Here is a 56728-nt window from a genome sequence, read left to right as displayed (position 1 = left end):
AAGAGCTAATTAGAGACAGTGTTGGCAAAGTTGCTGACGGTAGCGCGCTTGTGAATGAGTCAGGTGTGACGTTACAAGAGATTGTGGTATCGGTGAAACGCGTAACACAAATGATAGCCGATATTACCCAAGCCTCTGAAGAGCAAAGTGCAGGTATTGAGCAAGTAAATAAAGCTGTATCGCAAATGGATGAAATGACCCAGCAAAATGCGGCATTAGTTGAACAAGCATCGGCTGCAGGTGAATCAATGGCGGAACAAGCCAATGAAATGCGCCGTTTACTGCACTTTTTCTCATTAGGCCAGCAAGATATGGCAGTGGTATCGCCTGTTATTCGCACACCTGAAATATCTCATCAGCAACAAAATAGCTTCGTTAGTAATAAAAGCAAAGGTGAAAATTTTGTAGACTCGGCTGAAGAGTGGGAGGAGTTTTAAACTCACTTTAGTTAGGTTCACCTGCAATGTATGCGTGAACCTCGCTTTATTTTTAAATGAGAGCAAATAATGAAAGAGTTTTTATTAACGGATAGTGATTTTAAGGAAGTGGCTCATTTAGTTTATAACGCCTGCGGTATTGTACTAGGAGAGCATAAGCGAGAGATGGTCTATTCACGCTTGGCAAGACGAATTCGTGAGCGAAAATTAACAAACTTTTCAAGCTACCTCGATTACTTAAAAAATCATAAAGATCAGGAGTTTGATGCATTTATCAATGCCATTACCACCAACTTAACCTCTTTTTTTCGTGAAATTCATCACTTTGAGTTTATAAAAGAGCAGTTCATTCCTTCGGTGTTAAAGGCAAATAAACATAATAAACGCGTGCGTATTTGGTCTGCAGGCTGCTCTACCGGTGAAGAACCCTATAGTTTAGCAATGACCTTACAAGGGGCTTTTCCAAGTGATTGGGATGTGAAAATTTTAGCTACTGATCTTGATTCTAATGTACTGGCTAAAGCGCAGAGCGGTATTTATACCGCGGCAAATGTGAATGGCCTTGATGATGCCTTGCTCAAGCGCTGGTTTTTAACTAGCAAAGACGGGCAAAGTTATAAGGTTAAACCTAAACTACAACAGTGTATTTCATTTAAGCGTTTAAACTTACTCCAAGATTGGCCGATGAAAGGCCCATTTGATTTGATCTTGTGTAGAAATGTAGTGATTTACTTTGATAAAGAGACAAAGGATCAGCTTTTTAACCGTTATGCCGATATTTTAAATAACCAAGGTTATTTATTTTTAGGGCATTCAGAAACCATGGGTAAAGAGCATGTTTTATTTAAAAACTTAGGGAAAACCATGTATCAAAAAGTAGCCCATGCACACGCAATTTAAGCCAGTATTAGCGGGTTTTGAGCATATTAAACGCTATTGGGACGCCTCGCGAGATCGTGTGGTCGCTAAGGTATTACCAGGTGAGTTTTATGTTTCTAAAAATGATGAGCTAATCACCACCGTCCTAGGATCGTGTATTGCTGCCTGTGTTTACGACGATAAGCTAGGCATAGGCGGGATTAACCACTTTATGCTACCAATTCAAAAAGGTGAGCGAATTGAGCAAGCGCATAGTTTAAGTTGTCGTTACGGTAATTGGGCTATGGAATATTTAATTAATGAAGTGCTTAAAAATGGCGCATCCCGGGCAAACTTAAAAGTAAAACTGTTTGGGGGAGGCAAAATAATTAGCGCCATGACAGATATTGGTATTGGCAATATCAGTTTTGCCAATGCATATATAGCAGAAGAAGCGCTAAATTTAGTGGCGCATGATATGGGCGGGCCTTGGCCACGAAAAATATTTTTTAATCCTCATAATGGAAAAGTACAAGTTAAAAAGCTACGTAACTTACACAATAATACGATTGAAAAACGTGAAGTGCGTTACTTACATAATCTTGAACAACAAACAAAAGCCACTGATATAGAGCTGTTTTAAGGATGGCTATGATTAAAGTATTAATAATTGATGACTCGGCACTGATCAGACAATTGCTGACAGAGATACTGCAACAGGCAAAAGATATTGTGGTAGTAGGGGGTGCACAAGACCCATACGAAGCCCGAGAGATGATCAAAAAATATAATCCGGATGTACTAACGTTGGATGTTGAAATGCCAAAAATGGACGGCATTAGTTTTTTAAAAAACCTGATGCGCTTACGTCCTATGCCGGTTGTGATGATTTCTACACTCACACAAAAAGGTTCACCCATTACGCTTGAAGCGCTTGAGATTGGTGCAGTTGACTTTATTGCTAAGCCAACAGTTAACGTTAAGGAGCAAATGAGTCAATATGCTGATATTGTTCAGCAAAAAGTCAGAGTGGCAGCCAGTGCACGGGTTCGAGGCTATAAAAAAAATAGTGCTGTAGCAGAACCTATCCCCACTAATGCCGAATTTTTAGTAAATAAAGTGATTGCGATTGGTGCATCAACAGGGGGAACCGAGGCGATAAAAGAAGTGCTTATACGTATGCCCAAAAATTGCCCTCCTATTGTAATAACGCAGCATATCCCTCCCGTATTTAGCACCTCATTTGCAGAGCGAATGCAGCGCACTTGTACCATTAACGTAAAAGAGGCACAACAAGGCGATAAGCTGGTAGCAGGATGCGCTTATATAGCTCCCGGCGGGCTACATTTACGCATTAGCAAACAAGGTAGTGCATTATATTGTCAGCTTGATGATGGTGAACCTGTAAATAGGCATAAGCCCGCAGTAGATGTACTGTTTAACTCATTACTTGAAATTGGTGCTAAGTATATTGTTGCCACACTATTAACCGGTATGGGAAGTGATGGCGCGAAAGGTTTACTGGCGTTAAAACAACAAGGGGCTTATACATTGGCACAAGATGAGTTTTCGTCTGTGGTATGGGGAATGCCCAAGGCTGCTATTGATATCGGGGCTGCAAATGAGGTCGTACCGCTGGATAAAATGACCCAGCGGTTATTAAATCAAGTGATTAAAAAATAGAATTTAATTGATCACCCAAGGCTGTGAAAACCAATAATAACTGCCTGCTTTTTTTATTGATGGGGCGGTGCAGTTAAAGCGAGAGCGTCCTTTATTAAGCCGCTTTGGCGAGGTCACCTCAACCGTATTATCGTTTAACCAATTTAAATTAGCTTGTCCAATGCTTGATACATAACAGGCAAATTGGCTTTTATGAAAGTCATCAGTCTCTAGATTTATAGTTAACGACGGTGGATTTTGTGTGGTTACACTATCTTTATAGGTTAGTTTATTAATAGTAAAAGCAGTTGAATTGAGCTTGGTAATTAACGTATCTAATTTGCTATAAAAACCAGATGCGGGAAAACGTGGTAAACGGCTAAAATTAGAATGTTGATTAACTGCACCAGAGTGCTGACCAATGCCAATAAAGCCTAGTTCAGTAACGAGAGCTTGTAGCTGATTGTTAAACTCTCCGTATGGATAGGCAAGGTATTTATAATCGTGGCCTATTTCTTCTTTAATACGCTGCTGTGAACTAAGAATGTCGTTTTTAGTGCGTTCACGCCATTGACTTTGTGTTTCATTTTCGCGCTTTTTATGCAGATAGTTATGCTCGGCACTATGGTTGGCAATAAGGGCGCCTTTTTTTGCCAGCTCTCTGAGCTTATCCCATCCCATCACATAACCCGCTTGTTCATCAATGAGTTTTGGGTTTATAAAAATAGTGTACGGATAGCCAAATTTCTCAAGAATAGGCGCAGCTTGTTCGTAGTTATTGTTGTATCCATCATCAAAGGTAATCGCGATTGTTTTGTTCTCTAAAGCCTTACCTTGTTGTAATGCACTAATCAGTTCATTTAATGGAATAACGTTAAAGTTATGCTCTTTTAAATAATTTAAGTGTTTTGTAAAAGTGTTGGCACTCACGCTGGTGACAGCGGGAAGGGTTTCACTGACGTGATGATACTGTAGAATAACAGCTGCTTGCGCGCGTAAAGAACCACAAATCAGGAATAATAATACTAAATGAAACAATTTCTTATACATAATAAAGCACACCATAAAAGCTTGTTGTTGTTAGCCGGTCCGATGATATTATCAAATATTACCGTCCCGTTGTTAGGAATTGTTGATACGGCAGTGATCGGTCATTTGGGGAGTGCGCATTATTTAGCGGGAATAGCCTTAGGCTCTACTGTGATCTCCATTTTATTTTGGCTTGCTGGTTTTTTAAGAATGAGCACCACTGGGCTGGTGGCACAGGCTTACGGTAAAAATGATTTAACTCAGCTTGCAGCTTTACTTAAGCGCAGTTTGTTATTGGCCAGCAGCGTAGCTCTAATTCTGATTTTATTATCCCCCCTTATAAAACATGCCATTGCGTATTTATCTGCTGCCAATAGTGATGTGCTCAATGAGGCCTATCGGTATTTTAGTATTCGTATTTTTAGCGCCCCAGCAGCGCTATGTAACTTAGTATTATTAGGCTGGATGCTCGGCGTTCATTATGGGCGAGGGCCATTTTATTTATTGTTAGTCACTAATATTACCAATATTGTACTCGACATTTATTTTGTAGTTTATCTTGATTGGGCGGTTGCAGGGGCGGCTTGGGCATCATTAATAGCGGATTACACGGCTTTAATTTTTGCTTTGCTGTTAGTGGTTCAGCTAGCTAAAAAACAGGGCATAAGTTTAGCGGTTGCAAATTGGTTTAGCATAGAAAAAATGGCAGGATTATTAAGTTTAAATCGCGATATTTTTATTCGCTCTTTAGTATTGCAGTTATGTTTTAGCTTTATGACCTTTTATGCTGCACGTATAGGTGAAACTACATTGGCAGCCAATGCGGTACTACTCAACTTTTTAATGTTGGTCAGCTTTGCGCTTGATGGGATTGCTTATGCGAGCGAGGCCAAAGTAGGCCAAGCGAAAGGTCAACAAAGTGTTGAAAAGATAAGGCTATGGGTAAAAATAAGCGTATTTTGGGGCATGTTGTTTGGCATTTTGTATAGTGTATTTTTTATATTATTTGGCAGCTCTATTATAAAGCTGTTGACTAATGTACCTGAGGTTATTGAAGAAGCTACATATTACTTACCGTGGGTAATTGTGCTGCCAATTTTAGCGATGAGTTGTTTTTTGTTTGATGGTATATTCGTTGGTTTAACACGTGCTAAAGCAATGCGAAATAGTATGCTGTTATCGGCGACAATAGGTTTTTTTGGGGTGTTTTGGCTATTTAAGGAATGGCAAAATAATGGCTTATGGTTGGCAATGAGTTGCTTTATGCTAATGCGGGGTGTAACACTTATAATTAAATATCAGCAGCTAAAAACTAATAATCAATTACTTGATTAAACCGTTATTTCCACAGATCGGGGTCGTTATTTTTGGCAGGGATGTTTTTCAATACTTGCGAAAAACGATTGGCAAAAATACCCGCGTAGCCCCAGAATGCAAAAAACAATGCCGGCGCTAAAATTACTATGCCAATGACTTGTAAACTATAATGACTGTAATAACCCAAAGTGATAAATATCACGGCCAGCACAAACAGTGCTAGGCCGCGAAAAAAGCGCTTTAGACTCAACTTAGGGTCGCTCCCTAAGCGGTAAATGAGTGGCTTTAGCATAGTGGGTTAATACTTAGTAATAAGAGTGCTCGCCAGCTTCGTGATCGGTTATGTCAGCCACACCGGTGATCTCATCAAACTTAGCAATCATTTCTTTTTCAATGCCTTCTTTTAGTGTGACATCAATCATAGAGCAACCATTACAACCACCACCAAATTGAAGCACAGCAATACCAGCAGCGGTGATCTCTACTAAGCTTACTTGGCCGCCATGATTTGCAAGTTGTGGGTTAACTTCTGTTTCTAACATGTGTTGAACGCGTTCATTTAGGCTTGCGTCTTCACCTAGCTTACGTGCTTTAGCATTAGGCGCTTTTAGAGTTAGCTGCGTGCCCATTTTGTCAGTAACAAAATCAATTTCAGCTTCGGCTAAAAAAGGCGCGCTTTCGGCATCAACAACAGCGTCAAAACCGTTAAAGTTTAGGCGAATATCGCTCTCTTCTACCGCGTCTTCTGGACAATAAGAAACACCACATTCAGCTTGTGATGTACCAGGATTAACAACAAACACACGAATATTCGTTTGTTGAGATTGATCTGCTAATAGCTTAGCAAAATGCGCTTGCGCTGTTTCGGAAATTGAAATCATAAAACCGTCTATACTTGACTAAATTACTCGGATACTGCATATCATACTCCGCTCATCGTGTTGCGGCTAGTGTTGAGCGTAAAAAGTTGGCATCTATTTTAAGCAATGGTAGCGTGCAATTAACAAACATTTTTAGAGTTATTTATATGCGGTTTATATTTACAGTAATGGTGATACTAGCCAGTTTTTCAAGTGCGGCAAAGCCCCTGTCGTATTATTTTGAGCAACAGGTTGAATTTGATCCCAGCATTCCAACACCTGAAAAAGTACTTGGTTATCAAGTGGGTGAATGGCATGTAAGGCATGATCAGCTTGTACGCTATATGGAAATTTTAGCTCAAAAAAGCGATCGAGTTAATTTTGAAGTAATAGGTCGTACCCACGAGCAGCGCCCACTAGTTATGCTCACTATTACCGCAGCTAACAAACTAAAAAATATAGAACAAACTCGCCAAGCACACTTAGCTCGTCTAAATAACTCAAACAATAAATTAGCAGAGCAGCCAAGCGTTGTGTGGATGGGTTACAGTGTTCATGGGAACGAATCGTCAGGGAGTAATGCTGCCTTGCTAGTGGCTTATTATTTAGCAGCCGCGCAAGGTGATGAAATAAATGAGCTACTTAACAACACGGTGATTTTACTCGACCCGGCACTTAACCCAGACGGCTTAGCACGTTTTGCTAATTGGGCTAATAGTAATCGTGGAATGAACTTATCGTCAGATCCGCAAACGCGTGAGCATGTAGAGAGCTGGCCAAGTAGCCGTACCAATCATTACTGGTTTGATTTAAATCGTGATTGGCTTTTACTGCAGCACCCTGAGTCGCGAGCGCGTATAGCCAAGTTTCATTATTGGAAACCTAATATTTTAACTGACTTTCATGAAATGGGACCAAACAATAGCTATTTTTTCCAGCCAGGGATCCCTAGTCGTAAACACCCCATTACCCCTGAAGAAAATGTGAGCCTAACCAAAGCAATTGCAAATTATCATGCAAAAACTTTAGATGAAAACAACGCACTGTATTTTACAGAAGAAAGCTTTGATGACTTTTATTATGGCAAAGGTTCAACTTACCCTGATGTAAATGGTGGTGTCGGTATTTTATTTGAACAAGCAAGTTCTCGCGGTCATATTCAAGACACTATTAATGGCCCATTGACGTTTGCATTCACTATTAAGAATCAGTTATTAACCAGCTTATCTACGTTTAAAGCAGCGATTGATAACCGCCAAGCTTTACTTGAGTATCAGGCTAACTTTTATAACAAAGCGGTTGAGCTTGCCAAAGATGAAGACTATCAAGGCTATATTGTTCAAGGTGGTGAAGACAAAACACGTACTAACGACTTTTTAAGCATACTTAAACAGCACCAAATTAATGCTTATCCAGTTAAAGAGGGACTAAAAGCTGAAGGTAAAAACTTTACCGCTAATAGCTATTTTGTGCCGCTTGCGCAACCACAATACCGATTAGTTAAAGCTATTTTTAGTGAACAACAAAACTTTGCCGATAACACTTTTTACGATGTATCAGGTTGGACATTAGCGCATGCGTTTAATTTACCATTTGCTAAAGTAAAAAGCCGCTGGGGATTAGAGGTTGATACTACGGCTTGGCAAAAAGCAAAAAAGCCTGTTTTAACGCCGCTAACTAAAAACTATGCCTACGGATTTGCTTGGGACGACATGCTTGCCCCAAAAATGCTCAATAGTTTATTACAGCAAGGCATTAAAGCGCGTGTTGCATTAAAGCCATTAACCGCAACATCAACGAGTAATGAGATAAATTTTGATGCTGGCAGTATTATTATCCCTGCAGGACTGCAAACAGAGACTGATTGGGTGGCAAAGCTAAATCAAGCACAAAGCCAATTTGATATTGAAATTAAGCCAATTACCACAGGCTTAACCAGTAAAGGTGCCGACTTAGGCTCGCGCTCTATGGCGGTTGTTTCTGCGCCTAAGGTGTTATTAGTTGGCGGTAAAGGGGTTAGCCAATATGAAGCAGGTGAAGTGTGGTATTACCTAGATCGCTTTGTAGGCGTAGCGCCTACCATTGTTGAAATGAACCGTTTAGCGTCTTTAGAGCTCAGTAATTACAGCCATATTGTTTTGGCGCATGGCGATTATTCGACGTTATCTGATACCGACAAAGTGGCAATTAAAAGCTGGGTGAGAAAAGGCGGCGTTATTTGGGGTCATAAAGACGGGGCAAAGTTCTTAGCTGATCAGCAGTTATTAAAAGCAAACTACTTATCACGTAAAGATGTTGCCAGCGCATTTGATACTCAAGGTTTAAAATATGCAGACAAAGACCATCTAGCGGGTCGCCAGCGTATTGCAGGCGCTATATTTAATACTGATGTAGATACTACGCACCCACTGACGTTTTCATTTAAGCGTGACACTCTGCCAGTATTTAAAAACAGTACCTGGTTACTTGAAGCCTCGCAAGCGCCGTTTGTAAATATACTCACCTATACACAACAGCCGTTACTTGCTGGTTTTACTGATGCAGTTAATGTAGAGCAAGTGGCCGGCGGTGCTGCGCTAATGGCTCACTCTTATGGTCGAGGTAGTGTGATTGCGATGACAGACAACCCTGTATTTAGAGGTTACTGGTATGGCACCAGCCGATTATTAAGTAACGCTTTATTTTTCGGGCATACCTTTCGCGTCAGTGGTAACTAAATCTAAAGTGGCGTTAAACAGGTCGTAAATGCCCAGACTTGTTTAGCGCCCGCTTCTTTTAGCGACAAGGTGGCTGCATTGAGTGTTGCACCTGTGGTCATAATATCATCAATAATGACCACCGTTTTACCCTCTAAATTGGCAGTACATGAAAAAGCCTGCTGTAAATTTTTTATCCGCTTTGTTTTGCTCAGTTGTGACTGTGCCGAGGTGTTTTTATTGCGTATTAAAACATTATTCAAGACCTTAAAGGATGACAAACAAGGCTGCCATACTTGGGTAACCTGATTAAATCCTCGACTAAAAAAACGCGACTTGTGCAAAGGTAAAATAATAAATACAGCAGCAGCTAAATGCTGTTTATTAGTAAAAATAGTAAGTTGTTTTTTGATGACTTGCTGCAGTGCTTTTTTGTAATGAATTTGATTATTAAATTTGAGTTGTTTTAGCCATAAATCAAAAGGGGGTTGATAAAAAGCGCAGGCAAATAGTTTCTCAAAGCTGCAGTTAGGAAACATTTCTACAATATCTGGGCGGTAAAATAAATTGTCATACTCAGACAAATCTAGCAAAGGCAGGTCATCTAAACAAAACTGACATAGTCCCAGTGAGCTGTGTATCTGATTCTGGCACAACACGCAATACGAGGGAAAAAGCCAATCAGTTAGGCTAAGTTTCATTCGCTGATTCTCCTCATTACAAACTCCCCCTAAAACGCTATCATAGATTTAAGTTTGGTTAAGGTTAGGCAAATATGCAAAATGAATTTGTGTTGTTGCATGGTTGGGGAATGAACCAAGGCGTGTGGCAGTTAATAAAACCAGAATTAGAATTTTTATATTCTGGTAAGGTACGTAGTTTAGACTTACCTGGTTACGGTGCTCATGATGTCTCTTTGGAACCGTATACTTTACATGATGCAGCTCAGCTGGTGAGTCAGCAATTAAAACCACAATCTGTTTTGATGGGATGGTCTTTAGGCGGTTTGTTTGCCATTTATATTGCCAAACATTGGCCAGAAAAAGTGTCAAAAGTTATTTTAGTTGCCTCCACTCCTTTTTTTGTAGAGCAATTGCCCTGGGAAGGTATTAAACCTAAAGTGCTCACACAGTTTAAAGAACAGCTATTGCAAGAGCGTTCAAAAACGATAGAGCGCTTTTTGGCGATTCAAGCGATGGGCAGTGAGTCGGCGCGAGATGATGTAAAACAGCTAAAACAACTATTGAGTCAGTCACCGCCGCCGAGTAATCAAGCATTAAGTGTGGGGTTAGATATACTGCAAAGTGAAGACTTACGTGAATTATTTTCTCACTGTCCCGTCGCGATTAGTGGAATTTTTGGGCGTTTAGACTCTCTCGTTCCTTATCGAGCAATTGAAAAAATGGTCGCACTTAATTCTGACTTTGAGTACGAAGTAATAGACAAAGCATCACATGCGCCATTTATTTCTCATAAAAACGAATTTTTATCTGCCGTTAAATCAATGCTTTGAAGCAAAGCCATGAATACAGCGGTTTAAAGCTTTATTTTGCGTGATTTTTGAGCGATAATTAAACAATATTTATTTGCTGGAGGTTTATTATTATGCCGATTGGATCTGTATTTAATAGCGGTGTTGAAGGGTTTAATAGAGCCAGCCAAGGTATTGAAAAGGCCAGCGCTGAGATTAACCGTGCCAGCATAGAGCAGCAAGATGATTCTCAATTAGCGCAGCAACGTCAATTAACGGCTGCTCGCCCTGAAGAAGCCGTAACCGCGCCGGTATCCCAACCTGCACGAATTGATGATGCATTAGTAAACTTAAAAGTTGAAGAGTTTAATGCCAAGGCTAACACGCAATCAATTCAAACTGCAGATGATGTACTAGGCACTTTAGTTGATATTAAAGTGTAATTCCTCATGAATATCGTCACGCCGTTTCCGTCTATCAATATAAACACTGCAAATGTTTATACGGAGACTGCTCGGCGTGACAATCAGTTACGTGAAGTCATTCCCCCAGCCGCTGCAAACACCGCCGGTAGTACTGAAAACAAAGCTCAAAGTGATGCAGAAAAAGCCAAACTACCTGGTAACAGCGATAGTTCAACTTATACTGCAAGCGGCAAAATTGCAGACAACAAAATTATTGAACAACGCGAAGGCAATGCTGATAGTGATCAAGATGATGCCGAGCAAGAAAAACAGCAAGCTGCCGAAGAAGTTAGTGAGCAAGAAGAGCTTCAACTTGAGCAAGAACAGCAACAAATTAAAGAGCTCAAAGCTCGCGATACCGAAGTGCGAACCCACGAGCAAGCGCATGCGGCTGTTGGTGGACAATATGCCGGTTCACCCAGTTACGAATACCAAAGAGGCCCCGATGGCACTAATTATGCCGTAGGTGGTGAAGTACCGATTGATGTTGGGGTTATCAATGGCGATCCGCAAGCAACCATCGATAAAATGCAAACGGTACGTGCTGCTGCACTAGCACCAGCAGAACCCTCAGGTGCCGACAGAGCGATTGCGGCAGACGCCACACAGAAAATGGCTGCCGCACAAGCTGAGTTAGCTTCAGCTGATGACGAAGACAGCAGCGAAGATAAAAGTAGAGTCAGTGCGTCGTTTTCTAATAGTGAAAGTTCAGAAGTAAAAACCGCTAAAAGCGAAGAACAATCGCGTGATATTGAAGTTGAAGCGCGTGCAGGACGCATTGCTAGCTTTTATCAACTGGCGACATCACCCGCGATTCAGAGCGAATTTTCAGCGCAAATTTAGCTTATTTAAAATGCATAAAAAAAACCGCCTAGGCGGTTTTTTTTATTTTTAAATATATCGTTTAAATTACTTTTTCACTTTTGCGTTAGCAAAGGCGTCAGCAAAGGCATTCCCCATCATCGCATTGCCTGTATCGCGTTTAGGCTTAGGCGCTCGTGCTTGGTTGGTATTATTGCTGCGAGGCTTTTGCTGTGCCGCAGCAGCTGCTTTATTGCTGGTGTCTATGTCGTCATCTAGGCGCATAGTAAAACTAATGCGTTTACGGGCAGCATCGACTTCAACCACTTTTACTTTAACAATGTCACCTGCTTTAACCACTTCGCGTGGGTCTGAAATAAACTTGTTAGTAATAGCTGAAATATGTACGAGTCCATCTTGATGAACACCCACATCAACAAATGCACCAAAATTAGCAACGTTAGAAACCACACCTTCTAAAATCATACCAGGCTTAAGGTCACTAATTTTTTCAACACCGGCTTTAAACTCCGCGGTTTTGAATTCAGGACGTGGATCGCGACCTGGTTTATCAAGCTCGCTAATAATGTCAGTCACGGTTGGTAAGCCAAATTTATCGTCAATATAGTCGTTTGCAGCGAGTTTACTTAAAAATTCACTGTTACCAATTAAGTTATTTACGTCTACCTGATTATGTTCACAAATACGCTTAACGATTGGGTATGCTTCAGGGTGAACTGATGAGTTATCTAGCGGATCGCTGCCATTATTAATGCGTAAAAACCCGGCCGCTTGTTCGAATGCTTTTGGCCCTAAGCGTTCTACTTTTTTCAATTGACTACGTTTTGTAAATGACCCATTCGTGTCACGGTAGTTTACAATGTTTTGAGCCAACGTTTTGTTTAAGCCAGAAACACGTGCAAGCAAAGGCACTGAGGCCATATTTAAATCAACCCCAACACTGTTTACACAGTCTTCTACTACAGAAATTAGGCTTTGCCCAAGTTGGCTTTGTGATACATCGTGTTGATATTGGCCTACACCGATAGACTTAGGCTCTATTTTAACTAGTTCAGCTAATGGATCTTGGAGGCGACGTGCAATAGATACTGCACCGCGTAAAGATACATCTAAATCTGGGAACTCATTAGCGGCAAATTCAGACGCAGAATACACCGAAGCGCCGGCTTCACTGACCATAATTTTATTCAGTTTAAGCTCGGCATTGGCTTTGATAAGTTCGCCAACCAGTTTATCTGATTCGCGAGAAGCAGTGCCGTTACCAATCGCAATAAGCTCAACTTTATGTTGGCGGCATAATTGCTCGAGCGTACGCAGTGATTTATCCCAATGATTTTGCGGTGCATGTGGGAAGATTGTTTGTGTAGCGAGCAGTTTTCCTGTGCTATCGACTACCGCAATTTTACAACCAGTACGCAAGCCAGGATCTAAACCAAGTGTTGTGCGAGGGCCTGCAGGCGCTGCCATTAATAAATCTTTTAAATTTTTAGCAAATACGTCAATGGCACCGGTTTCGGCTTTTTCACGCATTGCGGCTAAAAACTCGTTTTCTAAGTGTAGCCCAAGCTTAATTTTCCATGCCCACTGCACCACAGTTAATAACCATGCACTAGCAGGTTTGTTTTTAATATCTAGGCGGTAATGATCACTGATCATTTGGGCACATAACTGGGCTGGATTTTCAGCACTTGGCTCAGGGTTAATCGTTAACTGTAAAATGCCTTCATTACGTGCTCTTAGCATGGCTAATGCACGGTGCGAGGGCACTTTTTTTAACGGCTCTTGATGTTCAAAGTAGTCTCTGTATTTAGCACCTGCTTGTTCTTGCCCGTCAATTAACTTACTCTCAATCGCCCCATTTTGACTAATATGGCTTCTAAACTTAGCGAGTAATTTAGCGTCTTCAGCAAAACGCTCCATTAGAATAAATTTGGCACCATCAAGGGCTGATTTTGTATCAATAATGGCTTTATCGGCATTAATATAGTGAGCAGCTTCAGCTTCTGGGTCGAGCATTGGGTCGTTAAATAACGCATTAGCAAGAGGTTCTAAACCGGCCTCAATAGCGATTTGACCTTTAGTGCGACGCTTTGCCTTATAAGGCAAGTATAAATCTTCAAGCTCGGTTTTACTTTGCGCTGCTTTTATATCAGCTGCTAATTCCCCGGTAAGCTTATTTTGAGATTCTATCGTCGATAGAATAAAGCCACGACGCTCTTCAAGTTCACGTAAATAAGATAAACGTTGTTCTAGAAGGCGTAGTTGGGTGTCATCTAATCCACCGGTCACTTCTTTTCTGTAACGGGCAATAAAGGGGACGGTTGCGCCTTCATCAAGTAACTTTGTTGCTGCAACCACTTGTTGCTGCTGTGCATTTAGCTCAGTTGCTAAACGTGCAGAGATATCGCTCATGCAAAAACCTTTTAATACAAAAAATAAGACCAGCTAAGAAGTTAACTGATGCGTCAATGTCTTGAATAATATCACAGGGGAAGGTAATAAAAAGCTCTTAAAGCAAGCTATTTTACTTGCTTTAAGATGCCATTACTGGGGTTGGAACTATACTAATAAAAAGCTGATTTAGTGAGGGTGCTCTATACTTTCGAGTACTTCACTAAATGTGTGCGCTATTGGACTAATATGAACAGGAATTTGCAGCTTACGTGCTATATCGCGTGCTGAAATTAAACCACTTATTTCATTATTAGCCGCAGTGACTAATAAAAACATAGCGCCATGATGTTCCATAGTTTGCAGTGCATCACCAATGCATGAGTAGCTTAAGCTTTTCATACTTACACCCATTAAATTACTTAGCGGTGTCATTAAATAGCGCAAGCTAATTTCACTACGAGGCAAGCCTAAACGCTGTGCTAAAATCATGATTTTTGAGCTTTGTAAATCAGCACTCGCCACTATACCTACTAGCTTTTGCTGCTCATCAGTTACCAAAATAAAATCAGAGCGTTGAGTCGTTAACTGTTTTGACGCTTGTTCAATTGTTGTATCAAACGATGCACGCATCGGGCTTGTATCAGTAAAACTAGTCACCACTTGTGTAGCAGGTGAAGTTAAATCAATGACAGCTTCATTAGTAAATGTATTCGCAATAGTGCCATGCGAAATATCTTGGGTACGGAGTTCTTTAAAGTTAGACATAATATCCACCTAATTAGTTATAAAATTTAATAATGTTTAAAAGCAAGTTATTAAACTAAATAACGGGTGGCGCTCGCGGGTGTGCATGGCTGTAAGGTGTGACTAAAAGGCTGCTTTCATAATGAAAGTAAAACGCTAAAGGAAGTGGTTGAATTTCTCTAAGCGCAATAACACCGACATGAGAATCTATATCGGTGTCGAGGTTTGCTTGGTCAGGAGAGTCGCAAACAATAAATTCTGCAGGTGTAAAACCAGCATCAATTTGCGTATTTTTGGGTGTTGCATGCAATGTCAAACTTACACTCATAAAGAGTGTAAACAATAGGGCATTTTGTAATATGCGCGCTGTAATGTTTGACATAGTGACGACCTTAATTAACTACTCTCAAATTAATACATCATAACTTGAGTTACTTTAGTTATAGCTTACTCAGATAATATAAACAATAAAAAGTTAATATGATCTGAATCAAAACTAAGCCGTTTTATTTTTGGTAGGAAATATTATTTACATACCATTGCTTAGCACCTTGAGGGGTCATGACCTCAAAATCATCGTCTACTTGTTTTTTTAATAATGCTCGCGCCATCGGTGAGTCAATAGAAATGTAATCGTTGCGATCATAAATTTCATCGGGACCGACAATTCTAAACTTCTTACACTCCCCAGCCTCGTTTTCTATTTCAACCCAAGCACCAAAAAAAACTTTGCCGTCTTGCACGGGTGAGTAATCAACAATTTTTAAATCGGGGATGCGCTTACGTAGATAGCGCACTCGGCGGTCTATTTGGCGTAATAGACGCTTGTTATACTGATAGTCTGCATTTTCAGAGCGGTCACCAAGGCTTGCAGCCCAACTCACAATTTTAGTGACTTCTGGGCGTTTTACATTCCAAAGATGGTCATGTTCTTGCTGAAGTTGTAAATAACCTTCGCGAGTAATTAAGTTTGTTTTCACGCCGTGTTCTTGTTTAATTTTCATGTGTGGCACGGTATTAAAATAAAGGCAGCTTGTCGAGATAAAATAGCCACCAATGGGTTTGAAATGTTCAGTAACAATCTAAGCACTTAATTAGTTTTTTATTATTAAGTTTTTCATTTATATTAACTATTAATAAATTATAAAAATAAGCAACAGATTATGGGACAAGAGACAGTAAAAGTATTAGTGGTTGATGACGATAAACGTTTGCGCAGTTTGCTTGAGCGCTATTTAGTAGAGCAAGGATTTATTGTTAGAACAGCCGCAGATTCACAGCAAATGGATAGGCTTATTGAGCGTGAAAACTTTCACTTAATGGTGCTTGATTTAATGCTGCCCGGAGAAGACGGGCTCTCTATTTGCAGACGGTTACGTCAAAAAGAAAACCAAATCCCAATTGTGATGTTGACCGCTAAAGGTGATGAAGTAGACCGCATTATTGGTTTGGAGCTCGGTGCTGACGATTATATTCCTAAACCGTTTAATCCACGTGAGTTACTTGCCCGCATAAAAGCAATTTTACGTCGCCAATCAAAAGAAGTGCCAGGGGCACCTTCAGCAGAAGAGAATTTAATTGAGTTTGGTAAATTTACTTTAAATTTAGCCACACGAGAAATGAGCGAGGGGGATAATACCGTATCGCTCACAAGTGGTGAATTTGCCGTATTAAAAGCGTTGGTATCTCACCCTCGAGAGCCGTTAAGTCGTGATAAATTAATGAACTTGGCAAGAGGTCGTGATTACAGTGCGCTAGAGCGTAGTATTGATGTGCAAGTGTCACGCCTTCGCCGTATGATTGAAGTGGATGCGGCTAACCCGCGTTATATTCAAACTGTATGGGGATTAGGTTATGTGTTTGTTCCTGATGGTGAAAAGTAATAATTATGGGGATGTTTCCACGTAGTGCGTTTGGGCAAACTGTTTTTTTAGTAGCAGCTTTGTTGCTGATTAACCAAATTGTATCCTACGTCACAGTAAGTTTATATGTTGTTAAACCCACCATTGAGCAAGTTAATTTGATGCTTGCTAAGCAAATTAAAACTGTATTTATTGACTGGGAAGATGGGGTTGAAGTAACCGATGAAGTTTCAGAAAAGTTTTTTGCAATAACCGGTATTGAGGTGATGACTCAGCGTGAAGCGATGCGCAATGGCTTAGGGCAAAGTCGTGAGTATTCAGGGCTATCGCGAAGTATGTCAGAGCAGTTGAATGGGTTTTCTCGGGTACGCATTAGTCAAACCGATCCACTTATTTATTGGGTGGAAGCCCCGCAAGCACCGGGCTATTGGGTTAAAGTCCCCTTAACCGGATTTAAAGAAAGTAATCTTGAATTTTTAACTTTTTACTTATCCAGTATAGGCTTTTTAAGTGTATTAGGCGGGTGGTTATTTGCAAGGCATTTGAACCGACCATTAAAAGCACTGCAACAAGCGGCAATAAAAGTAGGCGTTGGTGATTTTAGTACTAAGTTACAAGAACAAGGCTCAAGCGAAGTTATTGAGGTAACGCGCGCTTTTAACCAAATGTCGCGAGGTATAGCAGCCCTTGAAAATGATCGTCGATTACTCATGGCCGGTGTCTCTCACGACTTACGCACACCGCTTACCCGTATTCGGTTAGCCACAGAAATGATGGTTGATGAAGATGATTATTTACGCGAAGGTATTATTTACGATATTGAAGATATGAATGGCATTATTGATCAGTTTATTGAATATTTACGCCATCATAAACGTGAAGAACAAAGCTATGAAGATATCAATGCGTTAGTAGCCGAAGTCGTACAAAGTGAATTAAAGCATCAACGTGTTATTACGTTTGAAAGCAATCCTAACCTAGGTAATATTCCCATCAGCTCAGTGGCTATTAAGCGAGTAGTGACGAATATGATTGAAAATGCACTGCGTTACTCGCAAGGGGATATTGAGGTGCAAAGTTATTTTAATAGCAATAAAAAGTACGTCATTATTGCGGTTAACGATAATGGCCCAGGTATTCCTGAGAGTGAATTAGAATCAGTGTTCGAACCATTTAAGCAAGGTGACGCTGCACGAGGCAGTGAAGGCAGTGGTTTAGGCTTAGCTATTATTAAACGCATTATAGACATGCATAATGGCAAGGTTGTGCTCTCTAATCGCCCTGAAGGTGGTTTAAGTGCGCAAATATATTTACCGGTTAAAGTGGTTAATCAAAACTAAATAAAGCTATCCGCCGTTATATGCGGATAGCTTTAACCATTTTATAGTGCTTTAAAACGAATGGCTGTACCACCACTGGTGGCCAATTTTAGTGTGAGTTTATCATTTGCGGTAACAGTGCGTTTTTCGATTTTTAAATCGTAAGGGTTGTTCTTCCACTCTGCCTTATCACCATCTTTGTAGATTTGCGCTTCAAACTGTTTATCTTTATCTAAGAAGTCGAGTTTAACCTCAATGGTGCGGGCGTTTTCATCAGTTACAGCGCCTAAGTACCAGTCATTACCAGTGTAATGATCGCGTTTACGTTCTTTTCGTGCAAATACAATAAAGTCGCCTACTTCTCCATCAAGCGCAATACTTTGTTGCCAATCGGTCGGTACGTCTTGAATAAATTGAAAAGCATCGGGCTTAGCTAAATAATTTTTAGGTAAATCAGCCGCCATTTGAATTGGGCTGTACATTACAACATAAAGTGCTAATTGCTTTGCAAGTGTTGTTTGCGGGCGATTTGTATCGCCACCTAAGCCATTAAAGCTCATATCAAAAATACCTGGCGTAAAGTCCATTGGGCCTGCCAGCATACGCGTAAAAGCAAGCATTGGAATGTGCTCTGGTGGATTGGGTGGCGTGCCCCATGCGTTAAATTCTTGGCCGCGAGCGCCTTCACGAGCAATCCAATTAGGGTAAGTACGGCGAAGGCCGGTGTCTTTTATTGGCTCATGAGTATTAATACTTATTTTATGTTTTGCAGCTAGCTTAACGTTGTATAAGTACTCATTAACCATAAATTGGCCGTCATGCCACTCAAAACGGGCAATGCCGTTTTCATCAATGCGTTTAATATTGCCACCATCGGCCACATAACCGGTTTTAATTTGGCTTACATTTGATTGCTCGTAAAGCGCAAAAGCGTCTTCCATTTGATTACGATAATTTGTTACGTTACCTGAAGTTTCATGGTGGCCAATTAACTGCACCCCTTTTTGCTTACCGTAGCGGGTAAGCTCCTCAATATCAAAGTCATCATATGCTTGGGTAAAGCTAAATACATCGCCATTAAAAAACCAGTCGCCATCCCAACCAGTGTTCCAACCTTCAACTAATACACCATCAAAGCCGTATTTTGCGGCAAAGTCCATGTAGTATTTAGTATTTTTTGTGGTAGCACCGTGTTTTTCGCCACTACCCCAAGTATTCTCATTGATGTGCATGCCCCACCAAATACCTACGTATTTGCCTGGTTTAACCCAGGACACATCACCGAGCTTATTTGGCTCATTTAGATTTAAAATAATATCTGAATTAACTAAGTCTACCGCATGTTCGCCAATTTGAATGGTGCGCCAAGGCGTATTAAATGCACCGTGCTTTTTGACTGCTATACCATCTGACCATGGCGTTAAATCGGCGCTAAAAGTGCCTGGGCGACGTTGGTTAAGCACCATGCCCGCATAATCGACTAGGGCTGCTTCATGAATACTGACATGCACGCCGTTGCCATTTTTAAAAGTAAAAGGGGTGTGAGCGAGTGCAGCATCTTGTAAGGCTGTGGTGTTGTAGACATATTCGTAACGATTCCAACCGCGAGCAGGTATCCACCATGCAGTGGCTTTATCGGCACCGGCGATGGCAAACTCGGTCAGCTCTTTAGTAATTTCTGTTTTTTCAAAACCGGCTTGTTTAGGGACTTCATAGCGAAATCCCACACCGCTATCAAAGGCTTTAAATCGCACTGTGTATGTGCCACCGTGGGGTGCGGGTTTATTAAAGGTAACGGCAATTTCATTGTGCTTGTCGACAACGGTTTGACGCTCTCCCCAAGGTTGCTGCCATTGACTATCTGTTTGTGAGCGAGTTACTTCACTAATAACAAAACCTTCATCAAATGGCGCTTGGCTTTTAAATCTAAAACCTAAATGTGACTGCGTAATAACAGGTTTACCGTTAAAGCTAATAGAATAGTAAGGAGATGAAGATTGATCAGATATGGTGATTTTAATTTTTTGATCAGGCGATTCCAGCATGGCTTCTTTTGCAAAAGCGCTGCTTGAAAGTAAAGCAACTAGCAGTAAAGGTAATCTCATTGTGTGTCCTTTATGTCAAATTGTAGACTATGAGCATAAAGTGAAGGTGGGGTTATTACGAGATGACTGCAAACGTATTCAGTGTAATTAAACACATAAAAAAGGGCTCTAGCGAGCCCTGTTTTATATTTATAACTTATTATTTTTTATCAAAAGCGCGTTTCATGTAATTAGGTGTTGCGAGTGCACCGTGATGAATGCCGCCATTGTAGTATTCACTATGCTGTGCAATTGTTGCTGCGCCGTCTTCTCTAAAGCCATTAAATGCCTCAGATTTGCGAGCTAGCGTCACTGACCATAACCCACTTGGGTAAATAGGTTGTGGGAATGGGAGTGTTTGTAAATCGTTAAAACCAACACTTAGCATAGCTTCGCGCATTTCAACCAACAGTGGCATATGCATTAATGGCGATTCACTTTGTTGTACCAGTATTCCACCAGGGCGAAGTGCGTTTAAACAGCTAGTATAAAACGCATGGTTAAATAAACCTTCACCTGGGCCTACCGGATCAGTACCATCAACAATCACTACATCAATAGACTCACCAGCTGCTTCGCGCATGTATTTAATGCCATCGTCAAACATCACAGTAGCACGTGGGTCATTATTTGATTCACATAACTCTGGGAAGTACTTTAACGACATTTGGGTAACCACTTCGTCAATATCTATTTGAGTTACAGTTTCTACGCTTGGGTGCTTGAGCACTTCACGTAACGTACCGCAATCGCCGCCACCAATAATAACTACGTTTTTTGGGTTTGGATGCGCCAGTAATGCTGGGTGGCTGATCATTTCGTGGTAAAAAAAGTTTTCACGGCTACTTACCATAGTACAACCATCAATGATCATTAAATTACCAAAGTCTGTGGTTTCAAACATTTCTACTTTTTGAAAAGGAGACTGTTTTTCATCTAACTTTTTGTTAATACGTAATGAAAATGCGCTGCCATCGCGGTCGCTAATTTCAGTAAACCACTTACTTTGATCTAAATTTGCCATAGTTGTTGTTACACTTTTGGTTGAGTATGAAAAAAAGGAGGCAATTCTGCCAGTGCTTGGCCTATTGCTCAATCAAATTTTACTCTCTTTAGCGAATAAAGTTAGCTATAAAGAGGGGAAAGTTCAATTTTTGTTAGCTTAGCAGATAGTGACGTATTAAAATGCCCCTTTACACCTAATTTAATAAAGAAGAGTTGCCATGACTTGGGGTTTAGAAACAGCACGTGCTACATACAATGTTGCTCATTGGAGCGATGGTTATTTTGATATTAACGCACAAGGTGAGTTGATAGCCTATCCTGATGGCGACCAAACAAAACCTGCCATTTCTTTAAGTCAGCTTACTGAGCAATTTAAGCAGCAAGGGTTAACATTGCCCGTACTGGTGCGCTTTACTGATATTTTAAAAAATCGTGTAGATACGCTCACCAATGCCTTTACTCAAGCGCGCACTAACCGCGAATATAACGGCAAATACACCTGTGTTTATCCTATTAAAGTAAACCAGCAGCGCTCTGTTGTTAGTAAGTTATTAGCTCACCCAAGTGGCTTAGTGGGACTTGAAGCCGGTTCTAAGCCTGAACTAATGGCCATTTTAGGGGTGGCGAAAGAGCCTATTACAATTGTATGCAACGGCTACAAAGACAGTGAGTTTTTACGTTTAGCCTGTATTGGTCAAGCAATGGGACACAGCGTTAAAATTGTGGTTGAAAAACTCTCAGAGCTAACCACATTGCTTGAAGAAATTGATAATTTAGGCATTGAACCGGCTATTGGAATTCGTATTCGCTTAAATTCGGTTGGCAAAGGTAAATGGCAAAATACCGGTGGTGAAAAAGGTAAGTTTGGTTTAACCGCAGGGCAAGTACTCAGTGCAGTGGAAGTACTTAAGCAACATAACAAGTTGCATTTAATGCAAATGGTGCATTTTCATATTGGTTCTCAAATCGCCAATATTCGTGATATTCATCGTGCCTTGCGCGAATGTGCTCGCCATTTTGCTGAATTAACTCAATACGGTGTACCGCTAAATACGGTTGATGTGGGTGGCGGGCTTGGCGTTGACTACGAAGGCTCAGGCTCACGTAGTGCCTGCTCAATGAACTACACAGTCGAAGAATACGCGCGTAATGTAGTGAATGCATTTGCCGATGTGTGCGATCAGCATAACTTAACGCATCCTGCGATTATTACAGAATCTGGCCGTGCATTAACGGCTCATCATGCAGTGTTGATCACCGATGTCATTGATGTAGAAAAAGCACCGAATCATTTAAACCCAGAACCGCCATTGGAAAACAGCGCATTAGTGCTAGATGAAATGTGGCAATGCTTACAACGTTTGAACCCACGTATGGCACTTGAAATATATCATGATGCTATGCACTTATTTAGCGAAGCACACGATCAATACGTGCATGGTTTAGTGAGCATGCTAGAGTGGGCGAAAATAGAGCAGCTTTACTTTACGATTTTACACCGAGTTCGTGCATCGTTAAGCGTTAACGCACGTGCTCATCGCGAAGTGCTGGATGATTTAAACGAAAAGCTAGCCGATAAACTGTTTGTGAATTTTTCATTGTTTCAGTCATTACCTGATGTATGGGGTATTCAGCAGTTATTTCCGGTCATGCCCATCGAAAACCTAACGCAGCCGCTTACTCAGCGCGCGATTATCCAAGACATTACTTGTGATTCTGATGGGCAAATACGTGAGTACGTTGAAGGTGCAGGTATTGAAACAAGTTTACCTATCCCTGAATATACACAAGGTCAGCAGTATCATATTGCCATGTTTATGGTGGGGGCATACCAAGAGATTTTAGGTGACTTACATAACCTATTTGGTGATACCGACTCAGTCCATGTTGAGCTTAATGAGCAAGGATATGTATTAACCAATGCCATCAAAGGTGACAGTGTTAAGGATGTATTAAAATTTGTTGATTATGATAGCGAGTTATTAGCTGATAACTTTGCCACTCAAATTAATAAACTTGATGTATCAGAACACTGTAAAGAAGGGTACCTAGCCGAGCTCAATGCAGGGCTTGAGGGCTACACCTATTTTGAAGATTAATTTAGTTGTATAGTTAAGCGCGGTCTTAGTGGCTGCGCGATGTTTAAAGGAATAGAAGTAATGTCAGTTATTCGTAGTGTATTTAGTATTTTCTTTTATACAATAAACACTCTTTTTTGGTTTGTGCCTATTTTTATTTGTGGCATCGTTAAGTTAATCCCAATCAAACCACTACAAAAATTAATGAGCTGGACGGCCAAGCAATGTGCCTCTATTTGGGTGACCTTCAACACGTTAAATCAGACGTTATTAACGTCAACTAAACTTAATGTTATTGGCCTTGAAGAGCTTAAATTAAAAGATTGGTACCTAGTCATTGCGAACCATCAAAGCTGGGTGGATATTTTAGTGTTACAGCGGGTGTTTAACCGAAAAATACCTTTTTTGAACTTCTTTTTGAAAAAAGAGCTTATTTACGTACCTGTTTTAGGTTTGTGTTGGTGGGCACTCGACTTTCCTTTTATGACCCGTACCAGTAAAAGCCAATTAAAAAAGAATCCTAAATTGCGTGGTAAAGATTTAGAAACCACCCGTAAAGCCTGTGAAAAATTTAAAGAAATGCCAGTCAGTGTGGTTAACTTTGTTGAAGGGACGCGTTTTACAGCGCAAAAGCATGCGCGTCAAAATAGCCCGTTTCCTCACTTACTTAAACCGAAAGCGGGTGGTGTGGCGTTTGTAATGCAAGCCATGGGTGAGCAAATTTCTAAAGTGGTAAATGTCACTATTCATTACCCTGAGGACATTCCTACCTTTATGGATTTTGCAGCCGGTAAAGTAAAACACATTGATGTACATGTTGAAGTAAAAGGCGTTAGTGACGACTTAATTGGTGATTACACTAATGATCCTGACTTTAGAGTACGCTTTCAAAGTGAATTAAATCGCGTGTGGGAAGAAAAAAACCAGACGTTGGTTAATCTCAAACAAAAATAACAAAATGAGCTGACAGTTATGCTAAAAAAATGGTTACCTAATTGGTTAAATGGCTTAATTGTTGGCTGTGTTTTATTTGCTAATTTAATAATATTTGGCGCATTAGTGCTTACCCTAGGGTTAGTTAAATTAGTGCTGCCCATACCTGTAGTGAGTAAATTATTACACAGTGCGTATAAAGGGTGGTGCAAAGGTAACCGCTTAGGGCTGTGGTTAGGCTGTAATAATATTAAAGTTAATATTAGTGGGGAGGTAAACGCCAACAGTTGGTATTTGCTAATCAGTAATCATATTAGCTGGCTTGATATTGCGGTATTGAGCTCGTTGGATGCATTGCCAGCCCCTAAGTTTTTTTTAAAAGATGAGCTTAAATACGTGCCATTTATTGGCACTGGTGCGTGGGCGATGGGTATGCCCTTTATGAAACGAGTGACCAAAGCGCAATTGGCTAAAAATCCGAATTTAAAAGGCTTAGATGTCGAGCGTACTAAGCGCAGTTGCCGTAACTTTCGTCATCATCCTACAACCATAGTTAACTTTGTAGAAGGTACGCGTTTTACTGCGCAAAAGCACCAGCATCAACAAAGTCCTTTTCAGCATTTATTAAAACCTAAGGCTGGTGGAACTGCTTTTGCCTTAGAGGTTTTAAACGAGCAGTTTGACGCTATGCTTAACACCAGTTTAGTGTATAGCGGTCAGTCAGATCATGTGTGTCGTAATATTTTAAAAGGCGAGTTGGAGTCTATTCATATTACTATTGAGGTTATGCCAATAAATACACAGATGATTGGCAGTTACCAAACCGATAAGGCATTCAGGGCCCAGTTTCAGCAATACTTAAATAACTTATGGACAGTAAAAGATAAGCAATTAAGCGCTATTCATATTCAGCAAGCTAGTACTGAATTAACACCCAGTAAGGAAATTGAAATACCATGAGCAAAACACACCTACAGGAGCTAATTACTCCTTGGTTTGAAAAAGTCCCCGATGCTTTTTTTCTCAGCGCAATCACCGCCTCATCAATTGGCATTCTTTCATTATTATTTGTTTACTTATTTACTCGTCGCTTGATGTTACCGGGTATTCAAAAGGTGGTGACTAAACTCTCTCCTGAGCGTATTGGTTCATTGTCACCTATGTTAACTAAGCTGAATAAACGAATTGCTTGCTTGTTATGTTGTGTACTTTTTTTAGCCACATTTGATAGTGTTTATCCGGTTAATGCAATTGCTCAAGAGATCCTTAAAACCATTGGCCAAGCATTATTAATTATTTATATAGGTTTTATTATTAGCAGCATAGTGAGCATTGCTGGCGCTATTTATAACCAATTAGATTTTGCTCGCGAAGTACCTATTCAAGGCTTAATTCAAGTGGTTAAGCTGATCACCTTTATTGTGTGTTCAATATTAATTGTTAGTATTGTGCTTGAAAAATCGCCGACTTATATTCTCTCTGGTTTTGGTGCTATTGCCGCTGTTACTTTATTAGTATTTAAAGACACCATATTAGGTTTTGTCGCCAGCATTCAAATTGCCGCTAATCGTTTGGTGACCTATGGAGATTGGATCCAAGTAGATAACTACGGCGCCGATGGCGAAGTAATTGATTTAGGACTTAATACTGTAAAAGTGCGTAACTGGGATAACACCATAACGACCATCCCTACTTATATGCTGGTGGCCGGTTCATTTAAAAATTGGCGCGGTATGCAAGAATCTGGTGGGCGACGCATCAAGCGTTCTTTAAACATTGATATGAACAGCATCTTTTTAGTTGATGACGATTTTAAAGCGCAAATAGAAGCGGCTATACCACTGCAAGAATATATTCGACTAGGCACACTTCCCGATCCGGTGTCGAACTTAGGGCTATTTCGTCGCTATGCAGAGGGTTACTTAAAACAACACAGTAAAATCAATACCTCGCTCACACTTATGGTGCGTGAACTACAACCGCTTAATCATGGCTTACCGATTGAGTTTTACTGCTTCAGTGAAGACAAACGTTGGATATCGTACGAGCACTTACAAGCTGAAATTATGGACCATTTACTGGCCGTATTACCTGTGTTTGGGCTGCGCGCTTATCAAAGTGTCAGTGGGCAATTAAGCCCAGCTGACGGAGCCAATATGGCAGGTAAACCCAGCATTAAAGTGCCCAATAATGCTGTCCAAGGCCAACACCAATAAACAATAACAATAGCCACCAAATAGGTGGCTTTTTAATACGTAACCATGCAAACGCAGCAATCACTAATGCAATTTGCCAAATATTGCTTACGGCAGAAGTCCAAATGGGCGAATATAATGCAGCTGCCAAAAAGCCAACTACAGCAGCATTAAGCGCTGCAATTGAGCTGGCAAAGCGAGGATTACTGGCCAAGTTTATCCAGCTTTTTTGAAACGCCAGCATCAGTAAAAAACCGGGTGAAAATATCAATAATGTTGCGATTAGCGCACCCACTAATGGTTGTGCAGAGTTCAATTGTGCCCCCAAGTAGGTGGCTATAGTAAACATTGGGCCAGGAACGGCTTGGGCACTGGCGTACGCAGTTAAGAATTGATCATTACTCAGCGTTGGAACTCCCGCTTGCAAAACAGGTAATACAACGTGTCCACCACCAAATACCATGGCACCTGCTTGGTAAAAAGGCGCGAATAACGCAGCGTTTTCGCCAAGTGGGATAAAGCTGATGGCAAGTAGTAGTGCAAATAAGCCAAGAGCAATCCAATTGATGTTGGTTTTTTCTCTGCTAACATTTTCTGTAGATTTAGCTAAGTTAAGTAAAGGCCATAAAGCACCGATAATGGCAGCGGTTACTAAAATGGCGATTTGAGTGCCCAACATAGGAAATAAAATCAGTGCTAAAGTACTCATTATTGCCAGAAGTTTAAGTACCGCACTGGTGCAAAAGCTTTTCGCCATACTAAGGGTCGCATCAGCAACAATAACCACGGCAAATAGTTTCAAACCTGCAATAATAGCAAAATAAACAGCATCAAACTGATGTGCACTTATTGCAATTAGCACCATGATCAAAAACGAAGGCAGGGTAAAGCCTATAAACGCAGCGATACCACCGAGTACACCCGCACGCTCTACGCCAATTGCAAAGCTAATCTGACTTGAACCAGGGCCTGGCAGAGCTTGACTTAAGCTAATTAGCTGCGCGTAACGCGCTGTACTTAACCAGCGAAGCGAATCAACAAAGTGGTGCTTAAAGTAACCTAAATGCGCGGCAGGGCCGCCAAAGCTCATGCAGCCAAGCAAAAAGAACTGTCTAAAAATCGCAATTAACATAGTGTCCATCGCCTTTTGATAAATCATAAAATTGTCACAAACAAGTATGACATTATTATGAAACGCTATCACTACTTCCTTATTTGATAGGCAATATCAACGCTTATACATTATTCTTCATTGTTGGTTCATACATATATTTGCATAATTGCAATAATAAATTCTAAATGAATAGGAAATTACCATGATGTTAACTAAATCACTTTTAAGTGTCACTGTCGTTGCTGTATTACTTTCTGGCTGTGAAATGAATAACACAGGTAAAGGTGCCGCTATAGGTGCAGCCGCGGGTGGTATTTTAGGTAAAGCTACAGGTAACCACAAAGATAAACGTATTTTTATTGGTGCAGCTATTGGTGCGCTAGCGGGTGCTGCTGTAGGTGATTACATGGATAAACAAGAAGCTGCTTTTCGTGATGAGTTAGCGGGTTCGGGAGTTGAAGTGGTTCGCGAAGGCGATAACTTACGCTTAGTGATGCCCTCTAATATTACGTTTGCGACTGATCAATCTTATATTTCATCGGGCTTTCATGACACTCTAAATGCGATAGCAAGTGTAATGAATAAATACGAAAAAACCTACTTAAGTGTTGAAGGTCACACCGACAGCACGGGCAAAGACAGTTACAACATGACTCTTTCAGAGCAGCGTGCACAAAGCGTAAAAAATTACTTAGTGAACCAGCAAATTATGGCGGCACGAGTAAGCACGAGTGGCTATGGCGAATCACGCCCAATAGCGACTAACGACACAGCGAATGGTCGTGCGCAAAATCGCCGAGTAGAAATTCAAATTGTACCAAACACTCAAGGTTAGCTTTGGTAGTTACAAACCGCGTTTGCGCGCGGTTTGTGTACTTATTTAAAGGGCACTTTTAAATAAGTTAGTTGTCATAAGGAGTTCTTCATAGGGACATGTTTATGACAAAGTGGCGTACAGCAATTATTTTATCGGTATGTTTACATGGGTTAGTTTTGTTTTTTTTAACTACCTTAAAAGCCCCTAAAATTAAACAGCCGCAATTAACGCCAATTAAAGCGTATATGGTGAATGTGCCTGCCAAAAATAAAGTAACGCAACAGGCCACTCAGCAAAGCGCTAACAAATATATTAATACAGAAATAACCCCAACCAAGCCTGTTAATGCAACCCAATCAAAACCACTAAATGCGACTAATAAAAAAACAAAGGAGGCGACTGAGCCGGTAAGTACCACCTCCATAAACACCCACCCTGTAACCGCAACGTCTTATAAAAAGATCGACCTGAAAAAAGGGCTCAATAGTATTTTACAGCAACAAACTGGCTATTCTGATACTGCAAAGAATGACCCTCAGAAAAAGCGCATTACCGTCCCAAAAGAGCATGCAGGGAAGGTGAAGCCGCTATTAAAAATAGAGCAGCAAAATATGCAATTTACCACTTACCGACGAGGTGATAGCTGTTTTAAAAAGGTATCTATTGGTGCTGGGGTTATGCCCAAAAAGGACTTGCCAGAGAGTTATATCGTTGGTGTAAAGTGCGATAAAACCAAGCTAACAAAGGCTTACGATACCGCAATGAATAAATGGCTTGATAAAAAGTAGCGACTAAATTGCAATCAATCTAGATTAAACTGTAATTCACATAGCTTTTGATACAAAGGGTTGCTTGCCATTAATTGCTGATGAGTGCCTGTGGCTTTTATTTCGCCATTTTCCATTACCACAATCATATCGGCGTGTTTTACCGTGGCTAGTCTATGGGCAATAATCAGCGTTGTTTTATTTTGCATTAAGTGCTCAAGTGCGGCCTGAACATGATGCTCACTTTGCGCATCAAGTGCGCTGGTAGCTTCATCGAGTAGCAGTATTTCGGGATCTTTTAAAATGGCGCGGGCAAGTACAATACGCTGCTTTTGCCCACCCGAAAGCCTAACACCTTGCTCACCTAAAAAGCTGTTATAGCCTTGTGGTAACTGTTTTATAAATTCATCAGCATGTGCATGTTTGGCGGCCGCATAAACTTGCTCGTCACTGGCGCTTGGGTTGCCATAGCGAATGTTATGCATGACATCAGAGCTAAATAAAATCGGGTTTTGTGCCACCATGCCCATTTTGTTGCGTAAGGTGTTTAACGACAACTGTTTAATATCTATATTATGAAACTTAATCGCTCCGCTGGCTGGATCGTAAAAGCGCTGCAATAGTTCAAATAAGGTAGTTTTACCCGCACCGGAAGGGCCAACAATAGCCACAGTTTTACCTGTTTCAATATTTAAGCTGATATTATTTAATGCGCTTACATCTGGGCGAGAAGGGTAATTAAAACTAATACCTTCAAGTGAAATTGCACTGTTGCTGGTTGTTGCATGTAACTCATCATCTTGTGGAATTTCGGGGTTTTGTATTTTACTTTCAACGGCGAGCAGTTCGAGCAATCTTGCTGCGGCTCCTGCGGCGCGCTGTAGTTCACCATAAACCTCTGCAACGGTCGCTACCGACATGGCCACCATAATGGCATAAAACACAAAAGCACCGAGTTCACCTCCCGTCATAGTGCCTGCTAACACATCACTACCGCCTACCCAGAGCATGGCACTAATAGCACTAAAGGTAAGAAAAATAACAGCTGCAATTAAAAACGAACGTTGTTTAATTCGGCTTTTAGCCACATTAAAGGCCTTTTCGGTTTCAAGCGCAAAAGCAGATTGTTCTTGTTGTTCGTGGCTATAACTTTGTACCACTTTTATGTTTTGAATGATCTCACCCGCGTAGGTGCTTATATCGGCAATAGCATCTTGGCTAGAACTGGCGAGTTTGCGCACCTTTTTACCAAACACTATCATAGGCACCAGTACTAAAGGGACGCAGGCCACAACGACCAAGGTAAGCTTTAAATTAGTAACAAGCAGCATAATTAAACCACCGATTAACATTAGCGCGCTTCGCAGTGCCATAGAAAATGACGAGCCAATAATAGATTGTAATAATGTGGTGTCGGTGGTTAAACGCGACATCAGCTCGCCGCTACGATTTTCTTCAAAGTAACTCGGGTGCAAGGTAACAATACGATTAAACACGGCTTTTCGAATGTCGTTACTGACTCGTTCGCCAATCCACGACATTAAATAAAATCGGCTGAATGTACCCACTGCCAATAAACTGATCAAACCAATTAATACCAACACAGCTTGTTGTAATTGCGCTTGCGAGCCGGCAATAAAGCCATGATCAATCACAAATTTAACGCCTTGCCCTAGCGATAAGTTAACTCCTGCGGTGGCAAGTAACGCCACTAAAGCCCCTAAAACTACCCATTTATAAGGCTTAATAAAATTGAATATAGGGAATAAAGCGCTAAAGGCGGCTTTATCTGAAGCAGGCTTGTCTGTAGGCATAGTAGATTCTTATTGATGATTAAGGTATAGATATGGCATCAATAGATTAAAAATCAATAGTATTAAAAATCATCAATAAGGAAAAATTATGACAACTAAACAGGTAACAGGCGAGTTTACCGTTACATTAGCGCCTATAGAGGGGTATGCACACGGGCAGCAAGGCGTTAATTTAGGTCGTATGTCGATTGATAAACAATTTACTGGTGGCCTAACCGCAACTAGCCAAGGTGAAATGCTCAGCGCCATGACCCCCACCCAAGGCAGTGCCGGTTATGTGGCTATTGAACAAGTAATAGGCGAACTTGATGGTTTGCAAGGTGGTTTTGTACTGCAGCATTTTGGCACCATGGATAAAGGCCAAGATAGCTTGATTTTAAAAGTGGTACCCGACTCAGGCACTGATGAGCTCGCAGGATTAACCGGCAGTATGAAAATACGGATTGAGCAAGGGATTCACCATTACGATTTTGAATACATGTTATAAGTTCAACAAGGATTAAAATGCAAAAAGTAATCGAATTCAGAAAGGCCCGTTTTTTGGGTGGGGTAGATATAGTCGCACTAAATGATCGCATACAGGAATTAAACCAAGACGGCTGGAAAGTAATAAACGCAGTGCCATTGACAGGCTTTTATGGGCAAGTGCATGGTTATGCATTACTTATTGAAAATGAAGAAATATAAGGGTTACTAATGGCATTATCATTATGGTTTAGCTTAGCACTGGTATGCATGATGGGCGCAATGTCGCCAGGGCCTAGTTTAGCTGTGGTATTAAAGCATAGCTTAAATGGCGGGATGAAAAATGGCATGCTGGCAGCGTTAAGCCATGGTTTTGGGGTTGGCTTATATGCAGCGGCCTCATTATTGGGATTAGGCGCATTGATGTTGCAGTTTCCTACTGTGTATCAATTTTTAGTGTACTTAGGGGCAGCCTATTTAGCGTATTTAGGTTTGAAAATACTATTTTCAAAACCTAACGACAGCGAGCTGCAAGTTCAAAAAAGTGCAGTGAGCAGTTCTAAGGCGTTACAAGATGGTTTTGCGATTGCATTTTTAAACCCTAAGTTGGCAATTTTCTTTTTGGCGCTATTTTCGCAGTTTATCGATCCAGAAAACCTTACATTAAACATCGGTATTATTATGTGCTTAACCGTTTTTGTAATAGATACTGGGTGGTATTTATTGGTGGCTTTACTCACTGATGTGTCTAAAAAGCGCTTTGGCTTTACCAAGCAAAATATCTGGTTAGATAGACTATTAGGTATGGTATTTATTGCGCTTGCGATCAAAGTGGTAATAGGATTTTAACTATCAAAGTGATTGAATTGCGTACAGTTGGTAATTAATGTAACTTAAAAAAACTATAATTTAAAAGTGATAAGCCGATGTCTAATATAATTTTAAAAAGTGCCACTTTTGATAACAAAGTCAAACAGTACTGGATGTGCTTAGCTGCAATATTTAGCCTTTTTCCAGTTGTAACTATTGTGTTTTTACCCGTTGTATTGCTTTTGGTGTGGCTAGTCGCAGGGCGAGTATTAGCAGCTATGTCGGCCGATTTACTAGAGCGCAAGCTAGTGGTTAAACGTGGTATTTTGTTTAAAGAAGAAAAATCGATTCCGCTTGAAAAAATCACTGATGTGGGATTAAGTCAGGGGCCATTAATGCGACTATTTGGTTTATACCGCTTAAGCTTTGAAACTGCAGGGCAGTCTGGTCACGGTGCATTAGTATCGTTACTTGGGGTAGTTAATGCCAGTGAATTTCGTGAAGCCATTTTAACTCAAAAAGATAACCTCACTTCAGATCAGCCAGCCCAATCTAATAACGATGAACCACAAAGCCAAGTAGAGCTCATCCGCTCGCTTACCTACAGCGTAAAAAATATCGAGCAAATGTTAGTCAACTTGTTGGATGAGAGGAAGTAAGGCGCAGGTATACATTAATTTTCGGCGATCGGTTGATCGCCGAGAGATTTAATTTTTGGCCTTTAAAATGCCTGACAAACAGCTTCTGCTTTACAGGTAATAACTGTGACGTTTTCATAACCTACGCGTGTCAGTGCTTCAGCACTTAATGTTGCACGCGCACCACTAGCGCAATGTAAGTAAATAGGGCGTGCTGCGTCTTTTTCTATTTCCATTAACTTCATTTCAAGTAAGCCGCGCGGAATATTAATTGCGCCGGTAGCGGCTTTGGTTGCATGTTCAGCCGGTTCACGCACATCAATGAGTAATCCTTTGTTTTCACTGATCTCTTGTTTAGCTTGTTCGGCGTCGATGCGACGTTGATTAGGCGTAATAATTTTTAGTAAATCGGGGATAGATGTAAGCATGGTGATTATTCCTTAAAGCCAAGTTTGCGTAATAGAGTGATCATTGGGCACCAGCTAGTAAAAGCTGATTGGATTAAGTTTACAGCGATAAAAGCGGTAAAGTATATCCACTTCGGATCGTGATACGTTTGCAAAAGGATTGATACAACAATCATGATGCCAGCGATAAGACGAAGTGCGTTATTGAGTTTCATAATAGTAGGTCACTTATTTGATTGAGTACAGAGCTACTATATTAGATATTGTTAAATTAGTAAATTCTAATATTAGACATTTCTTATCTAGCAATTTATACTAAGTGCATATTTTAGAATAAGAGCATAGTATGAAAATTGACTTTACAGCGATGGCGACTAATGTGGATCAAGCTGAGCAGCTATTAAAAATATTAGCGAATAAAAATCGACTAATGATTTTATGCTCATTACAAGATACCGAAATGAGTGTTTCGCAGCTTAACGAAGCCGTACCGCTAGCGCAGTCTGCGTTATCACAGCACCTAGCGGCACTGCGCAAAGCCAATGTAGTGGCTACTCGCCGCGAAAGCCAAACTATTTATTACCGCGTGATTGATCAAAATGCCGTGCATTTGTTAGGCACATTATATGGACTGTTTTGCAAGGGCTAAAAGTTATGAGCATGATTGATAACGCAGTAAAAAGCAGCTTAAGTGGCCGTATTCCGGTTATTATTTTTGTGTTGTCGATTTTGTTTGGCTTATTTGCTTTACAACAAACAGCGCGAGAAGAAGAACCACAAATAGTGGTGCCTATGCTCGATATATACGTATCGGCGCCCAACGTAGAAGCTCCAGAGGTAGCCAGATTGGTTACCCAGCCACTTGAAAAGCTACTTGCCCAACTTGGCGGTGTGGAACATATTTATTCCACTACACAAACGAATGCCGCAGTAGTTACACTTCGCTTTGAGGTTGGCCATGACCGCGAACAAGCTATTTTAGATACCTATGCAAAACTTAACAGTTATCAACATACCATGGCTTCTGTTATCAAAAGTTGGCAAATACGGCCCGTTGAAGTGGATGATGTACCTATTGTTATGCTGGGGCTATACAGTAAAGACCCGCAACTTTATGGTGATTACGAGTTAACCCGCTTTGCTAACGAAATAGCCAACAGTTTACAGCGTATTGAACACACCAGTGAAGTAAAAGTCATTGCTGGTCGTAAACGAACCCTCACCATTAATTTAAATGCCAGCGCATTGGCTGCCCACCAAACAACCGTAAATGACGTTTTTTATGCATTAAGCGTGTCTAATCAACTAACGCAAGTAGGCAGTGTGGTTGATGGTCAGCAGCAAATTGAATTGCAAGCAGGTGATGTTCTACGAAGTCAATCTGCTGTAGAACAGCTGGTAGTGAATGTTGTTAATGGCAAAAGTGTTTACTTGCTTGATGTTGCAAACGTTATTGATGGCCCAAGTGAAGCTAAGCATTACCAATGGCTTGCTCAATCGGCAAACCAGCAGCATTTACCAATGGTAACACTAAGCGTTGCAAAACAAACAGGCACGAACGCTGTTGCAGTTGCCAACGATGTTCATCAAATGATGGCGCAGCTAACACGCACGCTATTACCCCCTGAGGTGAGCTATGCGGTATTAAGAGATTATGGCCAAACTGCCGATGAAAAAGTAAATAACCTCACTTCAAGTTTAGTCTTTGCGGTCTTTACTGTGGTGATATTTGTGGGGGTGTTTTTAGGTTGGCGTCCTGCCGTGGTGGTTGGGTTGGCGGTTCCTATTTGTTATGGCATTACACTCTCATTAGATTTTGCATTTGGTTACACCATTAACCGGGTGACCTTATTTGCGCTTATTTTATCTTTGGGTTTACTGGTAGATGACCCAATCACAGGTATTGATAATATTAGCCGCTTTTTGAATAAAAAAGGCGATAAAAAACAGCAGATTGTTGGCGCAATGAGCGAAATTAGAAGTGCCTTACTTATGTCTACGCTCACTATTATGGTGGCGTTTATTCCACTGGCGTTTATTACCGGCATGATGGGGCCGTACATGGCACCTATGGCATTTAATGTGCCGGTTAGCGTGATGGTTTCTACCATTGTTGCATTTTTTGTAACCCCTTGGCTTGCGATGAAGTTACTCAAGCCTGATAATGAACAACCGCCTGAGCTTGCTCCTAAAGTTGGTGCATATCAAAGAATATTAAGCCCATTATTGGTTTCTAAGGGGCGAGCAAAACTTGTTTTGTGGCTAACCCTAGCATTATTTATTATTAGCGCCATGTTACCCGTGATGCGTTTGGTGCCTTTAAAGCTACTCCCTTTTGATAATAAAAATGAGCTGCAAGTGCTGATAGATATGCCAGAGGGGACTAATCTGGAGCGCACAGCTGCATTTACTAAACAAATCCAAACACTCACATGGCAATTAAACGAAGTAAGTGAAATAGCGGCCTATGTTGGTCAACCTTCAAGTATGGACTTTAACGGTATGGTGCGCGGTTATTATCGCCGTGATGCAGCTAATCTCGCCGAGCTGAGGGTATTGTTAGTGGATAAGTCTGAGCGCGATCATCAATCGCATGGAGTAGTTATGCGCCTTCGCGAACAGCTCGTGATGCTAGCAACCGATGGCATTGTAATAAAAGTGGTTGAAGTACCACCAGGGCCGCCGGTACTGAGTACCTTAGTTGCTGAGGTTTACCGAGATGCTTTTGTTGATGAGCAAACACATTCTCAAGCTGCCTTGCGGTTAGCTGCGCGTTTACAACAAGAGCCTCATGTAGTTGAAGTCGATACCTCAATGGTGGCACCCTCGCCATTACAACGTTTTGTTACCAATAAAACCAAGGCCGCACTCAGTGCGGTTTCAACTCAAAATATTGCACAAACACTCAGTATTGCCTCTCAAGGTGAAAACGTGGGTGTACTTTATGTGAGCAATGAAACAGAGCCCGTTGATATTAAATTACAGCTACCGTACAGCGAGCGAAATCAGCTTTCGCAATTACTTGCACTTCAGGTTAGGGGCGACAGAGATTTAGCTAAAACCAGTAACGAGTTTGGTTTAAGCAGTGCGCCAAGGCCGTTAGTATCGCTTTCAGAACTCGGTGAATTTACACAACATCATGTTGCTAAAACGATTGTTCGTAAAGATCAGCGCGACGTGATTTATGTTATGGCTGAGCTTAATGGGCGCACACCAGCGGAAGTGATTGCTGATGTGAATGCTGATTTAAATGTATCAAACGATGAGTTTGTTAAAACATCGTGGGTAGGTCGTCACTTTTTTAATAATGGCGGAACTGCTCCATGGCAATTTCCACAAGGAACCCATGTCAGCTTTAGCGGCGAGGGGGAATGGCGCATAACTATTGATGTATTTAGAGATATGGGCATTGCCTTTGCGTTTGCGCTCAGTGCCATATTTATAATTTTACGGGTACAAACACAGTCGGCGAGTTTATCGCTGATTATCATGTCGGCTATTCCGTTAACAGTGATAGGCATAATGCCAGGTTTTTGGCTGTTAAATCAGTTTGGTGAGCGCTCTATAGCAGGTGCCCCAGAGCCGGTATTATTTACTGCCACAGCGATGATAGGCATGATTGCCCTTGCAGGTATCGTGGTGCGTAACTCACTTATTTTGGTTGAGTTTATTAATCAAGCTCGCGGCCAAGGCATGGCAATTAAAGAGGCGCTTGTTGCAGCGGGTACGGTGCGAATGCGCCCTGTGCTCCTAACCGCAGGTACCACTTTATTAGGTAACTTAGTGATCACACTCGATCCGGTATTTAGCGGGCTCGCGATTGCGATTATTTTTGGCATTGTGGCGTCTACATTATTTTCATTATTTGTAGTACCGCTTGTTTATTATTTAGTGTTTGCAAGCACAGAGGATAAAGCGCATGCAGGGTAAATCAAAATTTATAGGCACATTGGCCGCGTTATTTGTCATTATTATGGCTGTGCTTTATATGGCGGGCAGCTTTTCTGACAAGCAAACTGCAGGCTTAAAAGAATCACAAATAACGAACTATCAAGGTGAGCGAGTAACGGTAACGCTGCAAAGTATTGCAGGCACTGAGCAGGTACCAGGTAGTGTAATAGCAAAACAAAATACGCAAATTTCATCGCATGTTATGGCGCAGGTTGAGCAGTTAAAAGTACGTGCTGGCGATAAAGTCGCTAAGGGCGATTTACTTATTATGCTCAAGCAAGATGATTTTAAAGCAGCATTAGCGCAAAGCAGTGCAAATATTAATGCGGTGCAAGCGTCGTTAACGCAAGCTAAAAAGCAACTAGCCAGAATGATTGATTTAAATGCGCAAGGATTAGTATCTGTTAGTGAATTAGATGACGCCAAAGCAAAGTTTGAAAACTTAACCGCTAATTTAGCGGTTGCTAAGCAACAGCAAACGCAAGCTCAGGTATCGCTTAATTATACGCGTATTACTGCCCCTATTTCGGGCGTGGTCGTTGAGCGCCTAACTGAACCTGGCGATACTGCAACACCCGGTAAACCGCTGATTACTTTGTATAACCCATTACAGTTACAGCTTGAATTTAATGTACGTGAACAACAAGCAGTAAAATTAAGAGTAGGGGACAGTTTAAATGTGGTATTACCTTCTCTAGATATAACAACACCCGCAACGGTGAGCGAAATTGTACCAGTGGCAGATAACGCGGCGCGCAGCTTGCTTATTCGTTTAGAAGCCGATGCGCAACTTGGTTTAATGCCAGGCCTTTATGCTCAACTACAGTTACCAATAAAAAGTACCCAAGGTGTATTAATTGATCCACGTTGGGTGCATGAGTTTGGTCAGCTCAATATGGTGTATGTACTTGAAAACGAAACGCTGGTTAAACGTTTCGTGCGTTTAGGCAGTATTATAAATAACCAGCAACACGTAATAGCAGGCCTAAAAGAGGGTGATGTACTTGCTGTTGATTACATGCCAAGTCAAAGCGATTAAATAAAACTCGCAATTTCATCAATCGACTTTTTATCTAGGGCGTGCAGCGGCACTGTTGCATGCTCATCTGGGTAACCAGTAATAAGTAACATATAAGGGCGTTCATTGTCTTTATCACGTCCACAAATATCGGTTAGAAAACTCATCGGTTTTGGTGTGTGGGTAAGTGTTGCAAGGCCTGCGCGGTGCAAGGCTTGAATTAAAAAGCCAGTGGCAAGGCCTACCGATTCATGCACATAGTAATTCGTGTTTTTATCGTCCGTATTTACACCTCCCTTTTTTTGACTAAACACCGCGATTAACCATGGCGCGTGCTCTAAATAGGGTTTGTTAGCATCGGTGCCTAAGGGTTTTAGTGCATCTAACCATTCTTCACCCGCTCTGCCTTCATAAAAAGAGCGTTCTAATTTCTCGGCTGCTTCACGAATTTTCTTTTTAACATCACTACTATTAATTGCTACAAAATGCCAAGGCTGGTGGTTTGCGCCACTAGGCGCTGTACCTGCCGCTTTTATACAGGTTTCGATGATTTCTTTTGGCACTGGGCGGTTACTAAAGCTGCGAATACTATGACGGCGTTGACTCGTTTGTAAAAACTCATTCGCACGCGTCAGCATTTCCTCTGGCGGGTATTCTATAAAATCGGCTAATAGTTGGCTTTTATGATTTTGCATGGCTGTTCGCTTCTTATTTTTAGAGTGTTTGGTTTAAAATAGCAGCAAAGGCTTTATCTGCTAAGGTTTATAAAACCCGCGCTACGCATAAAATATTTATATCATATTACAAGGCTTAGCCAATAGATAAGAGCCTATTAGGTATCCTAAAACAGTAAAAGTCAGCTATTTTAGGATACTATTTTAAGCAAACAGGTCGCTATTTTGAGTGTTTATTCATAACGTAAGGCATCAATGGGATTAAGCCTAGCTGCTTTTATTGCGGGAGCTAAACCAAATACAATACCGATTAAAGAGGTAAAACCAAACGACAGCATAATAGCCCAGCCTGGTATATAAGCGTCGGGCATGCTTGGTACAGAGAGCGAAATGAGCTCGGCAGCACCATAGCCAATGACTAAGCCAATTAAGCCTCCAAATAATGACAGCACCACAGCTTCAACTAAAAACTGCAACATAATAAACCCTGGTGTTGCACCGAGTGCTTTTAGTGTGCCGATAACACGGGTACGCTCAGTTACTGATACCAACATAATATTCATTACGCCAATACCGCCAACAACAAGACTGATACCAACAATCCCTGCGGTAATTGCTGTAGCGCTACCTGTAAATTTATCAACGTTAGCGCGTGCTTTTTCAGCTGTTTCAAATTCAAAGTCGTTTTCTTGATTGTCTTTTAGTTTATGTAATTGGCGTAAAATGCGAGTGATTTTAGCAAGTACCAATTCTTCATCACTGTCTTCTTTGAGTCTAAACATAATTTGTACATTGCTGCTGCTACTTGGACCCTCTAATGCGCTCATGGTACTGATGGGAATATTAATATAATCGTCTTGATCGAACCCCAATAAACTACCTTGTTTTTCAGCCACGCCAATAATTCTAAACCACTCGCCGCCAAGTTTAATATATTCGCCTACAGGGTTTTTTGGCAGGTTTAGCTTTTCAATAATGGATGGACCAATAAAAGCGACTCGACGGCGCTTTTCATCATCCTCTGCGCGAATAAAGCGCCCAAGTTCTGGAAAGGTTCTATACGCTTTTTGGTAATCTTGCTCTGTACCCATTACTCGTGATGAGTGGCTTTTATTTCCATATTCAGCGCCACCAGAAAAACGCCAAGTAAACATCAGTGCAGTGAGTGTTTCAGCCTCTTTTACTCGGGCTTTTAAGACTAAAAAATCGTTGTAAGTGAGTTTAGCATTTTTGCCCACCATTTCTTGTTCAATGCTGGTAAAGGGTTTAATTGTGGTTACATCAGGTGCCATATCTGCGAGTTGATCGTTAATTTGCTTAGTAAAGCCTTGCATAACGGCTACCACTGTAATAACCGCGGCAACCCCAATTATAATCCCTAAACAAGTGAGTGCGCTTCGCATGGCATTGGCTTTAATGGCCATTAGTGCTGCTTTTGTTCCTTCCATAATTGCAATAGCAGATTTAAACATGCTGTTTGTCTCCTTCACCTTTACGCACATCGCTCACTACCTTGCCATCAACTAAGCGAATAACTCGCTGGCAATGATCTGCAATTTCTTGTTCGTGAGTTACCAAAATAATGGTGTGGCCTTCATTATGTAGCTCATCAAATAGCGCCATAATTTCAGTGGTAGTTTTGCTGTCTAGATTCCCGGTTGGTTCGTCACCGAGTAAAATATGCGGTTTAGTCACTAGCGCTCGTGCAATGGCAACACGCTGGCGTTGCCCACCAGACAACTGGCTTGATAGATGATCCACTTTATCACCGAGTCCTACACGTTTGAGTGCATCGAGGGCTTTTTGTTTACGTTGTTTTGCGGGTATAAACCTATAAACCAAAGGCTGCATCACATTTTCAAGTGCCGACGCACGCGGAAGTAAGTTAAAGCTCTGAAAAATAAAGCCAACACTTTCGTTACGCTGATGAGCGAGCTCGGTTTCTGTCATACTTTTTACAAGTTTATCTTTTAAAAAGTAATCCCCAGTAGTTGGAGTATCTAAGCAACCCAATAAGTTCATTAAAGTTGACTTACCTGAACCTGAAGGACCGATTATAGCGACATACTCGTTTTCATTAATGACCACGTTTACATCATCTAGGGCCTTAAATATTTGCTCACCCATTTTGTATTGCTTGTTAATATGCTCAAGCTTGATTACCGCCGACATTATTGCGCATCCTTGGCAGTTGTTTGCTTAACTTTTACCGTATCATTTTCTTTTAGTTTACTGATAGGACGTGCAGGGCCAATAACAATTCGCTCCCCTTTATTTAAACCTTGGGTAATTGCTTGCTCTATATCTGAAGAAATACCTACTTCTACATAGGCTTTGCTTACAGTGTTATCGTCGTTTAAACGCCATACAAACGTTTTGTCATCTTCTTTTTGTACGGCTTCGATAGGGAGCTTTAAGCCATTCACAGCAAGGCTTGTTGCGATTTCTGCACGGCAGCTCATACCTGCATATAGTTGCCTATCGGTATTATCAAGTAACACTTTCACTCGAAATGATAAACCTTGTGAACCTGCTTGGTTTTTTGCTGAGGTTCCAATGTTAATGACCTTGCCAGTGAAGGGTTGATTGGGGTACGCAGCAGCATAAATATCTGCATGCTGGTCCAATTTAATGCCAGCAATATCAGTTTCATCAACTCTGAGCTCAGCTAAAATAGCGCTTGGGTCGGCAACCAGCATTAAATCTGAGCCAATAATATTAGTGGTGCCGGCAATAACGGTTTCGCCTTCTTTAATATTTACTGAGGCGAGCAAACCACTCATTGGAGCACGAAATACACTTTTGCTAAGTCTATCTTCAGCGATTGAAAGAGAGGCTTTGGCTTGATTATAAGACTCTACTCTGGCTTCAATATCTATTTTGGCAAGGTCGCGTGCATTTTGTAAGTTCTCGTATACTTCTTGCCCTGCTAGGCCTACGTCATAAAGCTCTTTTTGACGTTTAAGCTGACGTTCAAAGTTCAAAAGGCGTGTTTTACTATGTTTTATTTCTATTTCGCTAGCTCGCAATACCGCTTTATTACGTGTTACTTCTGACTCAAAAGCAGTGGTATCTAAGCGCATTAAAATGTCGCCTTGTTTTACACTTTGCCCTTCTTCAACAAACACCTTGTCGACTCGTCCGGTTACCTCTGAACGTAACTGCACTTGAGTATTAAAGACTAAATTGCCAGAGGCCATAATGGAGTCTGCAATACTACCTTGCTCAACCTGTGCAACATTTACCTCTGGTGCTTTTTCATCGCCAGTAATTTGCTTTGATACAACAAGAGCAATAAAAGCTGCAATTGCAAGGGTAATGATAATCGCTTTTTTCATTTTTATTTCCGTATTTATGAGTAGGCAGAAAAGTTTGCCTACATTCCTTTAAGCAACAATAATAATTGTCCAGATGCTGTAAATGATAATGGTCGGTAGCGCAGCAAAAAGAAGTGCTTTATTAAAGCTGAAATTAGTCCAACACTTTAACCCAATAGCAACCAAAGCTATGCTCCAAAGACTAAAAATACTTAAACTCTCCATCATATTATAGAAGCTATCTCCAAGCTCTAATCCCAGAAATAACTGATTTATAGAGGCGTAATTGAATAAACTAATAGGTAATTCATTGTTACTGGCTGTAAGAACTAGCGCAACAACACCTAAACTTGAAATAACCATGGGCATCATGCTCCAAACACCAAAACCATACCACGCACCATAGCTATAATTAGCATCAGGGTCTTGCTTAGATATCAACATGTAATACCCAGATAGGAGTGCATTTATAAAAAGAAGGCCGAAAATACCCCCGCCAATTGCAAACCACACTTGGTTATCGAGGCTTTGCTCCATACTTTGACGGATCATTTTTTTCTCGCCGATTGTGGCATCCACACTCGCTGCAGCAACCTGCTGGTCTAAAATAAATTGTGAGTCTGCAGTGGTATAAAATGTATAAGCAGAGGCTGCAAGGGTTAGAGCGAGAAGTGCAAAAGCAAGCCAAGACCAGCCTTTAGCTTCTTTTAGCCCATTAAAAGCCTTGCTTGGGCTGATAAAAATGTCGATACAAGCAGATAGCGCGTTAGATGACTTCATGATTATTCCTTTATGATTTTCTCAATAGTGAACTATATAGTTATCAGTCATATACTAAGGTAAAAGCGAGGTAAGTTGATTTATTAATTGTAACGGTTTGTTAACAAGGTGTGGCGTGATTAGATCTAGTTAAGTTATTTAAAACGAGAAAAGGGCCTTTCGGCCCTTAGTGTTGCAGCAAGTAACACATTCTTTTTATAGGCTAAAGTCGACAGCGTAGGCTACATAAGCTTTAACATCTGAGCCGTCCATGTCGTTATCAGATAGGCCAAAGGTAAAACCATCTTTAGACACTGATACACCATAATCAATAATATTGTCATCACCGATGAAATCGCCTGAGTAATGCCCTATGTGTAGCGCCATTTCAGTGCCATTGCTACCAACAGCGAAGCTGTAATCGGCGTTTAAATACAGTGAATCACCAAAATCAGTACCATCACCACTGGCAGCAGATGTTGCAAGTACGGCTGCACCAAATGTAAAACCTTGCACACTAATGCTACCGTAAACTTCTGAAAAATCAGCATCTGCACCTGATGCCGCATCTGGGTAAGCGTAATAAATATAACCTACGTCATAACTTACGTTTTCATTAATAGCGCCGCCAAAACCGGCGTATAAATCTAGTTCGTAGGTCATTTCATCGGCCCAAGACGCATTTGACGCCCAGGTACCCGCATAAAAGCCAGATTCATTAGCGTAATCAATACCACCAGATACAGCTGCATCGCCCCCAGTTTGCTCTTGTCCGCGCCATAAGTAGTTAGAAGTAGCTGCTGCATTGGCTGTTACTTCGGCAAAGGCCGTTGTTGATGCCATTCCTGTTAATGCCAATGCACTGATGAGTATTGTTTTTTGTAGTTTTAGCATGTTTCATTTCCCATTGTATGATTTTGCACGCCAAGGTTTTTATTATAAACGACTACAACCTTTTGAATCGCGGCGTATTATTAGGTTACTGCAGGGGGAAATGCACTGTATGTGCCAGCTTCCATTTATTTAATAAAAAATAAATTTTATATTATAAAACAAAGTGTTGAAATTATGCGCAAAGACGCTTTGTGAAAAGTATGTAAGGAAAGAACACACTGCTGGTGCAAAAAAAAGCCTGGCTGCACCATTAGAGCGCTACCAGGCTACCTATATTAGGGTCTGTTAAAGCTAATTGCGTTTGATATACGTCTTATCCAAAAATGGTACGCATAAGTGTAATTGTTTCGTTTACACCACGGCCTTTTTGTACTTCGTTAATAATAGAATCACGCTTAGCACGAATATGCTCTGGGATATCATCAGCAGCAAGTGCGCGGTCTACTAATATTTCAGCCGATTCTTTTTCTCGGCGTGGCGCTTTACTGCTGCTCGAAGTACTACGTGTAGGTTTATTAAGTAGCTTAATGTAGTTAGAGTTATCTGCAGTATTCGTATCTGCATAATAAAAAAAGCAAGGTATTAGCGCTTTTATATCCACTAACTGAGTTTCTAGTTCATTACCTGCATTGGCCATTTTAAACCATGACATGGCGTGAATGCTTTGTACTACATCTTGCCAGTAACGCTCAAAGTCGCGGTTATTTAGTTTGGTGATACCTAAAGCGGAGCACAATGCATCTAGGCGACTATTGCTAATCGGTGTAAATACATCAGGGCGGCGCATTGCTAATAAACGGGTTGCAGGCGCTAGTGTTGGTTTTTCATCACTGCCATTAAATGCACTCAAGTAAGCAATTACAAATTGTTGGTAATTACTTTGCGCTACATCACCCTCAAGTGGGATATTGCTCAGGGCATCGTCAAATGCACCTGGCAAGTCAGCCAGCATCTGGTGAAAGCCTTTAGCACTTTTTGTAGAGGCAAACCATTCTACATCAAAGTTATAAGTACTCGGATCGAGTGATGCCATGTGCTTACCGCTAAAAGCGAGTAAGTCTTCAGGGATCATGTCTTTTAATGGTTGTTCACGTAGGCCTGAGATATAAGCAGTTAAACGTAATTGCTCATCAAGTGCCACCAGTTCTTTATGTTGTTCTACAAACATACTCACTACCGGCCAAGGTGCTACCCGTAATGTTTTTAACTGTAAAAAGCTAATCGCTGAAATAAGTTGGTCGTGCAGTTTTTTTAATAATGGTAATTGTGAGGTTTCGAGTAAGTCGTAATTAATGCGGTCGCGGCTTGCACTTAATAGCTCGTAACACCAACCTAAAAAATCTTCTGGATGGTTTTCCACTTTCACGGCCATCAGGTTTAGGCTTAGCTCTGAAGATTGCTTCAGAATGTTTTGATAAATTTGACTTTCTTGTTCGCCTAATGCCATTTTTGACGGTGAAATTAGCAGTTTCTTCATGCCTTGTAGACTCTCCGGTTAGATATATTTTTTAGTCGCTACATTTTAGCTTATTTAGGCTAAATACAACAGGGGCGCGCATCATACCGAACAATTGCAGCAATGTAATCAGGGGCATGAATCTTTAAATTTATTAAAATGAGTTTTGAAAACCTGATTTTAAAAAGGGATGCCCTAATTGATATGTTTTTTATTTATTTAACAATGCTTTTGGCGCTAACTCCCGCTATGATAAGAACATTATTTGCACGTTTGAAAGGATGATCATGAAAACCTTATTTAAAGTTATTGGTGTCATATTATTGCTATGCATAGCGTTAATTGTTGCTGCACCATTTTTAATTCCTACTGATACCATTTTTAATAAAGTGTCTGAGCAGGTAGAAAAAACAACCGGGCGAACATTAACGATAAAGGGCGATAAAACCCTCAGTGTATTTCCTGCATTAAAGCTGGAGCTTAATGATGTGCATTTTGCCAATATGTCCAGTGGCTCTCGCGCTGATATGGCAAGTATGCAGCAACTTGCCGTTCATATTCCTTGGCTTTCATTACTCGGTGGCGAACTAAAGCTAGAAAAGTTTGTAATTAATGAGCCTGATATTTTGCTAGAAACCGATAAAAGCGGCAAAGCAAACTGGCAGTTATTTGATGCAGTGGCCAAGCAACCTGAGCAGCAAGCTCAATCGGGTGAGGCAGTCAAACTACCTGAAAACTTTGATATTCAATTAGGTGAAGTCGCTATTTATGGCGGGTCGTTTACATATTTAGATGGTCAAACGGGTGCTAAACAACAAATTAGCGATTTAGAACTGGCTATATTACTGCCTTCACTGCGCAAACAGCTTGAAGTAACCGGTGCTATTACTTATATGCAAGAGCGATTTGAGCTTGATGTAAAACTTGATACTCCAGCAAAAGCGATTGAAGGTGCCACATTTAATGTAAAGCAAACGCTTAACTCACGTTTAGTAGATTTAACATTTGATGGCAGCATAGCCAAACAAGGCCAAGATATTAAAGGATTATTAGCACTTAACGGTGATTCAGTTAAAAATATTGCTAACTGGCAAGGGGTTGACTTAAACGCTAAAGACAATGCGTTTAATGCCTTTAGTATCAATGCCCAAATGCACTTGCTCAGTGAGGAGTTTAACCTAACTGAATTAGTTGCAACGCTCGATGCACTCGAGATTAAAGGTAAAAGTAAGGTGAATCTAGGCAGTCGTTTAGCGGTTAATGCTGATATTGACCTAGGGATGCTTGATTTAAATCCTTACTTACCAGAAACCGTAGCTAAAAAAGAAGCCCCTGCAAAAGACGAGTCTAAGCCTGCAGAGCCAATAGTGTGGGATGATACTAAAATTGATTTAAGTGGCTTGAATGCATTAGATGCAAATGTGATTGTCCGTTCAAGTGGCTTAAAAGCGAACGATATTAAACTCGGCGCAAACCAGTTTACTGTGGCACTAAAAAATAGCGTTGCTAAATTAAGTTTAGACAGCTTTGCGGCTTATGAAGGAACAGGTAAAGGGGTGGTGACTATCAATGCTCAAAATACCCCTTATAAAATAGCAACCAACTTCGATTTAGATAAAATAGACGCACAGCCATTACTTAGCGATGCTGCAGGCTTTGATAAGCTAATGGGCAAGGGCTCTTTAAACTGGAATCTAACCACAGCAGGGCAAAGCCAAAAAACGTTTATTAACGCGCTTAATGGTAAACTAGGATTCAAGTTCGCTGATGGTGCAGTTAAGGGAGCAAACGTAGCAGAAATGGTGCGTAAGGGGAAAGAGCTAGTTAAAGGCAACTTTAATGCCGTGTCTGAGGGATTAGATACAGGATTTGAGGAATCTGAGAAAACAGATTTCTCTGCACTTTCTGGTAGTTTTAACTTTACCAATGGCGTAGGCAAAAATAATGATTTATCGTTGATCAGCCCTTTAATACGCATTTCAGGTGAAGGAGACGTTGATTTACCGCAAACGCTTGTTAACTATCGACTAGTAACAGGCGTCGTTGACTCTATTGAAGGTCAAGGTACAACCGATGACAGTACTGGCTTTAAAGTTCCTTTACGCATAAAAGGCCCGTTTCATGACGTGAATATAAAGCTTGATGTAAGCAATGCTTTAAAAGATGAAGCTAAGCAAAAGCTTGATGATGCAAAAGACAAAGCTAAAGATAAAATTAAAGACAAATTAAAAGGTTTGTTTGGCTAATTTTAATTACTGATATAAAACAAGGCATCAACAAGATGCCTTGTTTGTTTTATAACCACCTGTAAATTAGATAAATAGCATAGAAAACCTCGTTTTAATTTAGCATCCCTATTAAATTAATTAAAAAATAACCTACCACTCCCCCCTCAATGCTGATACAATTGCCCGCCCTTAAGAGACATCTAGTATGTTTTTTGAGTGGAATTCAATCGAAATGTCTTGATTTTAAACAAATTTAAGACAAGTTGTAATTACTACACCGGAGGTCATTAACATGATCCAAATGCAAACTCAGCTGGAAGTTGCTGATAACAGCGGCGCTCGCAAAGTGCAGTGTATAAAAGTCCTTGGTGGTTCACACCGTCGCTATGCAGCGATTGGCGATATCATTAAAGTTTCTGTAAAAGAAGCGATTCCTCGCGGTAAAGTGAAGAAAGGTGATGTTAAAAACGCGGTAGTTGTGCGTACCAAAAAAGGCGTTCGTCGTCCAGACGGTTCATTGATCCGTTTCGACAGCAATGCGGCTGTTATCTTAAATGATAACTTGCAGCCTATTGGTACTCGTATTTTCGGCCCTGTGACTCGCGAACTTCGTAATGAAAAGTTCATGAAAATCGTTTCACTAGCCCCAGAAGTACTGTAAGGAGTCTATCATGGCAGCAAAAATCCGTCGTGATGACGAAGTAATCGTACTAGCAGGTAAAGACAAAGGTAAGCGCGGCAAAGTGCTTTCAGTTGTAACCGAGTCTGGTCGAGTATTTGTCGAAGGCATTAACTTAATCAAGAAACACCAAAAGCCGGTTCCACAGTTGAACCAAGCTGGCGGTATTGTTGAGAAAGAGGCGTCTATCGACGTATCAAACGTTGCGATCTACAACTCGGAAACGAGCAAAGCAGATCGTGTAGGTTTCAAGATTGAAGATGGTAAGAAATTACGTATCTTTAAATCTACTGGTAAAACTATCTAATAGTTGGAGTAGAATGATGGCGAAACTGCATGAAGTATATAAAGACAAAGTAGTTGCTGAACTTCAAGAGAAGTTTGGTTTCAGCTCTGTCATGCAAGTCCCTCAGATCGAAAAGATCACATTAAACATGGGTGTGGGCGAAGCCTTAGCTGACAAGAAGATTTTAGATAACGCTGTTGCGGATCTAGAAGCTATCTCTGGTCAGAAACCTTTAATCACTAAAGCACGCAAATCTGTTGCTGGCTTCAAAGTGCGTGAAGGTTACCCGATTGGTTGTAAAGTAACCCTACGCGGCGAGCGTATGTGGGACTTTTTTGAGCGTTTGGTTTCAATCGCTATCCCACGTATCCGTGACTTCCGTGGTGTGAGTGCTAAGTCTTTTGATGGACGCGGTAACTACAGCATGGGCGTACGTGAACAAATCATCTTCCCAGAAATTGATTATGATAAAGTAGACCGTGTACGCGGTATGGATATCACAATCACTACATCTGCGAAATCAGATGAGGAAGGCCGTGCGTTGTTAGAAGCGTTTAACTTCCCATTCAAGAAATAAGGGTAGGGTTATGGCAAAGAATTCTATGAAAGCGCGCGAAGCAAAGCGCACTAAACTAGTTGCTCAGTACGCTGAAAAGCGTGCAGCACTAAAAGCTATCATCAGTGATGTTAATACATCTGAAGATGATCGTTGGGACGCGGTACTTAAGCTACAAGCTTTACCTCGTGATTCTAGCCCTGCACGTCAACGTAATCGTTGTAACATTACGGGCCGCCCACATGGTTTCCTTCGCAAATTCGGCATGAGCCGTATTAAAGTTCGCGAAGCAGCTATGCGCGGTGAAATTCCTGGCCTTAAAAAGGCTAGCTGGTAATAGAATCATGGGAGTAAGACTATGAGCTTGCAAGATCCTATCGCGGATTTATTTACACGAATCCGTAACGGTCAGTCAGCGAAGAAAGTATCTGTAACGATGCCTAATTCGAAACTGAAAGTAGCAGTAGCTAATGTATTAAAAAATGAAGGTTACATCGCAGACTTCTCAGTAAGTGGTGATGTAAAACCTGAGCTTTCTATCGAGTTAAAGTACTTCGAAGGCAAAGCTGTTATTGAAAATATCCAGCGTGTAAGTCGCCCTGGTCTACGTATCTATAAGAGACGTGACGAATTACCAAAGGTAATGGGTGGTTTAGGTATCGCTATCGTATCAACTTCTAAAGGCCTAATGACAGACCGCGCAGCACGTAGTGCAGGCGTTGGTGGTGAAATCATTGGTTTTGTAGCTTAATCGGAGGGGAACTATGTCTCGCATAGCAAAGGCACCAATAAACGTTCCTGCCGGTGTAGAAGTTACATTAAAAGGCCAGGAAATCACAGTTAAAGGCAAAAACGGTGAACTTACTCGTACTATCAACGATGCAGTTGAAGTACAAGTTAACGACAACGTTATTACAACTTTACCTCGTGAAGGCGTAGCCAATGCATGGGCACAAGCAGGTACTGCTCGCGCTCTAATCAACAACATGGTTGTTGGTACGCATGAAGGTTACGAGAAGAAACTTCAGTTAGTAGGTGTTGGTTACCGTGCTGCAGCTAAGGGCAAAGTTTTAGACTTAACTCTTGGTTTCTCGCACCCAGTTAATTTCGCAGTTCCTGAAGGAATTACGATTGAAACTCCAAGCCAAACAGAAGTTCTAGTTAAGGGCGTAGATAAGCAGTTAGTTGGTCAAACAGCTGCTAACATTCGTGCATACCGTAAACCTGAGCCTTATAAAGGTAAAGGTGTTCGTTATTCAGATGAGAATGTACGCCGTAAAGAGGCTAAGAAGAAGTAAGGTAAGACGATGGATAAAAAAACAGCTCGTCTACGTCGTGCTAAACGCACTCGTAGAAATTATATTGAACAAGGCACAACGCGTCTTGTTATCCACCGCACGCCACGTCACATTTACGCTCAAGTTGTAAACGCTGAGGGTAATGTACTGGCTGCTGCTTCTACTGTTGAGAAAGCTATTAGCGAAACAGTTAAAGGCACAGGCAACGTTGCAGCTGCACAAGCAGTTGGTAAAGCGGTTGCTGAACGTGCGGCTGACAAAGGCATCGAAAAGATTGCTTTTGATCGCAGTGGCTTTAAATATCACGGCCGTGTGAAGGCGCTAGCTGATGCTGCGCGTGAAGCCGGTTTGCAATTCTAGGAGTAGACAATGGCTAACGTAGAAGCAAAGCAACAACAGCCTGATTTAGCTGAAAAGCTAATCGCGGTGAACCGTGTGTCTAAAGTAGTTAAAGGTGGTCGTATCTTTAGCTTTACTGCACTAACTGTAGTTGGTGATGGCGCAGGTAAAGTAGGTTTCGGTTATGGTAAAGCACGTGAAGTACCAGCTGCTATTCAAAAAGCAATGGAAAAAGCACGTCGTAACATGATCAACGTAGACCTAAATGGCAACACATTACAGCATCCTGTTAAAGGACGTCATGCTGGCTCACAAGTGTTTATGAAACCAGCATCTGAAGGTACTGGTATCATTGCAGGTGGTGCTATGCGTGCAGTACTTGAAGTGACTGGTGTGCAGAACGTACTTTCTAAATGTTACGGTTCTACTAACCCGATCAACGTTGTACGTGCAACGATCTCAGCTCTTGAGAACATGAATTCTCCTCAGTCGATCGCTGCAAAACGTGGTCTTCGAGTAGATGAGATTTTGGGGTAAACCATGGCTAATAAAACTGTAAAAGTAACACAAGTAAAAAGCTCTATCGGTCGTTTACCGAAGCATAAAGCTACATTACGCGGTCTTGGTTTACGTCGTATCAATCACACTGTTGAGTTAGAAGACACAGCATGTGTACGTGGTATGATTAACCAGGTTTATTACATGGTTAAGGTAGAGGGGTAATTCGATGCATTTGAATACACTTTCACCTGCTGCAGGTTCAAAAACTGCTCCAAAACGTGTTGGTCGTGGTATCGGTTCTGGTCTTGGTAAGACTGGTGGCCGTGGTCACAAAGGTCAAAAGTCACGTTCTGGCGGTAAAGTACGCGTTGGTTTCGAAGGCGGTCAAATGCCTATGCAACGTCGTCTACCTAAGTTCGGTTTCACTTCTCGCAAATCATTAGTATCTGCAGAAATTAACCTATACGAAATCGCTAAAGTTGAAGGCGATGTGGTAGACCTAAGCGCGTTACAAGCAGCTGGTCTAGTTAAAAAGAACGTTCAGTTCGTTAAAGTTGTTAAATCTGGCGAAGTTTCACGCGCTGTTACCGTTAAAGGCCTTAAGGCTACTAAAGGTGCACGCGAAGCTATCGAAGCTGCCGGAGGCAAGGTAGAAGACTAAGGAAGTACTAATGGCTAAACCAGGTCAAGATACACAAAGTGCACAAGGTGGACTTTCGGAATTGAAGCGCCGATTACTCTTCGTATTGGGTGCTATCATAATTTACCGTCTAGGTTCATTTGTGCCGATCCCTGGGATTGACGCCGCTGTACTTGCCGATTTCTTCGAGCAACAAAAGGGCACCATTGTTGAGATGTTCAACATGTTTAGCGGTGGTGCGCTTGAGCGAGCTTCAGTGTTAGCACTGGGTATCATGCCGTATATCTCGGCTTCGATTATTACGCAACTATTAACGCATATGTATCCGCCGTTTATAGAGCTTAAGAAAGAAGGTGAGCAAGGGCGTAAAAAGATAAGCCAGTACACACGCTACGGCACGCTTGTGCTTGCTACTATCCAATCAATCGGTATTGCCACAAGCTTACCGGGCATGATGAACGGGTTAGTTGTTAACCCAGGTATGGGATTCTATTTCACCGCAGTGGTGAGTTTAGTAACCGGTACTATGTTCCTTATGTGGTTGGGCGAACAGATAACAGAACGTGGTATCGGTAACGGTATCTCAGTTCTAATATTTGTTGGTATTGTAGCTAACCTGCCGTCTGCTATTGGTTCGACAGCCGAAATGGCGCGCCAAGGTGATTTGAATGTTTTTGTACTGTTGATGGTTGCGGTTATAGTATTCGCTGTTACTTATCTTGTTGTATTCTTTGAACGTGGACAACGACGTATCGTTGTTAACTACGCCAAACGTCAACAAGGTCGTCAAGTATTTGCTGCTCAAAGCACGCATTTACCTCTGAAAGTAAATATGGCGGGTGTTATTCCACCAATCTTCGCTAGCAGTATAATTCTGTTCCCTGGTACAATTGCAAGCTGGTTCGGCCAGGGTGAAGGTCCGGTTGCTGATGTGCTACAAGCAATTGCTACAACGTTGACTCCAGGTCAGCCTTTGTATGCAATGGTTTTAGCTGCGGCTATCATCTTCTTCTGCTTTTTCTACACAGCGTTGGTTTTTAACCCGCGTGAAACGGCAGACAACCTGAAAAAATCTGGCGCATTTATCCCAGGTATTCGTCCAGGTGAGCAGACATCTAAATACATTGATAAAGTGATGACACGCCTGACATTGGCAGGTGCTTTGTATATAACCTTTATCTGTCTGGTGCCCGAATTCATGACTATGGCATGGCAAACGCCATTCTATTTCGGCGGTACATCAATTTTGATTATCGTTGTAGTAATCATGGACTTTATGGCACAAGTACAGACGCATCTGATGTCACATCAGTATGATTCTGTGCTGAAAAAAGCGAACCTTAAAGGCTACGGTCGATAAGGTCAGTTTACGGAGTTGAGCAATGAAAGTACGTGCTTCCGTTAAGAAAATATGCCGTAACTGTAAAGTTATTAAACGTGCTGGTGTAGTACGCGTAATTTGCAGTGAGCCTAAGCATAAGCAAAGGCAAGGCTAAGTAAACAGTCGTGCAGGCTGAGGTTTCTCGGCCTGTGTTTTTAGTTGTGATTTGGTCTTCGTTTGAGTATCCTTACGGGCTTTTCAAACAGATGATTACCAAATTCAAATATAGGAGATGTGTTAGTGGCCCGTATCGCTGGCATTAACGTCCCTGATCATAAACATGCAGTTATTGGTTTAACAGCTATTTATGGCATAGGTAAGACTCGCTCTAAGGCTATCTTAGAAGCGACTGGTATCGCCGAGACCACAAAAATCGGTGAACTTTCAGACGAAACACTTGACGTATTGCGTGAAGCAGTTGGCAAGTACACTGTAGAAGGTGACCTTCGTCGTGAAGTTACTTTGAATATCAAGCGCCTTATGGACCTTGGTTGTTTCCGTGGCCTACGTCACCGTCGCTCTTTACCACTTCGTGGTCAAAGAACAAAGACTAACGCGCGTACCCGTAAGGGTCCTCGTAAGCCTATTAAGCGATAAGGGGATAGTAAAATGGCTAAGACACCAATTCGTCGTAAAAAGGTTAAAAAGCAAGTTGCTGATGGTATGGCTCATGTTCATGCGTCTTTCAACAACACTATTGTAACGATTACCGACCGTCAAGGTAATGCACTATCATGGGCTACTGCCGGTGGTTCAGGTTTCCGTGGTTCACGTAAATCTACTCCATTTGCTGCTCAGGTTGCTGCAGAGCGTGCAGGTACTGCTGCTCAAGAATACGGTTTAAAAAATCTAGAAGTTTTCATCAAAGGTCCAGGTCCAGGTCGTGAATCTGCTGTACGTGCTTTGAATGCTGCTGGTTACCGTATCACCAACATTACTGACGTGACGCCAATACCACACAATGGTTGTCGTCCACCGAAGAAACGTCGCGTTTAACAATAGGTTAGGAGAAATAACATGGCAAGATATTTGGGCCCTAAGCTCAAGCTGAGTCGTCGTGAAGGTACTGACCTGTTCCTTAAGAGCGGCGTAAGAGCTATCGACTCTAAGTGTAAACTTGAGACTGCACCTGGTCAGCACGGCGCTCGTAAAGGACGCTTATCTGATTACGGTTTACAATTACGTGAAAAGCAAAAAGTACGTCGTATCTACGGTGTATTAGAAAAGCAATTCCGTAACTACTACAAAGAAGCTGCTCGCCTTAAAGGTAATACAGGTGAAAACTTGTTACAGCTTTTAGAGCAACGTTTAGACAATGTTGTATATCGCATGGGTTTTGCTAGCACACGCGCTGAAGCACGTCAGTTAGTAAGCCACAAAGCGATTCTAGTTAATGGTCGTGTTGTGAACATTCCTTCATACGTAATTACTCCAGAAGATACTGTTGTAATCCGTGAGAAGTCTAAGACACAAGCACGTATCATCGCTGCTCTAGAGTTGGCTGAGCAACGTGAAAAGCCGACTTGGGTTGAAGTTGACGGTAAGAAATTGGAAGGTAGCTTCAAGCGCCTACCTGAGCGTTCAGATCTGTCTGCGGACATTAATGAACAACTAATCGTCGAACTTTACTCTAAGTAAAGTTAAGAGTTAAGAGAGGATAAAATGCAGGGTTCTGTTACAGAATTTCTAAAACCAAGGTTAGTCGATATCGACGCTATAAACCCAACGCGTTCTAAAGTAGTTTTAGAACCACTCGAGCGTGGCTTTGGTCACACTTTGGGTAATGCCTTACGCCGTATACTGTTATCATCTATGCCTGGATGTGCAGTAACTGAAGTTGAAATCGACGGTGTATTGCATGAGTACAGCGCGAAAGAAGGCGTACAAGAAGACATCATTGAAATACTACTAAACCTTAAAGGTCTAGCGGTAACGTTAGAAGGCAAAGATGAAGTTTTTCTGACCCTGACTAAATCTGGTGTAGGCCCTGTGACTGCGGCAGATATTCAGCACGATGGCGATGTAACAATTGCTAACCCAGATCATGTTATTTGTAATTTAACTACAAATAACAGCGAGATCAGCATGCGTATTCGTGTTGAGCGTGGTCGTGGTTATGTGCCGGCATCTAGTCGTTTATCCTCTGATGACGATGAGCGTCCAATTGGTCGATTGCTGCTTGATGCATCATTCAGCCCAGTTGAACGTATTGCGTACTCGGTTGAATCAGCCCGTGTTGAGCAACGTACAGACTTAGACAAGTTAATCATTGATATGGAAACAAACGGCACTTTAGATCCTGAAGAAGCGATCCGCCGTGCGTCTACTATCTTAGCTGAGCAACTAGATGCATTCGTAGATTTACGCGATGTAACTGAGCCAGAAGAGAAAGAAGAGAAGCCAGAATTCGATCCTATTCTACTTCGTCCAGTTGATGATCTTGAACTAACAGTACGTTCAGCAAACTGTTTGAAAGCCGAGCAAATTCAATATATCGGTGATTTAGTTCAGCGCACTGAAGTTGAGCTTCTTAAAACGCCTAATTTAGGTAAGAAGTCTCTAACTGAAATAAAAGACGTGCTAGCTTCACGTGGTCTTTCTCTAGGTATGCGCCTAGAAAATTGGCCGCCTGCAAGCCTAGCTGAATAATCTAAATCACTATATTAGTTTAGTTAGAAGGATAGGGTCATGCGCCATCGTAAGAGTGGTCGTCAATTAAACCGTAACAGTAGCCATCGTAAAGCGATGTTCAGCAATATGGCAGGTTCTTTGGTGAAACATGAAATCATCAAAACTACTTTGCCTAAAGCGAAAGAGTTACGCCGTGTAATTGAACCTTTAATCACACTGGCTAAGACTGACAGCGTAGCAAATCGCCGTTTAGCATTTGCCCGCACGCGTGATAATGAAGTAGTTGGTAAATTGTTCAGCGAAATCGGTCCTCGTAATACAGACCGTCCAGGTGGTTACACTCGTATTCTTAAGTGTGGCTTCCGTGCTGGTGATAATGCACCAATGGCTTATATTGAACTAGTTGGTCGCCCAGCGGCGAGCGAAGAAGTTCAAGAAGACGCACAGTCTGCAGAGTAAGTCTTTAAAGAGACACCAAAAAGCCGAGCTTATGCTCGGCTTTTTAATATCTAAAATTTATCACACGGTAATAGGGTCGCGAAAAGTCCTCCCCAATTTTTTTATCAATAATAAAAAACAGCCCCATATCAATAAAGACAGTCTATTTGCTACTAACAGAAATATAGTTCGCTTATTTAGATACTTTCTTCATGTTACCCCTAATCTATATATTCTATTTAGCTATGATTGGTAAAAATAAGCTAATTATATAACTTAAGGTTTTGATTAACGTCATAGGTTGAAACAGTAAATACATAAGTAAAGAAAGCCTTAACTATATGCTATGTTTTTTGCCAAATGCCCTTAGTGTTCTACTAGCTAAAATAGTTATAGCAAGAAATCGGATGCTATTTGCAAGCGATTTCAACATCAACATCAACACGTTATCATTAAAAAATAACTTATAACCTCATTTGAAGCTAAATATGCTTGAGTTTAGTTGTCTTTTTAAGCGTTTAGTTTAAATATCCAGCGAACAGTCATTTATTTCAAGTTTTCTTCAAAAAAGGGTTGATCTGTTTTCGGATCTCCCTATAATGCGACCCCACTGAGACGGG

The 56728-nt window shown here is 41.2% G+C and carries 63 protein-coding genes (1 of these 63 cut by a window edge); 42 read left to right on the top strand and 21 right to left on the bottom strand.

Annotated elements, in window-relative coordinates:
• The 4 genes from N523_RS0108650 to N523_RS0108635 all read left to right on the top strand — a co-directional run.
• Nucleotides 1-437, top strand: the 3' end of a protein-coding gene (locus N523_RS0108650; RefSeq protein ID WP_028834831.1) for a methyl-accepting chemotaxis protein. Its footprint begins 2263 nt before the window's first position; the window shows 437 of its 2700 coding nt (coding positions 2264-2700); its start codon lies off the left edge, out of view; the stop codon is at nt 435-437.
• Between the two features lie 69 nt (nt 438-506).
• Nucleotides 507-1337, top strand: coding sequence for a CheR family methyltransferase (locus tag N523_RS0108645; protein ID WP_028834832.1), 831 nt, complete (start codon nt 507-509; stop codon nt 1335-1337).
• The gene (gene cheD / locus N523_RS0108640) at nt 1321-1938 is read left to right on the top strand and encodes a chemoreceptor glutamine deamidase CheD (RefSeq protein ID WP_024602188.1); all 618 of its coding nucleotides are present in this window, start codon (nt 1321-1323) and stop codon (nt 1936-1938) included. The genes N523_RS0108645 and cheD overlap by 17 nt, the downstream gene beginning before the upstream one ends.
• A gap of 8 nt (nt 1939-1946) precedes the next feature.
• Nucleotides 1947-2978, top strand: coding sequence for a protein-glutamate methylesterase/protein-glutamine glutaminase (locus N523_RS0108635; protein WP_028834833.1), 1032 nt, complete (start codon nt 1947-1949; stop codon nt 2976-2978).
• A gap of 3 nt (nt 2979-2981) precedes the next feature.
• On the opposite strand, the gene N523_RS0108630 is transcribed toward N523_RS0108635, so the two are convergent.
• Nucleotides 2982-4007: a polysaccharide deacetylase family protein gene (locus N523_RS0108630; RefSeq protein WP_028834834.1), complete on the bottom strand. Its 1026-nt coding sequence runs from the start codon at nt 4005-4007 to the stop codon at nt 2982-2984.
• A 42-nt stretch (nt 4008-4049) separates the two neighbouring features.
• Here N523_RS0108630 and N523_RS0108625 point away from each other — a divergent pair, with 42 nt between their 5' ends.
• Nucleotides 4050-5321 carry an MATE family efflux transporter gene (locus N523_RS0108625; RefSeq protein ID WP_028834835.1) on the top strand — a complete coding sequence of 424 codons (1272 nt, stop codon included), beginning with the start codon at nt 4050-4052 and terminating at the stop codon, nt 5319-5321.
• 4 nt (nt 5322-5325) lie between these two features.
• Here the strand turns inward: N523_RS0108625 and N523_RS0108620 are convergent, their stop codons facing one another.
• Nucleotides 5326-5595: a hypothetical protein gene (locus N523_RS0108620; RefSeq protein ID WP_016900082.1), complete on the bottom strand. Its 270-nt coding sequence runs from the start codon at nt 5593-5595 to the stop codon at nt 5326-5328.
• A 13-nt stretch (nt 5596-5608) separates the two neighbouring features.
• On the bottom strand, nt 5609-6184 hold the full coding sequence (nfuA, locus tag N523_RS0108615) for a Fe-S biogenesis protein NfuA (RefSeq protein WP_013466120.1): 576 nt from the start codon (nt 6182-6184) through the stop codon (nt 5609-5611).
• Nucleotides 6185-6330: 146 nt separating this feature from the next.
• On the opposite strand from nfuA, the gene N523_RS0108610 reads away from it, so the two are divergent.
• Entirely contained in the window at nt 6331-8880 is a 2550-nt protein-coding gene (locus tag N523_RS0108610; protein ID WP_197019869.1) for a M14 metallopeptidase family protein, read from the top strand.
• A gap of 2 nt (nt 8881-8882) precedes the next feature.
• Here N523_RS0108610 and N523_RS0108605 read toward each other — a convergent pair whose 3' ends face one another.
• Nucleotides 8883-9560, bottom strand: coding sequence for a ComF family protein (locus tag N523_RS0108605; protein WP_013466118.1), 678 nt, complete (start codon nt 9558-9560; stop codon nt 8883-8885).
• Nucleotides 9561-9634: 74 nt separating this feature from the next.
• Between N523_RS0108605 and bioH the strand changes: the two genes are divergently transcribed.
• From bioH to N523_RS0108590, 3 genes are all read left to right on the top strand, one after another.
• Nucleotides 9635-10372, top strand: a complete 738-nt coding sequence (gene bioH, locus N523_RS0108600; RefSeq protein ID WP_028834837.1) for a pimeloyl-ACP methyl ester esterase BioH — start codon at nt 9635-9637, stop codon at nt 10370-10372.
• 92 nt (nt 10373-10464) lie between these two features.
• Nucleotides 10465-10773, top strand: a complete 309-nt coding sequence (locus N523_RS0108595; RefSeq protein WP_008112879.1) for a hypothetical protein — start codon at nt 10465-10467, stop codon at nt 10771-10773.
• A 6-nt stretch (nt 10774-10779) separates the two neighbouring features.
• Entirely contained in the window at nt 10780-11637 is an 858-nt protein-coding gene (locus tag N523_RS0108590) for a putative metalloprotease CJM1_0395 family protein (RefSeq protein ID WP_013466116.1), read from the top strand.
• A 66-nt stretch (nt 11638-11703) separates the two neighbouring features.
• Here N523_RS0108590 and N523_RS0108585 read toward each other — a convergent pair whose 3' ends face one another.
• The 4 genes from N523_RS0108585 to greB form a co-directional block, all read right to left on the bottom strand.
• Nucleotides 11704-14028: a Tex family protein gene (locus N523_RS0108585; RefSeq protein ID WP_013466115.1), complete on the bottom strand. Its 2325-nt coding sequence runs from the start codon at nt 14026-14028 to the stop codon at nt 11704-11706.
• A 168-nt stretch (nt 14029-14196) separates the two neighbouring features.
• Nucleotides 14197-14775 carry a CBS domain-containing protein gene (locus tag N523_RS0108580; RefSeq protein WP_013466114.1) on the bottom strand — a complete coding sequence of 193 codons (579 nt, stop codon included), beginning with the start codon at nt 14773-14775 and terminating at the stop codon, nt 14197-14199.
• Between the two features lie 55 nt (nt 14776-14830).
• Nucleotides 14831-15136: a hypothetical protein gene (locus tag N523_RS0108575; RefSeq protein WP_024602195.1), complete on the bottom strand. Its 306-nt coding sequence runs from the start codon at nt 15134-15136 to the stop codon at nt 14831-14833.
• A 124-nt stretch (nt 15137-15260) separates the two neighbouring features.
• Nucleotides 15261-15734, bottom strand: a complete 474-nt coding sequence (gene greB, locus N523_RS0108570) for a transcription elongation factor GreB (protein WP_024602196.1) — start codon at nt 15732-15734, stop codon at nt 15261-15263.
• Between the two features lie 183 nt (nt 15735-15917).
• On the opposite strand from greB, the gene ompR reads away from it, so the two are divergent.
• Nucleotides 15918-16637, top strand: coding sequence for an osmolarity response regulator transcription factor OmpR (ompR, locus tag N523_RS0108565; protein WP_016899332.1), 720 nt, complete (start codon nt 15918-15920; stop codon nt 16635-16637).
• A 5-nt stretch (nt 16638-16642) separates the two neighbouring features.
• Entirely contained in the window at nt 16643-17956 is a 1314-nt protein-coding gene (gene envZ, locus N523_RS0108560) for a two-component system sensor histidine kinase EnvZ (RefSeq protein WP_016899331.1), read from the top strand.
• A 41-nt stretch (nt 17957-17997) separates the two neighbouring features.
• Here envZ and N523_RS0108555 read toward each other — a convergent pair whose 3' ends face one another.
• Both N523_RS0108555 and speE read right to left on the bottom strand, forming a co-directional pair.
• Complete coding sequence (locus N523_RS0108555; RefSeq protein ID WP_016899330.1) at nt 17998-20040, bottom strand: glycoside hydrolase family 97 protein; 2043 nt, start codon at nt 20038-20040, stop codon at nt 17998-18000.
• Between the two features lie 139 nt (nt 20041-20179).
• Nucleotides 20180-21043, bottom strand: coding sequence for a polyamine aminopropyltransferase (speE, locus tag N523_RS0108550; protein WP_013466096.1), 864 nt, complete (start codon nt 21041-21043; stop codon nt 20180-20182).
• 199 nt (nt 21044-21242) lie between these two features.
• On the opposite strand from speE, the gene speA reads away from it, so the two are divergent.
• The 4 genes from speA to N523_RS0108530 are packed head-to-tail and all read left to right on the top strand — an operon-like array spanning nt 21243 to nt 26251.
• Nucleotides 21243-23123 carry a biosynthetic arginine decarboxylase gene (speA, locus tag N523_RS0108545; protein ID WP_028834838.1) on the top strand — a complete coding sequence of 627 codons (1881 nt, stop codon included), beginning with the start codon at nt 21243-21245 and terminating at the stop codon, nt 23121-23123.
• A gap of 60 nt (nt 23124-23183) precedes the next feature.
• Nucleotides 23184-24056 (top strand): acyltransferase, encoded by an 873-nt coding sequence (locus N523_RS0108540; protein ID WP_028834839.1) that lies wholly within the window; start codon nt 23184-23186, stop codon nt 24054-24056.
• An 18-nt stretch (nt 24057-24074) separates the two neighbouring features.
• Nucleotides 24075-24995, top strand: a complete 921-nt coding sequence (locus N523_RS0108535; protein WP_013466094.1) for an acetyltransferase — start codon at nt 24075-24077, stop codon at nt 24993-24995.
• Nucleotides 24992-26251 (top strand): mechanosensitive ion channel family protein, encoded by a 1260-nt coding sequence (locus N523_RS0108530; RefSeq protein WP_016899329.1) that lies wholly within the window; start codon nt 24992-24994, stop codon nt 26249-26251. Before N523_RS0108535 ends, N523_RS0108530 begins: the two co-directional genes overlap by 4 nt.
• Here N523_RS0108530 and chrA read toward each other — a convergent pair.
• Nucleotides 26211-27362 carry a chromate efflux transporter gene (gene chrA, locus N523_RS0108525; protein WP_028834840.1) on the bottom strand — a complete coding sequence of 384 codons (1152 nt, stop codon included), beginning with the start codon at nt 27360-27362 and terminating at the stop codon, nt 26211-26213. The two genes, N523_RS0108530 and chrA, sit on opposite strands and share 41 nt — an antisense overlap.
• 184 nt (nt 27363-27546) lie before the next feature.
• On the opposite strand from chrA, the gene N523_RS0108520 reads away from it, so the two are divergent.
• Together N523_RS0108520 and N523_RS0108515 are read left to right on the top strand one after the other, a co-directional pair.
• The gene (locus N523_RS0108520) at nt 27547-28179 is read left to right on the top strand and encodes an OmpA family protein (RefSeq protein WP_016899327.1); all 633 of its coding nucleotides are present in this window, start codon (nt 27547-27549) and stop codon (nt 28177-28179) included.
• A 104-nt stretch (nt 28180-28283) separates the two neighbouring features.
• Nucleotides 28284-28949 carry a hypothetical protein gene (locus tag N523_RS0108515; protein ID WP_028834841.1) on the top strand — a complete coding sequence of 222 codons (666 nt, stop codon included), beginning with the start codon at nt 28284-28286 and terminating at the stop codon, nt 28947-28949.
• Between the two features lie 14 nt (nt 28950-28963).
• Here the strand turns inward: N523_RS0108515 and N523_RS0108510 are convergent, their stop codons facing one another.
• Nucleotides 28964-30742, bottom strand: coding sequence for an ABC transporter transmembrane domain-containing protein (locus N523_RS0108510; RefSeq protein ID WP_028834842.1), 1779 nt, complete (start codon nt 30740-30742; stop codon nt 28964-28966).
• A gap of 88 nt (nt 30743-30830) precedes the next feature.
• Here N523_RS0108510 and N523_RS0108505 point away from each other — a divergent pair, with 88 nt between their 5' ends.
• From N523_RS0108505 to N523_RS0108490, 4 genes are all read left to right on the top strand, one after another.
• Nucleotides 30831-31229 (top strand): DUF3224 domain-containing protein, encoded by a 399-nt coding sequence (locus tag N523_RS0108505; protein WP_008109495.1) that lies wholly within the window; start codon nt 30831-30833, stop codon nt 31227-31229.
• A gap of 17 nt (nt 31230-31246) precedes the next feature.
• Entirely contained in the window at nt 31247-31429 is a 183-nt protein-coding gene (locus N523_RS0108500; RefSeq protein ID WP_008109493.1) for a hypothetical protein, read from the top strand.
• A gap of 9 nt (nt 31430-31438) precedes the next feature.
• Entirely contained in the window at nt 31439-32056 is a 618-nt protein-coding gene (locus N523_RS0108495) for a LysE family translocator (protein WP_028834843.1), read from the top strand.
• A gap of 77 nt (nt 32057-32133) precedes the next feature.
• A complete protein-coding gene (locus tag N523_RS0108490; RefSeq protein WP_013466085.1) occupies nt 32134-32676 on the top strand; it encodes a PH domain-containing protein in 543 nt (180 codons plus the stop codon).
• A 62-nt stretch (nt 32677-32738) separates the two neighbouring features.
• Here N523_RS0108490 and N523_RS0108485 read toward each other — a convergent pair whose 3' ends face one another.
• Nucleotides 32739-33083 carry a rhodanese-like domain-containing protein gene (locus tag N523_RS0108485; protein ID WP_008467278.1) on the bottom strand — a complete coding sequence of 115 codons (345 nt, stop codon included), beginning with the start codon at nt 33081-33083 and terminating at the stop codon, nt 32739-32741.
• 5 nt (nt 33084-33088) lie between these two features.
• Nucleotides 33089-33277 (bottom strand): YgaP family membrane protein, encoded by a 189-nt coding sequence (locus N523_RS19300; RefSeq protein WP_008467276.1) that lies wholly within the window; start codon nt 33275-33277, stop codon nt 33089-33091.
• 131 nt (nt 33278-33408) lie between these two features.
• On the opposite strand from N523_RS19300, the gene N523_RS0108480 reads away from it, so the two are divergent.
• The 3 genes from N523_RS0108480 to N523_RS0108470 are packed head-to-tail and all read left to right on the top strand — an operon-like array spanning nt 33409 to nt 38052.
• Complete coding sequence (locus tag N523_RS0108480) at nt 33409-33711, top strand: ArsR/SmtB family transcription factor (protein ID WP_008467273.1); 303 nt, start codon at nt 33409-33411, stop codon at nt 33709-33711.
• A gap of 5 nt (nt 33712-33716) precedes the next feature.
• Nucleotides 33717-36992 carry an efflux RND transporter permease subunit gene (locus N523_RS0108475; protein ID WP_028834844.1) on the top strand — a complete coding sequence of 1092 codons (3276 nt, stop codon included), beginning with the start codon at nt 33717-33719 and terminating at the stop codon, nt 36990-36992.
• Nucleotides 36982-38052 (top strand): efflux RND transporter periplasmic adaptor subunit, encoded by a 1071-nt coding sequence (locus N523_RS0108470; protein ID WP_008115415.1) that lies wholly within the window; start codon nt 36982-36984, stop codon nt 38050-38052. Before N523_RS0108475 ends, N523_RS0108470 begins: the two co-directional genes overlap by 11 nt.
• Here the strand turns inward: N523_RS0108470 and N523_RS0108465 are convergent.
• From N523_RS0108465 to N523_RS0108435, 7 genes are all read right to left on the bottom strand, one after another.
• Nucleotides 38049-38726: a nitroreductase family protein gene (locus N523_RS0108465; RefSeq protein ID WP_028834845.1), complete on the bottom strand. Its 678-nt coding sequence runs from the start codon at nt 38724-38726 to the stop codon at nt 38049-38051. The two genes, N523_RS0108470 and N523_RS0108465, sit on opposite strands and share 4 nt — an antisense overlap.
• A gap of 212 nt (nt 38727-38938) precedes the next feature.
• Complete coding sequence (locus N523_RS0108460) at nt 38939-40177, bottom strand: ABC transporter permease (protein WP_013466081.1); 1239 nt, start codon at nt 40175-40177, stop codon at nt 38939-38941.
• Nucleotides 40170-40877 carry an ABC transporter ATP-binding protein gene (locus N523_RS0108455; protein WP_008467268.1) on the bottom strand — a complete coding sequence of 236 codons (708 nt, stop codon included), beginning with the start codon at nt 40875-40877 and terminating at the stop codon, nt 40170-40172. The genes N523_RS0108460 and N523_RS0108455 overlap by 8 nt, the downstream gene beginning before the upstream one ends.
• Nucleotides 40877-42043: an efflux RND transporter periplasmic adaptor subunit gene (locus N523_RS0108450; protein WP_028834846.1), complete on the bottom strand. Its 1167-nt coding sequence runs from the start codon at nt 42041-42043 to the stop codon at nt 40877-40879. The genes N523_RS0108455 and N523_RS0108450 overlap by 1 nt, the downstream gene beginning before the upstream one ends.
• Before the next feature lie 48 nt (nt 42044-42091).
• Nucleotides 42092-42802, bottom strand: a complete 711-nt coding sequence (locus N523_RS0108445) for a YIP1 family protein (RefSeq protein ID WP_013466079.1) — start codon at nt 42800-42802, stop codon at nt 42092-42094.
• 195 nt (nt 42803-42997) lie between these two features.
• On the bottom strand, nt 42998-43675 hold the full coding sequence (locus tag N523_RS0108440; protein WP_024602208.1) for a TorF family putative porin: 678 nt from the start codon (nt 43673-43675) through the stop codon (nt 42998-43000).
• 313 nt (nt 43676-43988) lie between these two features.
• On the bottom strand, nt 43989-45152 hold the full coding sequence (locus tag N523_RS0108435) for a hypothetical protein (RefSeq protein ID WP_028834847.1): 1164 nt from the start codon (nt 45150-45152) through the stop codon (nt 43989-43991).
• 266 nt (nt 45153-45418) lie between these two features.
• Here N523_RS0108435 and N523_RS0108430 point away from each other — a divergent pair, with 266 nt between their 5' ends.
• The 18 genes from N523_RS0108430 (at nt 45419) to rplQ (ending at nt 56129) form a co-directional block, all read left to right on the top strand.
• Nucleotides 45419-47377, top strand: coding sequence for an AsmA family protein (locus N523_RS0108430; RefSeq protein WP_028834848.1), 1959 nt, complete (start codon nt 45419-45421; stop codon nt 47375-47377).
• Between the two features lie 274 nt (nt 47378-47651).
• The gene (gene rplN, locus N523_RS0108425) at nt 47652-48020 is read left to right on the top strand and encodes a 50S ribosomal protein L14 (RefSeq protein WP_008115397.1); all 369 of its coding nucleotides are present in this window, start codon (nt 47652-47654) and stop codon (nt 48018-48020) included.
• 10 nt (nt 48021-48030) lie between these two features.
• The gene (gene rplX, locus N523_RS0108420; RefSeq protein WP_004589210.1) at nt 48031-48345 is read left to right on the top strand and encodes a 50S ribosomal protein L24; all 315 of its coding nucleotides are present in this window, start codon (nt 48031-48033) and stop codon (nt 48343-48345) included.
• Nucleotides 48346-48361: 16 nt separating this feature from the next.
• Complete coding sequence (gene rplE / locus N523_RS0108415) at nt 48362-48901, top strand: 50S ribosomal protein L5 (RefSeq protein ID WP_010392500.1); 540 nt, start codon at nt 48362-48364, stop codon at nt 48899-48901.
• Nucleotides 48902-48911: 10 nt separating this feature from the next.
• Entirely contained in the window at nt 48912-49217 is a 306-nt protein-coding gene (gene rpsN / locus N523_RS0108410; RefSeq protein ID WP_006794245.1) for a 30S ribosomal protein S14, read from the top strand.
• Nucleotides 49218-49238: 21 nt separating this feature from the next.
• Nucleotides 49239-49631, top strand: coding sequence for a 30S ribosomal protein S8 (gene rpsH, locus N523_RS0108405; protein ID WP_016899320.1), 393 nt, complete (start codon nt 49239-49241; stop codon nt 49629-49631).
• 13 nt (nt 49632-49644) lie between these two features.
• Nucleotides 49645-50178 (top strand): 50S ribosomal protein L6, encoded by a 534-nt coding sequence (rplF, locus tag N523_RS0108400; protein WP_006794247.1) that lies wholly within the window; start codon nt 49645-49647, stop codon nt 50176-50178.
• A 9-nt stretch (nt 50179-50187) separates the two neighbouring features.
• Entirely contained in the window at nt 50188-50538 is a 351-nt protein-coding gene (gene rplR / locus N523_RS0108395) for a 50S ribosomal protein L18 (protein WP_008115388.1), read from the top strand.
• 9 nt (nt 50539-50547) lie between these two features.
• On the top strand, nt 50548-51054 hold the full coding sequence (gene rpsE / locus N523_RS0108390) for a 30S ribosomal protein S5 (RefSeq protein ID WP_008115387.1): 507 nt from the start codon (nt 50548-50550) through the stop codon (nt 51052-51054).
• Between the two features lie 3 nt (nt 51055-51057).
• Nucleotides 51058-51240 (top strand): 50S ribosomal protein L30, encoded by a 183-nt coding sequence (gene rpmD, locus N523_RS0108385; RefSeq protein WP_008115384.1) that lies wholly within the window; start codon nt 51058-51060, stop codon nt 51238-51240.
• A 4-nt stretch (nt 51241-51244) separates the two neighbouring features.
• The gene (gene rplO, locus N523_RS0108380) at nt 51245-51679 is read left to right on the top strand and encodes a 50S ribosomal protein L15 (protein ID WP_013466073.1); all 435 of its coding nucleotides are present in this window, start codon (nt 51245-51247) and stop codon (nt 51677-51679) included.
• A 10-nt stretch (nt 51680-51689) separates the two neighbouring features.
• Nucleotides 51690-53018, top strand: a complete 1329-nt coding sequence (gene secY / locus N523_RS0108375; protein WP_008115380.1) for a preprotein translocase subunit SecY — start codon at nt 51690-51692, stop codon at nt 53016-53018.
• Nucleotides 53019-53040: 22 nt separating this feature from the next.
• Nucleotides 53041-53154 (top strand): 50S ribosomal protein L36, encoded by a 114-nt coding sequence (rpmJ, locus tag N523_RS19295; protein ID WP_002959476.1) that lies wholly within the window; start codon nt 53041-53043, stop codon nt 53152-53154.
• 125 nt (nt 53155-53279) lie between these two features.
• On the top strand, nt 53280-53636 hold the full coding sequence (gene rpsM, locus N523_RS0108370) for a 30S ribosomal protein S13 (protein WP_008115377.1): 357 nt from the start codon (nt 53280-53282) through the stop codon (nt 53634-53636).
• 12 nt (nt 53637-53648) lie between these two features.
• Nucleotides 53649-54035, top strand: a complete 387-nt coding sequence (rpsK, locus tag N523_RS0108365; RefSeq protein ID WP_002959471.1) for a 30S ribosomal protein S11 — start codon at nt 53649-53651, stop codon at nt 54033-54035.
• Between the two features lie 21 nt (nt 54036-54056).
• Nucleotides 54057-54677 carry a 30S ribosomal protein S4 gene (gene rpsD, locus N523_RS0108360; RefSeq protein WP_002959461.1) on the top strand — a complete coding sequence of 207 codons (621 nt, stop codon included), beginning with the start codon at nt 54057-54059 and terminating at the stop codon, nt 54675-54677.
• Between the two features lie 24 nt (nt 54678-54701).
• Complete coding sequence (locus tag N523_RS0108355) at nt 54702-55688, top strand: DNA-directed RNA polymerase subunit alpha (RefSeq protein WP_008115371.1); 987 nt, start codon at nt 54702-54704, stop codon at nt 55686-55688.
• A 39-nt stretch (nt 55689-55727) separates the two neighbouring features.
• On the top strand, nt 55728-56129 hold the full coding sequence (rplQ, locus tag N523_RS0108350; RefSeq protein ID WP_013466072.1) for a 50S ribosomal protein L17: 402 nt from the start codon (nt 55728-55730) through the stop codon (nt 56127-56129).
• The last annotated feature ends 599 nt before the right edge of the window (nt 56130-56728 follow it).

The sequence above is a fragment of the Pseudoalteromonas sp. 23_GOM-1509m genome (genome assembly GCF_000518425.1).
GTDB lineage: Bacteria > Pseudomonadota > Gammaproteobacteria > Enterobacterales > Alteromonadaceae > Pseudoalteromonas > Pseudoalteromonas tetraodonis.
Note: the sequence above shows the minus strand (reverse complement) of the source record. Positions and strands in the feature narration are given on the sequence as shown.

Excerpts from the sequence above, each read along its gene's own strand:
- N523_RS0108645 (WP_028834832.1), top strand. The coding sequence starts at position 507 with ATGAAAGAGTTTTTATTAACGGATAGTGATTTTAAGGAAGTGGCTCAT.
- cheD (WP_024602188.1), top strand. The coding sequence starts at position 1,321 with ATGCACACGCAATTTAAGCCAGTATTAGCGGGTTTTGAGCATATTAAA.
- N523_RS0108635 (WP_028834833.1), top strand. The coding sequence starts at position 1,947 with ATGATTAAAGTATTAATAATTGATGACTCGGCACTGATCAGACAATTG.
- N523_RS0108630 (WP_028834834.1), bottom strand. The coding sequence starts at position 4,007 with ATGTATAAGAAATTGTTTCATTTAGTATTATTATTCCTGATTTGTGGT.
- N523_RS0108625 (WP_028834835.1), top strand. The coding sequence starts at position 4,050 with ATGATATTATCAAATATTACCGTCCCGTTGTTAGGAATTGTTGATACG.
- N523_RS0108620 (WP_016900082.1), bottom strand. The coding sequence starts at position 5,595 with ATGCTAAAGCCACTCATTTACCGCTTAGGGAGCGACCCTAAGTTGAGT.
- nfuA (WP_013466120.1), bottom strand. The coding sequence starts at position 6,184 with ATGATTTCAATTTCCGAAACAGCGCAAGCGCATTTTGCTAAGCTATTA.
- N523_RS0108610 (WP_197019869.1), top strand. The coding sequence starts at position 6,331 with ATGCGGTTTATATTTACAGTAATGGTGATACTAGCCAGTTTTTCAAGT.
- N523_RS0108605 (WP_013466118.1), bottom strand. The coding sequence starts at position 9,560 with ATGAAACTTAGCCTAACTGATTGGCTTTTTCCCTCGTATTGCGTGTTG.
- bioH (WP_028834837.1), top strand. The coding sequence starts at position 9,635 with ATGCAAAATGAATTTGTGTTGTTGCATGGTTGGGGAATGAACCAAGGC.
- N523_RS0108595 (WP_008112879.1), top strand. The coding sequence starts at position 10,465 with ATGCCGATTGGATCTGTATTTAATAGCGGTGTTGAAGGGTTTAATAGA.
- N523_RS0108590 (WP_013466116.1), top strand. The coding sequence starts at position 10,780 with ATGAATATCGTCACGCCGTTTCCGTCTATCAATATAAACACTGCAAAT.
- N523_RS0108585 (WP_013466115.1), bottom strand. The coding sequence starts at position 14,028 with ATGAGCGATATCTCTGCACGTTTAGCAACTGAGCTAAATGCACAGCAG.
- N523_RS0108580 (WP_013466114.1), bottom strand. The coding sequence starts at position 14,775 with ATGTCTAACTTTAAAGAACTCCGTACCCAAGATATTTCGCATGGCACT.
- N523_RS0108575 (WP_024602195.1), bottom strand. The coding sequence starts at position 15,136 with ATGTCAAACATTACAGCGCGCATATTACAAAATGCCCTATTGTTTACA.
- ompR (WP_016899332.1), top strand. The coding sequence starts at position 15,918 with ATGGGACAAGAGACAGTAAAAGTATTAGTGGTTGATGACGATAAACGT.
- envZ (WP_016899331.1), top strand. The coding sequence starts at position 16,643 with ATGGGGATGTTTCCACGTAGTGCGTTTGGGCAAACTGTTTTTTTAGTA.
- N523_RS0108555 (WP_016899330.1), bottom strand. The coding sequence starts at position 20,040 with ATGAGATTACCTTTACTGCTAGTTGCTTTACTTTCAAGCAGCGCTTTT.
- speE (WP_013466096.1), bottom strand. The coding sequence starts at position 21,043 with ATGGCAAATTTAGATCAAAGTAAGTGGTTTACTGAAATTAGCGACCGC.
- speA (WP_028834838.1), top strand. The coding sequence starts at position 21,243 with ATGACTTGGGGTTTAGAAACAGCACGTGCTACATACAATGTTGCTCAT.
- N523_RS0108540 (WP_028834839.1), top strand. The coding sequence starts at position 23,184 with ATGTCAGTTATTCGTAGTGTATTTAGTATTTTCTTTTATACAATAAAC.
- N523_RS0108535 (WP_013466094.1), top strand. The coding sequence starts at position 24,075 with ATGCTAAAAAAATGGTTACCTAATTGGTTAAATGGCTTAATTGTTGGC.
- N523_RS0108530 (WP_016899329.1), top strand. The coding sequence starts at position 24,992 with ATGAGCAAAACACACCTACAGGAGCTAATTACTCCTTGGTTTGAAAAA.
- chrA (WP_028834840.1), bottom strand. The coding sequence starts at position 27,362 with ATGTTAATTGCGATTTTTAGACAGTTCTTTTTGCTTGGCTGCATGAGC.
- N523_RS0108520 (WP_016899327.1), top strand. The coding sequence starts at position 27,547 with ATGATGTTAACTAAATCACTTTTAAGTGTCACTGTCGTTGCTGTATTA.
- N523_RS0108515 (WP_028834841.1), top strand. The coding sequence starts at position 28,284 with ATGACAAAGTGGCGTACAGCAATTATTTTATCGGTATGTTTACATGGG.
- N523_RS0108510 (WP_028834842.1), bottom strand. The coding sequence starts at position 30,742 with ATGCCTACAGACAAGCCTGCTTCAGATAAAGCCGCCTTTAGCGCTTTA.
- N523_RS0108505 (WP_008109495.1), top strand. The coding sequence starts at position 30,831 with ATGACAACTAAACAGGTAACAGGCGAGTTTACCGTTACATTAGCGCCT.
- N523_RS0108500 (WP_008109493.1), top strand. The coding sequence starts at position 31,247 with ATGCAAAAAGTAATCGAATTCAGAAAGGCCCGTTTTTTGGGTGGGGTA.
- N523_RS0108495 (WP_028834843.1), top strand. The coding sequence starts at position 31,439 with ATGGCATTATCATTATGGTTTAGCTTAGCACTGGTATGCATGATGGGC.
- N523_RS0108490 (WP_013466085.1), top strand. The coding sequence starts at position 32,134 with ATGTCTAATATAATTTTAAAAAGTGCCACTTTTGATAACAAAGTCAAA.
- N523_RS0108485 (WP_008467278.1), bottom strand. The coding sequence starts at position 33,083 with ATGCTTACATCTATCCCCGATTTACTAAAAATTATTACGCCTAATCAA.
- N523_RS19300 (WP_008467276.1), bottom strand. The coding sequence starts at position 33,277 with ATGAAACTCAATAACGCACTTCGTCTTATCGCTGGCATCATGATTGTT.
- N523_RS0108480 (WP_008467273.1), top strand. The coding sequence starts at position 33,409 with ATGAAAATTGACTTTACAGCGATGGCGACTAATGTGGATCAAGCTGAG.
- N523_RS0108475 (WP_028834844.1), top strand. The coding sequence starts at position 33,717 with ATGAGCATGATTGATAACGCAGTAAAAAGCAGCTTAAGTGGCCGTATT.
- N523_RS0108470 (WP_008115415.1), top strand. The coding sequence starts at position 36,982 with ATGCAGGGTAAATCAAAATTTATAGGCACATTGGCCGCGTTATTTGTC.
- N523_RS0108465 (WP_028834845.1), bottom strand. The coding sequence starts at position 38,726 with ATGCAAAATCATAAAAGCCAACTATTAGCCGATTTTATAGAATACCCG.
- N523_RS0108460 (WP_013466081.1), bottom strand. The coding sequence starts at position 40,177 with ATGTTTAAATCTGCTATTGCAATTATGGAAGGAACAAAAGCAGCACTA.
- N523_RS0108455 (WP_008467268.1), bottom strand. The coding sequence starts at position 40,877 with ATGTCGGCGGTAATCAAGCTTGAGCATATTAACAAGCAATACAAAATG.
- N523_RS0108450 (WP_028834846.1), bottom strand. The coding sequence starts at position 42,043 with ATGAAAAAAGCGATTATCATTACCCTTGCAATTGCAGCTTTTATTGCT.
- N523_RS0108445 (WP_013466079.1), bottom strand. The coding sequence starts at position 42,802 with ATGAAGTCATCTAACGCGCTATCTGCTTGTATCGACATTTTTATCAGC.
- N523_RS0108440 (WP_024602208.1), bottom strand. The coding sequence starts at position 43,675 with ATGCTAAAACTACAAAAAACAATACTCATCAGTGCATTGGCATTAACA.
- N523_RS0108435 (WP_028834847.1), bottom strand. The coding sequence starts at position 45,152 with ATGAAGAAACTGCTAATTTCACCGTCAAAAATGGCATTAGGCGAACAA.
- N523_RS0108430 (WP_028834848.1), top strand. The coding sequence starts at position 45,419 with ATGAAAACCTTATTTAAAGTTATTGGTGTCATATTATTGCTATGCATA.
- rplN (WP_008115397.1), top strand. The coding sequence starts at position 47,652 with ATGATCCAAATGCAAACTCAGCTGGAAGTTGCTGATAACAGCGGCGCT.
- rplX (WP_004589210.1), top strand. The coding sequence starts at position 48,031 with ATGGCAGCAAAAATCCGTCGTGATGACGAAGTAATCGTACTAGCAGGT.
- rplE (WP_010392500.1), top strand. The coding sequence starts at position 48,362 with ATGGCGAAACTGCATGAAGTATATAAAGACAAAGTAGTTGCTGAACTT.
- rpsN (WP_006794245.1), top strand. The coding sequence starts at position 48,912 with ATGGCAAAGAATTCTATGAAAGCGCGCGAAGCAAAGCGCACTAAACTA.
- rpsH (WP_016899320.1), top strand. The coding sequence starts at position 49,239 with ATGAGCTTGCAAGATCCTATCGCGGATTTATTTACACGAATCCGTAAC.
- rplF (WP_006794247.1), top strand. The coding sequence starts at position 49,645 with ATGTCTCGCATAGCAAAGGCACCAATAAACGTTCCTGCCGGTGTAGAA.
- rplR (WP_008115388.1), top strand. The coding sequence starts at position 50,188 with ATGGATAAAAAAACAGCTCGTCTACGTCGTGCTAAACGCACTCGTAGA.
- rpsE (WP_008115387.1), top strand. The coding sequence starts at position 50,548 with ATGGCTAACGTAGAAGCAAAGCAACAACAGCCTGATTTAGCTGAAAAG.
- rpmD (WP_008115384.1), top strand. The coding sequence starts at position 51,058 with ATGGCTAATAAAACTGTAAAAGTAACACAAGTAAAAAGCTCTATCGGT.
- rplO (WP_013466073.1), top strand. The coding sequence starts at position 51,245 with ATGCATTTGAATACACTTTCACCTGCTGCAGGTTCAAAAACTGCTCCA.
- secY (WP_008115380.1), top strand. The coding sequence starts at position 51,690 with ATGGCTAAACCAGGTCAAGATACACAAAGTGCACAAGGTGGACTTTCG.
- rpmJ (WP_002959476.1), top strand. The coding sequence starts at position 53,041 with ATGAAAGTACGTGCTTCCGTTAAGAAAATATGCCGTAACTGTAAAGTT.
- rpsK (WP_002959471.1), top strand. The coding sequence starts at position 53,649 with ATGGCTAAGACACCAATTCGTCGTAAAAAGGTTAAAAAGCAAGTTGCT.
- rpsD (WP_002959461.1), top strand. The coding sequence starts at position 54,057 with ATGGCAAGATATTTGGGCCCTAAGCTCAAGCTGAGTCGTCGTGAAGGT.
- N523_RS0108355 (WP_008115371.1), top strand. The coding sequence starts at position 54,702 with ATGCAGGGTTCTGTTACAGAATTTCTAAAACCAAGGTTAGTCGATATC.
- rplQ (WP_013466072.1), top strand. The coding sequence starts at position 55,728 with ATGCGCCATCGTAAGAGTGGTCGTCAATTAAACCGTAACAGTAGCCAT.